We start from the raw sequence: 55,619 nt of genomic DNA, 5'->3' as shown, positions 1-55,619 counted from the left end.
CTTTTGGAGGCTGGGTGGGGGGCGGGGGAGGTGGAGGAGTTTATGCGGTGGGCTGTGGACCTGGCGGCGAGGTATGTGGAAGAGGGGAGGGCGGTTGGGCTGGGGGAGTTTGGGCGGCCTCACTGGCCTGTGGAGAGGGGGGTCGTGGAGCTGTGTAACAGGGTCCTCCTCTATGTGTTGGAGCGGGCGCGGGACGTGGGCGCGGTTGTTCACCTACACTTGGAGCGTAGTGGCGCGGCGACTGTGGCCTCGGTGGCTGAGCTGGTCAAGAGGGCGGGGACGAGGCCGGAGCGGGTAGTCATGCACCACATCGAGGGGGCCTTGGCGGGCTATGCGTGGTCTAGGGGCCTCTCCCCTTCTGTCCCCTTGGGGAGGAGGGGCGAGTTTGAGGAGGCGCTGAGGGCTGGCCCCGTCTTTGTGGTGGAGAGCGACTACATTGACGATAGGTCGAGGCCTGGCGCCGTGATCCCCCCGTGGACTCTCGTGTCGAAGCTTAGGCAGTATGTACAACGCGGCGTTCTCTCGGTGGATGATTTGTACAAGATCTCCGTGGAGAACGTGAGGCGTATATACGGAGACCGCCTGCCCTTGGACAACGTGGAGATAAAGATCTGACCCCGCCGCGCCGGGCTTGCGCTGGGGTTTCTCATAAGTTACGAGCGTGGTTGCTGGCCGAGCGCTCTGTAGGGCGTTACTGCTCCGCAGATATTCATGTGGAGTAAACTTGGGCCTCATATCAGGGCTATGGGACTCCTCGTGCCGCATCCCATGACCTTACTTCTCCTGGGGCAGAGCCGTGTAGATGCGCCAGGGGTACAAACAAGTAGCCATTTTCCACATATGCTAGGACCCCCTGCCGCTTGTTCAAATTCAACCCGTGAATCCCCCGCTCTACTAAAACTCTCTTACGCTGGCCTGGGGCCAATTTACATAGTCCTCCACTGGGCTTCAATAGTGTGAGATAGCTATCTCCGCACGGCGTTGAGGACTTTTTTGATGGCGGTGGCGGTGTCTGCGGCGTCTTGTTCTGTGAGGTTTGGCATTACGAGGAGTGTGGCTACTCTCTCGGCGGCCCACTCGGCGTTTGGCAGCGGCTCGTACTGGGCCTTGCCTTTGTAGTAGGGGCAGGTCCAGGGGCATCCCAGGCCGTGTCCCTCGCGGCGTTGGAAGAGGGGGGTTTTGTAGAGGGGGGTTGGGTAGGCGACGTAGATGTTTCCCACGCCCTCTGCCCTTATGGCCTCTACGACCCAGTCCCTTGGCTTGCGGAGCTTTTCCATGGCGAGGAGTATTTGGACTAGGTGCCAGGCGTGCTTCATGTACGGCTTGGGCTTGGGTATTGTCAGCAGGTCGCCCTCCAGCGGCGCCAGCTCGTCGAGTAGGGCCTTGACGTAGGCCTCGCGCCTCTTCTGCATTTCTGGCAGTTGTTTGAGCTGGTGGTAGGCTATGGCGCCTTGGATCTCTGTCATGCGGTAGTTGTAGCCGAGTATTTCGTAGCTGTACTTTCCCACCTCTCCGTGGGCCCTTATCAGCTTGGCCCTCTCCGCGTAGGCTGTCACGTCGGTTGCGACGGCGCCTCCCTCGCCTGAGGTTATGTGCTTGGTGGCGTATAGGCTGAAGGTGGAGATGTGGCCTATGGCCCCCACCTTGCGGCCGCGGTACTCTGCGCCGAGGGCCTGCGCCGTGTCTTCTACTACTTTTACCCCGTACCTCTCGGCGATTTTCATGAGCTGGTCCATCTCCGCGGGCATGCCGGCGAGGTGTACCACCACTATGGCCTTTGTCCTCTCGGTTATCTTCTCCTCCACTGAGGCGGGGTCTAGGTTGAGGGTTTCTCTGTCTATGTCGGCGAATATGGGGACGGCGTTTGCGTGTAATATGGCGGTGGCCGACGCGGCGAAGGTGAAGGGGGTCGTTATAACCTCGTCCCCTGGCCCCACGCCGATTGCCTTGAGGGCGACGTGTAGCGCAGTGGTGCCGTTGGAGACGGCGGCCACGTGTCTCACTCCCAAGTAGGCGGCTAGCTCTGCCTCAAAGGCCTTTACCCACTTGCCGTGCTGTGCTGTGAGGACGCCCGACTTGAGAATCTCGGCGATTGCCTGCACCAGCTCCTCGCTGTAAACCACGGGTTTTGCCACAATGGGTTCTCTGCGGACGGGCGCTCCTCCCTCTATTGCGAGCATGGCTTATAAAAACGGCCCTTTTTAAAAGCTGTGAGAAATGTCTATGCGACATATGCAACGTATTGGGGGGCCGTGCTTGTGGCGTCTGCCCTCGCCGCGGCTGGGCGACCCCTGTTGCCTCCCGAGGCGGTCGCCTCTCCGCCCCCCGACTACTTAGACCGCCTAGCCTCTGCGGCCGTGGACGTGGCGCTTGTCGCCGCGCTGTCTTACCCAGCCCTCTTTTTCCTAGCCGCGGGGTACGGCGTGTTGACGCCGGCGGTCGCCGGGGCCCACGGCCTGTCCTACGCCTTGCTCTTCGTGGGGGTTGTGCATGTGGTGTTGTTCTTCTATGCCCAGCTGGCGAAGTACCACCCACTGGCGCGGCGCCTCGCCGGAGGCAGAGTGGAGTGGGGCAAGTACCTCCTCTGGCTGGCCCTCTCCCTATCTCTCGTGGGAGTTTTGGCGTTGTAACTCTTATATCCACCACCTCACCTGGGCGGCGTGGGCCTGCTTCTCAACGTGGACTACGGGGACTCCCTCTCTCTGGCGCGGGGGCGCGACGTCTTGAGGCGGGCCGGGGTCAAGGCGGTGGGGGTGGAGGAGGCCGTGGACGCGTACTACTTGCACTACAGGAGGCCCATCTTTGGGGGGCGGGCGGGGAACGAGGTCTGGGCGAGGTTTGTCCGCCTCTACGTAAATTCGTCTTACTACTCGGCGGTTGCCCCCCTCTGTAGGCTCAACCACAGGGCCTCTCGGGAGGCCGCCGTGAGGCTTCTAAGGGCATTTGAGTCGTACCTCCTCTCGCTTGAGAGGAGGGGCAGGGCGTGGTTTGGGAGAGGGAGCCAGGAGGCGTGGGTTGAGGCCATGCGGCAACTGAGGAGGCTCTTCGGCGACCCAGCCGACGTGTCTGAGCTACACCGTGTCTTTAAAAAGCTGGGCGAGGTGTTGGGCAGGGGGAGGAGGGGCGACCCCGCCTCCCTTGCCCTCTCCACCGCCTCCGACCCCAGGAGGGCCCGCCTGGCCTCCCTTCTCGCGAAGGCCGTGGACCTCTCCGCTCTCTTGGGAGACCCTCTGGGCGACGTGGGGAGGGTGGAGGGGCCTGGGGCAGAGTTTGAGGTGGCTCACGGCTCTTTTGCCAGAGTTAAGAGGGCTGTGGCATACGCCAGGGCCCTCTTCGTGGGGGCGCTCCCCGTGTTTCTCCACAAGGCCGCCTCTTCTACTTTGCCCGTGAGGAGGCCCAGGGCGAGGGGGGACAGCGGCGTATTCCTCTTAGTGGACAAGTCTGGCTCTATGTACAGCGCGGTGGGGGGCGTGGAGAAGATCGCCCTCGCCACTGCCTTCGCCTTGGCTGTGCTTAAGCGGTACAAGAGGGCGAGGCTTCGGTTTTTCGACGTGGAGGTGCACAGAGTGGAGGAGCTCGGCGACTTGGTGGACGTCCTCTCTAGGGCGTGGGCGGGCGGGGGGACTGACATATCTAGGGCGGTGGAGGCCGCGGCTGAGGAGGCGGCGAGGGAGAGGTTGAGGGGGTACAGCCTTGTGGTGGTCACAGACGGGGAAGACGACGCCTTCTCCCCCGCGGCGGCTAGGGAGGCCAGGGCCGTCTTTAGAGAGGTCCTCTTCGTCGTCGTGGGGGAGAGGCGGCTAAGCGGGGTTAGGCAGGTGTTTCTGCGCCCTCCGCCTCTTGCAGCCGCCGCGCCGCAGGCGGCCTACGGCTTTTTGGCAAACACTGGGCGGGGGTCCACCTTGTAGAAGGCTCTCCCAGCCCCGTGGAGCGGTATATTCACCTTTTTGAAGTCGAAGCCCCACTGGTCCGCCACGCCCGCCGCGGCCCACGTGGCAACCACGCGGAATATGTACAACACTACCTCGCCCACCTCCACCTCCTTGTACACCTCGGCCTCGTAGACGGCGAGGGCCCCGGCCACCCTGGGCACGTCCACGTACTGCGAGGGCTCCAGCTTCACGGCCGCGGACTTGTCCATCTCTCGCCCACTGACGGAGCCCAGGCGGTATATCAAATCGGCGGCATCTATGGGCAACACGTTGAGAGTGGCCCTCTTGTGGTACTGGAGGCACTCGTGGGTGTAGGCCGACTTGTCCACCGCCACGGCCACCGTCGGCGGGTCCTCGCTCACGGGAGTATTCCACGAGGCCGGCATGAGGTTCACCCTGCCCCCAGGGCACTTAGACACAATCACCAGCGTCGGCCTAGGGTGCAACAGCCTGTAGAACTTTCCTTCGTATTTGACCAGACTGCCGGACTCCATGCATTAACAATACCCCGTATATAAAGGCGTTACCAGCGGGGCTTGCTAACGATGGGGCGCGGCTTAGAAGGCGCTAGGTGGCCTTCCAACGTCGCAGAGGTCAAACTAACGCCTTTAGTTTTTCCACCAGTTTGAGGACGGCCTCTCTGTGTAGGTCGAACTGCCTCTTCCCCATGAATTTGGGGTAGAAGTTTACGTGGAGCCGCTCCGCCATGCCGAACCATACCACGAGCTCCCTATCGCCAGTCTCCTCATACAGCTCGTCTATCAACACGGCGTAGTCTCTGTGAGTGTAGTGGGGGCGCCCTCTCTTCTCCGCCACTGCGTTTAAGAGAGCCGCCACGGCTCCCCAGTACCCCAGCCTGCAAGAGGTCGCCCCTCGCATAAAGCTCCTCGGCCTCAGCGAGGTACCTCACTGCCAATTCCACGTACACCTTAACCCTGTTGGGCGGGTCTAAACGCTCTGCCACGAGCTCGGCCAAGAAGAGCTCAACGTCTTTGTCTCCCGCGGCCTTCTTCAACGCCATGGCCGGGAAAGTCTCCAACGCCGTCCCCTATTTTTCAACTATTAATATGTAGGGTCCCTCCTCCGTTGCCTCTAAAATTTTCACCTCGTTGAGGGCCATGAGCCGCCTCAGCATCATGTAGCAGACGTAGTCGTCTGTGACAATCTTAAATCTGGCTCCCTGCGGCGCCGCGGCTAGTGCCGACGCTACGTTTTTCAACGGGTCGGGGCACTGCTGGCCGCTGACGTCGATTGTCTCCACGGCTCTGCCAAGTCCCGGGTTTATTAACTCTCCGCCTGTGCCTGGAGGTACTGTTCGACGATGTCGTAGCCGTATATGGCCTTGAACATCTCTCTGCCCTGGGGCGTCATCTGCGTGGGGTCCCACGGCCTCTCGAAGTCCACCTCAACCTCCACGTCCTCTGCCTCGGGGAGGACGGACTGCACGGCGTAGCCCACAGTCTCTGCCACGCTACCGGCCACTGGGCAGCCCACCGCCGTGAGAGTCATAACCACCTTGACCTTGCCGTCTTCCATAACCACCTTCCGGATGAGGCCTAGGTCGTACACGTTTATGGGAATCTCGGGGTCGTGCACCTCCCTCAAAACCTCTATAAGCTTCTTGACCTTGTCTGGCGGCAAATTTGTTTCAAAGACCGGCTTCTCTTCCATAGTCACTTCCATAGACACCACGTCGACATGGACTTATAAACTTGGACGCCGCGTGGGCCAATGTTAAATATCCATAATGATTAATCATTGTGGATAGGAGGTGGGCGGTGTTGAGGGCTGTTGTGGAGAAGTTTCCCGTGTCTAAGTACCAGCTCGCCAAGGGGCTTCCCCTGCCCACCTCAACTGTCTACTACGAGTTGGAACGGCTTGGGAGAGAGTTTTACGTGGCTGAGGAGGATGGGGTCGTTAGGCCTACTTTGAAGGGTTTTGTGAAGGGCGTGGAGCTGTTTGGATGCGACGTCGTTGCCCCAGCCTTTGGCAGATATTTAAGCGGCTTGGGCGTCGTGGGGCGGGGGGGGGGCGCTGTGCAAGTTTTTAACGGCGCTGGTCCCCAGCCTAGACGCGTTGAAAGACGACTTAGTTCACGCGGCCATGCTCCTCTTGGGGAGGCCAATTACCTTGAAGTCTGTGATTGGGTTAGACCCCGCCTTGGCTGAGCTTGTGGCGTCTATCTTCGCATCTCTTGCACCAATGGTCGCCTTCGGTGGGCACAAGGGGGTCGTTTTTGTAGACGAGGAAGGCCGTGCTTGGTTTTTGGGCTTCTGTGAAATCTGTGGAGGGCCCGTTCTTCAACAGTGCCCTCTGATCCAGTTTAAAAAGATTATTCAAGAAAGTCCCGAATAGGCCATTTAAAAGGCGATGTAGAGGGGACACATGGTAGATTTCAAGGCTGTGTATGAGAGCGTAGAGAAGCGGCGTAGGGAGTTTTTGGAGGTTTTTGAGCGGGAGCTTTCGCTTGTGGCTGAGAGCTACGGTGGGCTGTATAGCCTTATCGCCATGGAGGAGGACTTGACCTGCATGACGGCTAAGAAGGTGGGTGGGAAGAGGGATAAGAACTGGGGCGCGGCGCAGCTATGACGGTGCAGACCACTAGGCGCTCGTTTATAAAGATATCGGCATTGGCCGCGCTGGCGCTCGGCCTCCCTGCCTCGGCTCAGCAGGGCTTTACCGCGGCTAAGACGAGGTGGGCGCTTGGCGAAGTGGGGGGCAAGACCGGGCTTCAGCAAGCCAGGGTTATGCCCACGATATGTCCCTACTGCTCCATGGGGTGTTCCATTGACATGTATACGGATGGGCAGAGAGTTATCTGGTCTGCCGGCTCCACCGACTCGTATATCAACTGGGGGGCCTTGTGTCCAAAGGGCAAGGCGGCCTTCCAGCTCGTCAATAACCCACGCCGGCTTATGTATCCGCTTATTAGGACTGGGCCTAAGCCGCCCGTCGAGGAGATCCTAGCCGCCAAGACCTGGGACGAGCTCTTGGCCGTGTTGAAGAAGTACCCGCCGCAGTGGAGGCGGGCAAGCTGGGACGAGGCTCTATCATACATCGCCGGCAAGCTCGCCGGCATTTTAAACGCGTGGCGCACCTCCACGGGGGCGCCTAAGCAGTCCGACGGATTCTACTACGTGGGCGCCAAGAGCCCTGTCATGATAATAGGCTCCTCTATTCTGGTGAACGAGGAGGGTTACCTCTCAAGGAAGCTTGCCGCCTTCTTGGGCACCTCTAACACAGACTCGCAGTACCGCAAGTGCCACTCTTCCACTGTGAGCTCTCTCGCCGTTACCTACGGCTGGGGCGCCGAGACCGCGTCCATAGAGGACGTGGCCTTGGCCGACGTGGTGCTCTTCTTCTCAAGCCCCGCGGAGGCCCACCCGCTGTCCTTCTACTACTTTATGAAGGGGAAGAGGGAGCGCGACACCATCTTCATAACCTTTGACCCAAGGTACAGCAGGACGGCTGCGGCGAGCGACATATGGGTGCCGTTTAGGCCTGGCACAGACACCGCCATCTTCAACTACATCCTCCACTACGCGTTCTTTGAGAGAAACCCGCCCATTGACCAACTGCCGGAGTTCCAGCGCCTAATGGCGCGGTGGAATATCACCAACGACGACTTGGCAGACTTGAAGGAGATGTTAAAGGAATACGACGTAGACACAGCCTCGGCCATAACGGGCGTGCCGAAGGAGCTGTTGAGGACTGTGGCCCAGATATACGTGGAGAACAGCGGCGTAGTCACCGGCCACAAGAAGCATGGCATAGTACAGTGGGCCATGGGCTTTACTCAGCACACAAACGCCACAATCAACATCATAAGGGCGGCGGCCATTACGCAACTCCTCTTGGGCAACGTGGGGTACCCAGGCGGGGGGACTCACCCATTTAGAGGCCACAGCAATGTCCAAGGCGTCACAGACGTGCAAGGAGGAGGGCTAGGCGTCTTGCCCGGCTACCACTCCCCGCCCTCCAGCGCCTTTGACGTGAGGCTGTACCAAGACTGGAAGTTGCAGGGGATGCCAGACGCCTGGAACTGGGAGATCCCCCAGTGGGCGCAGGGCAAAGTCGCCACGAGCACACCCTCCAGGGGCAAGGCAGATTTGACCAAGGTGTTGCAAGTGTTCAACTTCTACGGCTGGCGCAGGCTTGAGCTTGTGTGGGGGGTCTTCTGCGGTACTGTTCCAGAGGACGACCCAGTAAACGGCGTGGTGGTGTGCGACTTGCCCTTCGGCACCGGCGCGTCGGAGGTCACGTTCCCGAGGAAAGCCCTCGCGGGCGATATAAGGGCTGCGTTTGTGTTCGGCGAGAACCCCGCCGTGTCTAATCCAAACGCCAAAGTGGTGATGGCGGGCTTGGCCAGCCTAGACCTCCTGGTCGTGAGCGACATATTTGAGACTGAGACGGCGTACTTCGCCGACGTCGTTCTACCGGCGGCGTCTTTCGCCGAGAAGGAGGGGACCAGGACCGACGGCAATAGGGTGATTCAGTGGACTTGGAGGGCAGTGGAGCCCGTGGGCGAGTCTAGGCCCGACTACTGGATAATGGCCCAGTTGTACAAGTATCTGAGGAGGGCCGGCGCCGTGGTTTTGCCCAGCGAGGCGGCTGGGGTCAAGAGCGAGCGCGTGAAGTTTAGGAAGAGGGGCCAGCTCATCTTCGTCTACGAGAGGCCGCTTAAGCCAGACCGCTCGTGGGACTACTCGGGAGGCTCCGGCGAGGCGGCTCCCATCTCCGAAATAGAGGCCGCGGCTAATCCGCGGATAATAAGCAAGGAGATAAACTACGCCGTCTTCATATACCAAGGCATATACGACCCCGTTAGAGACGAGTTTACCCCAATGCGGAGGAACAATAGGCTGAGGAAGCCCGGCGAGATCGATGGCACATTTAGCCAAGAGTTCAAGGTGTACAAGGACTGGGGCTGGTCTTGGCCCATGAACGTGCGCTTTATGTACAACTACGACTCGCTTCAGGCGGTGTTGGGCAAGGCCGACGTGGTGACGGCCGCGGGCAAGCAATGGACTGTGACGGGGGAGACGGGTGAAATTATCGACGAGTATACGGGCGAGTATAGGCCCGCCTTTGTGCCAGGCCACAACTTCTGGGCGCCCAGGAGCTTTAAGAGGAGGCTGAGCGGCGTCTCCGACCTCTTCGGTGGATTAGACATCATAGAGTTCATTAGGACCGGCCAACTTGTGATACCTGGGAAATTCGTAGTAGAGGACGGGGGGGAGGTTAAGGTGCTCGGCTTTGAGGAATTCGCCGCCGCGACCGGCATGAGGTATCTCTGGGCTAACGACGCTGTGTACTGGGACGAAGAGGCGCTGTCTATGAAGGCGGCGTTAAAGAGGCCCTTCTACTCCGGCGGGGGCTGGGCGCAATTTAAGCCTAACTACGAGAAAATGCGCCAGTTGCTACAACAGTACTACCAGCAGACCGGCGATTTGAGGACGGCCACGTTGAAGGTTATAGAGGAGATGGGCGGCTGGTATAAGGGGTACAACTTCCAGTGGCCTATACACACCGAGCCTGTGGAGAGCCCCCTGGTAGAGATGGCGCTTAAGTACCCCACACTCGCGTGGACAAATCCCTACAACTTGGACGTGTTGACTAACAAGCCGGCCGCAGTGAAGGACTTCCCCGTGGGCGTCGCGCTTGAGCCGAAGCAGCTGGAGGACTTGTTGAAGCAGTGGGGCGTGGCCGACGCCGTTATTGTGGCGATGACGTCTAATAGGCTCACAGAGACGTGGCACACGGGAGCCATGTCTCGCAACGTGCCTTACCTAGCCCAACTCGTCCCTGCGCCGTTTGTATATGTGCCGAGGGCCTTGGCCCAGAAGCTGGGCATCCAGAGCGGCGACTACGTGGAACTCTGGACTGCGAGGGGGATGTTGAAGATGGTGGCCTACGTCACCGATGGCGAGGCGTATCTAAACGTGAACGGCAAGACTGTCCCAGTGGTAAACGTACAGTGGAGCTTCAGCTTCATGGGCGACGTCACTGGGCCGCAGGGCAACTTCCTCACGCCTGACGTCGGCGACGTGGTTACAACGATTCAGGAATCTAAGGCGTGGCTTGGCGCAATAAGAAAGGCTAGGTCGGTGTAGCCATGTCGCCGGCAACCTCCCGCCAAGGCTACGCGGTATTGGTGGACTTAGACAAGTGTATTGGCTGTAGGGCGTGCCAGCTGGCGTGTAAAGACTGGAACGGGCTAACTGCCACAAAGACGGAGTTCAGCCCCACGCTTGCCCAGCCGCCGTCGCTGACTGCGCAAGACTGGAAGGTAGTCTTCTTCTACGAGGGGGTTGTGCAGAAGGGGTTGAAGACCCCCGCCGGCGAGGTGGTCTTCTCGCAGGTGGACATAGCGCCGTTGCCCTACAACTGTCTCCACTGTGTCGACGCTCCTTGTGCCAGGGCGTGTCCCGCAGGTGCCATTGTGACTACGCCAGAGGGAGCAGTGGTGATAAACAAGGACTTGTGCATCGGATGCGGCTATTGTGAAAATGCGTGTCCCTTCAACGTCCCCAAGAAGGGGCAGGACGGGAAGTACTACAAGTGCACCTTCTGCGTAGACAGAATTCAAAACGGCCGTGCCCCCGCCTGCGTCGAGGTCTGCCCCACCGGCGTCTTCACCTTTGGGCCCATAGAAGAGGTAACAAAGGCGGCGAGAGAGGAGCAGTCCAAGGGGAGGGTCGTGTACGGCCTCGACTTAGACCCCTACGTGGGCGGCCAAGTGAGGTGGGTATTCGTGGCGTCTAGGAGGAGCTTTGCAGTGGAGCAACACTTCCCCAAGGCCTCCACCGTGGTGTCGAATTCCATAAGGGAGTACCTGAGGCAGGCTGCTACCTATTTGGCGCCGGCGGCGGCCTTGGGGCTGACAATCCTCGGCCTAGCGGCTTGGCGCCAGTCTAGAGTGGAGAAGAAGCACGAAAGATAAGTTTTTAAACCTCTCCTCACTTTATTTAACATGTCTAGTGTAAAATATGAAGAAGTAGAGATTGCCTCTATAGGTTATAAAATAGCTCACAGTTTAAATCTTGTATTATTTACATTGTTAGCTATCACTGGAGTATTGTTGCTCTTTCCGGGGCTGTTTAACTGGTTGGCCTACGCCGTTGGGGCGCCGCTGGCCGCCGCCGTCGGCCTGCCTGCCACCTCTGTGGGCCTTGAGCTAGGCCGCACAAGCCACAGATTTCTCGGTATGCTGTGGGGCCTCTTCCTCATCGTCTATGGCATATACCTAGTGATGTTTAACAGAGTGCGGATTTTTGACGCGTTGAGGAAGCCCATTAGTCACCAGATTAGAGAGGCCTCAGCCCTTACTAAGCACTATCTCTTGGGCAAGCCGCTCCCAGAAGATGTGGCAAAGAACTTGGAAAGACACAACGTCCTTGTAGCTTACATGACCATACTCCTATTCATCGGAGTTGTCCTCCTCTCGGCGAGCGGGGTGTTAATGGTCTATAGAGACGTGCTTGGCCTCTCGTTAAACGACTTTAGGCTTCTCCTACTCATGCACGACTTGGGCTTCTACCTCTCGCTGATATTCGTCCTCTTGCACCTCTTTGCCTCTCTGCACCCCTCCAATAGGCCTCTACTAGTGGCTATGTTTGGATATGGCAAAGTGTCGCTTGAGTGGGTGCAGAAACACATGCCGAGGTTTTTAAGCCGTGTCCAAAGAGGTTGAGATAGTCTGCGGGGGGGACTCCCACTGTGTTGAGGAGGTGAGGCGGGCGGTTGAGGAAATCCGATCCCTTTTTTCAACGCCAATACCGGAGCCCCATCTCTCCTCTCTATCTCCCCCCCTCGTGGACCAAGTGGCCAACATGGCTGAGATTGTGGACGCGGTGGGGGATGAGGCCGCGGCAAGGCTGGTGGTGGCGTCTAGGCTTGCGAAGAGGTTTGCGCAGAGGTTCGCCGAGTGGAGCGGCGACAGGTGCCCCATCTGTGGAAGTGCCCCAAGGCTCTTCGTCGTGGTGCCCCGGCCCGGGGAGATTTTTGAGTCTAGGGAGAGGTACGCCAAGTGCGTCTGCGGCTTCTCGTGGCTACACGAGGGGTGGTGGCGTTGCCCCAACTGCGGCGCCGAGGGGCGTCAAAACTTCGACGTATATATAAGAGAGGGGCTGGAGGGGGCCGTGTTCTATAGGTGCAGGAGGTGCGGCTTCGCCTACGTGGAATACCAGGGCCTGCCCCGGGAGGACTTGGAATACCTCTTGAGAATTGTGGTGGGCCATGTGGCGGGAGGTCAACGGGATTAAGGTAGCCGTAGACGAGCTATACCAAGTGTTTGTAAACGGCGAGCTAGTTGCCACTGCTGTGGCAAGCCCCCAGGACTTAGACGAACTGGCGCTCGGCCTCCTCTACGCAGATGGGTACATAGACACTGTGGAGGAGGTGAGCGAGTTGAGAGTGGAGGGCCGCAAAATAATCGCCAGAATCAGGCGCCGGGCGTCGCCCTCGTTTAAGGCAGTGGAGGACTGCGACGTGGTAAAGGGCGGCCGCCGCGAGGTCCGGCTCGTGGAGGCCCGGCTGGATGTGGAGAAGCTGAGGGCGCTCGTGGCTGAGTTTGGGAAATTCACCATGCCCACTGCCGAGCCGAGCTTGGCCATGCACACCTCCGCCCTCTTGGATGAAAAGGGGTGGCTAGTGGTTCATGACGTGAGTAGGCACAGTTCCATGCTTAAGCTCGTGGGCAAGGCGCTTAAGGAGGGCAGGAGGGGGCCCTTGGTCTTCACCACCGGCAGAGCCTCGTCCGACTTGGTGGCAAGGGGCGCGGCCATCGGGGCCTCTATCATGGTAAGCATTAGAGGCCCACTAAACAGCGGCGTAGAGACCGCCTGCGCCCTGGGCGTAACGCTAGTGGCTAACGTGAGAGGAAGAGGACTGACACCCCTATGTAACCCATGGCGCCTTAAAATTTAAAACCCCGTGTGTATTCACTATCGGCGGGGGTGCCCGAGCCAGGTCAAAGGGGCAGGGTTTAGGTCCCTGTGGCGTAGGCCTGCGTGGGTTCAAATCCCACCCCCCGCATCTTGTTTCCATCCCTTGTTCACTGACGTTGAGAGAGTGATAGTTGTGTTGTAGCTCTGTGAACAACCTAGCCACTGCTGCGACCGTCGATGCAGAGCCACAGGGTGTACCTCTCGTCGCCTTTGCGGACTTGGAACTTCTTCCACACGTCTCTACACCGCGCGGTGGCGAAGTAGAGGTGGTCGTTGGCACACTTGGCCCACGCCAGTCTAAACCCGCGGAAGCCGCCGCAGAGAAACCACTCCTTCCACCTACGCGGGTCGTAAACCTCGCCCCCCTCTATCCCCTCTACCTCATACCTGACACATCTAATGGGGGAGCACAGCTTGACGACGCCCCCCTCCACAGAGTACTTCACCGGTATAAACCACAAAACTATTAAAACAGCGAGGGCACTAGAGCCGATCATATAGGCGCGGATAGGCCATGGAATAGACTCTAAAAATAGTGCAACACCAAGTGCGGAAGCCAGCGCCGCCATAGCGGCGGTGAATATCGCCACGTCGAAAACCAGCCTGCCCCGGGTCATAAGACTCAAGGTGCCTTTTCAAAAAAGTTTTACGCTAGAGAAAACTGTGAAGCGTGGGGATATATTGAGCAAGAGAGAGACATCGGTGAAGGCAATGAAGCTTGTGCTACAGGTTGGTAGCTGGTATGAACAAAGACCATAGTAGTTGAAAGTATATAAGCAATTTGCAGATGAAGGCCAATGTACTACAGAGTTAGTTTTGAAGCCGTTGTTCTTGACATATTACCGTTTTTACTTCCCATATTCGCTCTAGCGGCCTTTGTGTCATATATGGCGTATAGGAAATCGAAGAAAATTAGCGCATTTATACCCACTTGTAGCCAGTACAATAATTGTGTTTGCGTACCTGTACGCATTAACGGGGCTGGCACAGTGGAGCTTTTTCTATAATGGGACCCACCTCTACCTCCAGCTAGGGAGCAACACGTTCAACGTAGACTTGAGAGAGTGTAAAAAGAGTGGATTGAGGACGCCAATGTGCGGAGAGACTTCAGCATTGGAACCTTCGGAATTGAGGCTGGCCGTTTGAGGATTGAAGGCGTTGGAGAGGGCTACGGCCTAGTGGCACACAAGCGCTCAGTCTTATACATCACGTGCAACGGCACCAGCTACATAATAGGCGCGCCGGGCCTAACGCCGTAATTGCCTCTCCGCCAGTTCTCTCACCTTTTCCACAAGCCTCTTTATGTCCCTCACCGCAACCTCGTCGTCTGGGTATGGGCTGAGGATGGCTTGGGGATCGGGGCCGTCGTACTGGTACTCGTGGATCCACAGCGCCTTGTCTGTGTAGATGTCCACGTCGCCGCCTACGATCTGCGCCACCTGCTTCAGGGCAGTGGTGGGCATTATGGCCAACACCCAGAGGGCACTCTCAGCTCTGCCCCGCATCCCCCTAGGCTTCTTACGCCCGGGGAAGGCATTCTTCAACTCTTCAACTTTGTCGACGGCGTAGGCCGCCACGAGGGTCTTCCAAGCTTGAAAGGCCTTCCCAGCGGCGTTTCTCACAAAGCCCTCCTCCAAGAAACGCTCCGCGAGTTCCGCCTCGTATAGGGCCTCCTTGAGCCTAACCTCCCTGTACTTGGCCAAGTCGAACCACGGCTTTGGCAACGTCTCCACGTCTCAAGTTAGGCACATATTAAAGCTTAAATAGTAGAATGGGGTATGGCATATGGTTGAGTTCCTTGGCAACGTGGATAAGAATGTGATTGTGAAAAGGCTACTGTCTGCATATGCTGACGAGTGGATTGCTGCTTACTACTACACGTTAACTGCCTACGCGGTTAAGGGCCCGCTCTCGGAGGAAATCGCCGAGCACTTCCTCAAGGAGGCCGAAGAGGAGATTGGAAAACACGCCAAGATGATTGCAGACAGACTACAAGACTTTGACGTTGATCCCCCCAGGGAGTTCGCAAAGCTCTGGGAAATCTCGGGGTGCAAATATCCAGCTCTCCCAGAGGATCCCTACGACATAGATGCGTGGATTATGGCCGCGGTCAAGGCTGAGGAATGCGCAATTGAGGCCTACAGAGAGCTGTACCGCATAACCCACGGAGTAGACCCAGTCACAGAGGAGTTGGCAGAGGAAATTTTAGCAGACGAAGTACGCCACAGAACCTCGCTGAAGAACTTGTTGAGCAAAGCCCGCGGAACTTAGAACAATTTTTTTGTTAATTTTTATATCTACTTATCGAGGTGTATACATGGAGTACGACTTAGAGGTGCTAAAAGCGCTGGGCCTAGATGGGGAGCCTTTGGATGAGTCGCGGTGGAGAGATTTTGAGAAAATAAGGCTTGTCGCCGAGGAGCTCGTTCCCGGGCAGTACCTCGACTTCGGCACTGTGAAGATTAGGTACGAGGGCAACGGTGTGGTGAGCTTTGCGAAGAGCTGGCACGCGTTTAACGAGGCCGTTAAACTGGCAGATGGGGAAAGCTTTCTAATCTACTGCACCTGCCCCATGGTGGACCGCTTTGTGGCCCTGAGGCGGGCGGGTGATAAGCTGGTCCTATTGTACAAGCCCCGCCACTAGCCCTTCTCAGCCGCCTGTGTAATAAGCCTTTTTACCTCTCCCCCGTGGCTGAGCGTGGTTTTTAAGTCCGTGAAAATTTCGGGGGCCAACTGCCTCAGCCCAATGGTCTTGAGAAAGGAAATAGCCGAGGTACCCGTGGGGGAGGTATTAGAGGTCATTACAAACGACTCGTGCGCCAGAGAGGACATTAGGGTGTGGTGCAAGTTCACGGGCAACGAGCTTGTGTCAGTGGAAGAGATGGGGGAGGGATATCCTTGCCCCTGGCAAAACCGCTGTCCACGGACGTGGACAGTGAAGAAAGCTCTTTATCTACCTCCCCTTATAGTGCGTGAGCTGGGAGAGGTGGAGCGACTGGCTTGACGACGCCGAGGACGACCTCGCCGCGGCGAAGGAGTTGTACAGAGCTGGGAGATTCGCAAAGGCTTGCTTTCTTGCTCAACAGGCTGCAGAGAAGGCTCTCAAGGCTTTGCTTATTAAAAGGGGAGGGGTCTATGAGCGGACTCACAGCGTGGTCACCCTCTTGGAAAGGGCAGAAGCCTACGTGGATGTACCCGCGGAGCTCTTGACGTAGGCGACTTGTTGGACAGGTACTACATCCCAGCCAGATACCCCAACGCGTGGCCCTCTGGGTCTCCAGCAAGCGCCTCAAAGAGGCAGACGCAAGGAAGGCTATTGAGGTGGCTGAAAAGGTGCTGAACTATGTCAAGCGGAATTTATAGGCTTAAAGATCTGAATAAGAGTCTCGACGTGGAGGAGCTCGCTAACTTCCTCTCGGCGTTGCGAGAGGGGGCTCTCTCCATTGTGGTATTTGGCTCTGCGGCTAGGGGGCGGTACGTCAGAGGGCTCAGCGACGTGGACGTATTGGTCATAACCGCTCAAGAGCCAGAGCGGAGGGCTTTGACTAGGGGCCTCACATTTGGCGACGTAAACGTCATCTTCATGTCGAGGGAGGAGTACTGCCGCACGGTGAGGGCGGGCAACCAAATTGCACTAGAGACGTGGGAGCGCGGCGTAGTGGTATACGGCGCAGAGCCGCGGGAATTGTGTCACAATAATTAAATAAGCCTTTAGGAGGTGGAAACGTGATTCCTCCCAACCACCCGAGGAGGGAGTCTCTCCTCGTGCGGGAGAGGCTTGTGGAGGGGTTTAGGGAGGGGTACGTAGTGCCTCAGGGCCTAATTGCGCATGGGAGGGGGGAGTGCTTTGACTACCTCCTGGGCGAGGCCACTGTGGAGGAGGCGTGGGAGGCGGAGAGGGCGGCGGTGGCGGCACTGCTGACGGCGAAGAGGCCGGTTATATCGGTCAACGGCAACGTGGCGGCGCTTGTGCCAGAGGGCGTGGTGCAGCTGGCTAGGGCCACCGGCGCCGCCGTTGAGGTAAACCTATTCTACCGGACGAGGGAGAGGGAGGAGCTCATCGCTGAGGTGTTGAGGCGGCACGGGGCCGAGGAGGTGCTTGGGGTGGGAGACGACGCCTCGTGCACCATCCCCGAGCTGTTCAGCGAGAGGAGGAGAGTCTCGTGCAGGGGGATCTACGTGGCCGACGTGGTCTTCGTCCCCCTTGAAGACGGCGATAGGACAGAGGCGCTGAGGAAGATGGGCAAGTTCGTAATAGCCGTGGACCTCAACCCACTGTCCCGCACTGCGCGGGCCGCCTCTATAACCATCGTGGACAACGTGGTGAGGGCCGTCCCAAACATGGTGAAGTTGGCCGAGGAGCTCAAGGCGTTGCCCAGAGAGGAGCTGGAGGCCATTGTGAAACGCTTTAACAACGACGAAAATCTGCGGAGGGTCCTCAGGCGCATCTCCCAGCGGCTGGTGGAGCTGGCTGAGAGGGGGGTGGCGCTGTGAAATTCGGCATTATTGGGCTAGGCGCCGTCGGCTCTCTATTGGCGTACTTCCTCAACAGAGCCGGCTATGTGCCCCACGTGGTAACGAGGAGTAGGAGAGAGCGCTATGTGCTAAAGTGGGGCGGGGAGACGCACGTCCTACAGGTGGCCGTGGTGGACGAGTTGCCCCCAGTGGACTACACCCTAGTCGCCGTCAAGGCCTACGACACAGAGGCAGTGGTGGACAAGATACGGGGCGAACCCGTCGTCTTCCAGAACGGAATTGGGGGCCTGGAGTTGCTCAAGGAGAGACTTGGCGTGGGCTTCGGCGCGGTGGTGACCTACGGAGTGTCAAGGGTTGAAGGCGTGGCAGAGGTCAGGGGCGTGGGGGAGATCGTGCTCCCGAGGGAGGCCGGCGAGGTGGCCGACGCTTTGAGGGCCGGCGGGGCCAGGGTCAGGGTGGTGGAAGACATAGAGCCTGCGAGGTGGCTGAAGCTGGCGATAAACGCGGCCATAAACCCCATCACAGCCCTCCTAAGGGCCAAGAACGGAGTCGTGGTAGAGAACCCGTATGCCAAGTCGCTGGCCGCCGAGGCGGCTCGGGAGGCGGGCAGAGTGGCGGAGGCCGTGGGAGTGCGCCTGCCGGCCGACCCCGTGGAAGAGACGCTGAGGGTGGCGGAAGCCACTAGAGACAACGTCTCCTCGATGTTGCAAGACTTGTCCCAGTGTAGGCGGACCGAAGTGGACTACATCAATGGGGCTGTCGTGAGGCTGGGAGAGAGGCATGGCGTAGAGGCGCCCGTGAACAAGGCCCTGTGGGCCCTTGTGAAAGCCGCGGAGGCAGCATGCGGCGCCGTGTAAAAGTACTAGTGCCGCTTCACGTGACGGCGATGTGGCTCCCCGTCTACACGGACAACCCCCTGACCACTGGCTCCATAGGAGTGGGTGTGTTGCTCAAACCCGGCGCTGTGGTGGAGGTGGAGGCTGGCAGCGGTGGGCGGGGCCCCATACCGCACATCTCGGCTGTGTTAAAGAGGCTTGGGCTGTCAGCCAGCGTCCGCTTCTCAGCGCCTGTGCCTCTTGGCGCCGGCTACGGCCTCAGCGCCGCGTATACCCTCGGCGCCGCCCTTGGCGCATCTGCACTGGCGGGTCGGCCCCTCATAGAGGCGGCACAGACGGCCCACGTTGTGGAGGTTGAGATGGGGACTGGCCTAGGCGACGTAATTGCCGAATTCTACGGGGGCGGCATAGAAGTGAGAGTTAAGCCCGGCGCGCCAGGGGTGGGAGTGGTGGACAAGGTGCCGCACCCGCGCCGACTAGCCGCGCTGACTCACGTCTTCCGTAGAGAGGACACAAGCTCTATGCTCGTCCGACTGAGGGACGCCTTAAGAGAACGCGGCGCTAAGCTCGTAGAAAAGTTTTTGGAACAGCCGACGTACGACTCTTTCCTAGAGCTGTCGGCCGAGTTCTCAAGGGTTATGGGGTTTTTAACGCCTGAAGTCGAGGGGAGAATTAGACGGTGCAAGAAGCAGATGCACGGATATTACGCGAAAAAAGGCGTCTTGGTAGTTTTGCTAGATGTAAATGAGGTAGAGGAAGTAGAAGAATGTCTAATGAGGGAAGGTGTAGAGGTGAAAAGCTTTGGGTTAAGCCACGTGGGTGCTGTGGTACTAAGAGAGTGAAAAAGAGCGGCTATCCTATCGCCTTTAACACGTCTCTTACTGAGATTACCCCTACCACTTTGCCGTCTTCTACTATGGGAATGTGCCTAATGTTGTACTTCACCATGAGCTCAGCCGCATCTCTCAATGTGGCGCTTTTGTCTACTACGATGGGCTTATTTGCAAACTCTGCCACTGGCCTGCCTAGGTCTACGCCCTTGGCAACCGCCTTTACAATGTCGGTCTCAGATAATACGCCCACGAGCTTCCCGTCCTCAACCACCGGCAGAAAGCCTATGTTGTACTTAGCCATGAGGTCTATGGCCTCCTTTAGGGACTTGTCGGGAGCTATGGTGACTAGCTCCCTAGGCGCCGCATCGTAAACGTTGAAGCGAAGCGCCACCTTCTTCTTCAACACGCTCCTCAAGCCCAGTGCCTCGTTCACAAGCTCCCTCGCCTCTACAATGCCCACTGGCTTCCCTCCCTCGCACACTGGCACGGCCCTGACGTTGTACTGTTCCAAGGCTACGAAGACCTCTGTGACGGGGGCCTTGGCGTCAATACACGACGTCTTTACCGCATAATTGCCAGCCGGCTCATCTAACTTGGCGCCGGCGGCAAGCGCCCTAATTAGGCTACGTGTCCCAAATATGCCCACGACACTTCCCGTCAACACCACGTACTTAACCCCGGTGTCCACCATGGCCTTCACCACTTCTCTAATGGGCGTAGTGGCAGGCAGAGTGACAGTCTTCTTAGCAAACTTCTCTGCGGCGAACTCCGCCCATATCCTAGTACCGAGGGTCTCTGGGCCCTTAAGCGCGTACCATAGCGCCATCACCATGGGAACCACAGTGCTCCACAGGATAGTGGAGAGGTACACGTTCTTCGTAATGGAGTAGAGCCAGGTAATTACAAACGGCGTTAAGCCGCCTGTGACGCCGTAGCCCAAGTTGTATGCCAGAGAGACGGCGGACAGCCTAATCCTCGCCGGAAACAGCTCAAGCAAGAAGGCGGACATTGCCCCGCTGTAACCAATGCCATTGAACAAGGTCATTGACCAGAAGAGCAACCACAGCGCCGTCAAGTCCTTCTGCGGGCCAACTTGGTCTATCAGCCAGAAGGCTATGGGGAACCACAGGGCGTTGCCATAGATACCGAGCAGAAGGATGGGCTTCCTCCCCACCTTGTCGGAGATGTAGCCGAACAGCGGGTACATCCAAAGCGCGGCGTAGGTGGCCGTGGACAGCAACGCGCTGGCAGTGGCTGAGTCAACATACTTCTGGAAGTTAGGGCCTACGTAATATGTATTGAAGAGCTGGTTCGTGTACCAGATGGGCCCGTGGGCTCCCACTACGCCTATCCACGCCAATAGGACTAGGGGAAGATACTTCCGGGAGAACACCTCCCTAATAGGCGCAGACGTGACTCTTCTCACGGCCCTCAACATAGAGAAGACTGGCGTCTCCTTGTAGAACAGGTGCATAGCCAATACAATTATGAACACAATAACGCCAGCCACTATGAAGTTGAGGCGCCAGCCCCACGCGTTGTACTGCTGAGTGCCCAGCATTGTGGAAAACAGCCATATCAACGCGCCCACTGTGGCCATGCCAGCGGCAGGCGTGGTGAAGAGGAACCCAGTGAAGAAGCCCCTCCTGTGCTCGGGGACAAACTCTCCCAAGTACGTAATGGCTGCTCCATATCCCCCTCCCAGCGCCAGGCCCTGGATAATTCTCAGGATAAAGACGCCTACAGACGCCAGTATACCAATCTCGGCGTATCCAGGCAGTAGGCCTATGCCAAGGGTGCCAACTAACATGAGCGACATTGCTGTGATAAACGCCACTTTTCTGCCAAACTGGTCCCCAATTTTTCCAAACACTATTGCCCCAAGCGGCCTAAACAAGAAGCCTATGGCCAACGCCGCAAATGAGGCGAGGAGAGAAGCAATGGGGTCTGCCGATGGGAAGAATATCTTGGCCACCAAGCCAGCTAGTAGGGCGTATGTGTAAAAGTCGAGCCACTCCAAAAAGGCGCCGAACCACGCGACAATGGCAACGGAGGCGACTTGTCTAAAGTTGACCTGCACGCTCATGCCTTCTCCACCTCAGCCCTCAGCTCTTGGTAGGCCTTCTTGGCCTCCTCCACCGAGGTCTCGTCCTCGAGCGTGGTCACGTCGCCGAGCGGCGCCCCCGTGGCCACGGCCTTGAGCAGGCGGCGCATTATTTTCCCAGACCTAGTCTTAGGCAACTTTGTGACGAAGAATATCTGGGCTGGCTCCGCGATGGGGCCAATGGTCTTTCTCACGTGCTCCCTAAGCTCCTTGCGTAGTTCCTCCGATGGGGCAACCCCCTGCTTCAGTACCACGAAGGCTATGGGCACCTCGCCTTTCACTGGGTCGGGCACGCCCACCACAGCAGCCTCGGCCACCGCCTTGTGGCCCACCAACGTGGACTCCAGCTCGTACGTGCCTAAGCGGTGGCCAGCCACCTTTATTACCTCGTCGGCGCGGCCCAGCACCCATATGTAGCCGTCCTGGTCCTTAATCGCGTAATCGCCAGCGTAGAACATCCCCGGGAACCTCGACCAGTAGGTCTTAATGTAGCGCTCGGGGTCTCCCCAAATCCCGTGGAGCATCCCAGGCCACGGCCTCTTGATGACTAAGTACCCCCTTACGCCCGGCGGGACGGGCTTCCCCGAATCGTCCACAACATCTACCTCGAAGCCGGGTAGCGGCGGGCCGTTTGTGCCAGGCTTCATGGGGACTAGGTAGAGGCCTGGGGCGTGGCTTATCACAATGCCGCCGGTCTCAGTCATCCACCAAGTGGAGCCAAAGGCTACTTTCTCTCCGCCTAAGACGCGGTAGGCCCAGCGCCAAGCCTCAGGATTTATGGGCTCCCCCACCGAGTGTATAATGCGGAGAGTGGAGAGGTCGTGTCTCCTTGGCCACTCTTCGCCGTAGCGCATAAACATTCTAATGGCCGTGGGCGAGGTGTAGAAGATTGTGACGCCGTAGCGCTCTATGATAGACCACCAGCGGTCTGGCTGTGGATAGTCAGGTGCTCCCTCGTAGATTATGTTTGTGGCCCCCATGAGGAGTGGGCCAAGCACGACGTAGGAGTGGCCCGTCACCCAGCCAATGTCTGCGGTGCACCAGTACACATCGTCGTCACGTATGTCGAACACCCACTTCATTGTTGCATATACGTGGACGGCCCACCCGCCGGTGTCGTGCACAATTCCCTTGGGCTTGCCCGTGGTGCCAGAGGTGTACAAGATGAAGGATGGGTGCTCGCTCTCAACGGGCTCTGGCTCAATGTACACGTTTGGCTTTATGCCTTGCATAACCTTAGTCCACAGATAGTCTCTCCCCTCTGTCATAGGCGTGTCCTTTAGCCCCAGTCTTGGGTACACAATCACGTGTTCCACGCCGCTGGCCTTCTCCAGGGCCTGGTCCACCACCTCCTTTAGTCTCACCACTTTCCCCCTCCGCCAGAACCCGTCGGCAGTTATCACAATCCTAGACTGCGAGTCGTTGATGCGCTCAGCAAGCGCGTCCGCCGAGAAGCCGGAAAATACCACGTTTGTAATAGCCCCTATCCTCCAAGCGGCTAGCATTGTTATAGGCAACTCTGGGATCATGGGGAGGTAGAGGGTAATTCTGTCCCCCTTCTTAATTCCAAAGTTGCACTTTAGCATACATGCGACGCGGTTTACCTCGCGGAATAGGTCGTAGTATGTCAACTTCCGCCTATCGGTGGGGTACCCTGCGTCGTCAACCGGCTCTCCCTCCCACTCGATGGCCAGCTTGTTCTTACGCCACGTCTTTACGTGCCTATCTACCGCAAGGTAGGACAAGTTGAGGCGGCCTCCAACAAACCACTTGTAGAACGGCGGGTTAGACGCATCCAGCACCTTATCCCACGGCTTAAACCACTCAAGCTCCTTGGCTACAGAGGCCCAAAACTCTTCAAAGTTCTCAAGCGATTTGGCGTGAAATTGCCAATAGCTCTTTACATCTATAGACCTCCCCTGCCACTTATTATTCATTATATACTCCTCGAATGGTAGTTCGGTCTCTTTTTGAATGGTTTGCATGCTTGTTCATCACCCTTTATATTTTTAAATGTTTCTTTAATTTAATATAATTTTGAATTAATTAAATATGCGAATTTTACTCATGACAAAAGGGCAAAAATATATCGAAAGAAGCGACTAACGCTTAATCAAATAGCTTTTTCCTAATGTCTAAAATTCATAATGTACACTTTTTCTACTTTCTGTACAATTTGTGTACACCGTAGACGAGTTTCGACTAACCGATAAATTTACCGAAGGCCTCACTTGCCCCTTAGAGTCTTGTAGAAGCTTAGTATGTCGTTAAGCAGTGCTAGGCTTGTTTCTAGGCGTCCAGCGCCTTTACCCACCAGATAGATGTCGTTGACCTCAGTCTTTATATACGCCGCGTTTAGTGTATAGTCCACATTTGCCAGTGGATGGGCTGGGTCTAGTCTCACAGGCTTTACCTCTCCCCTCTGTGCACCAACGTCGAGGTATGCTACGTATTTTGTCACCGGCCCCATCGGCGTTAGGGGTTCGCGGGCCACTTGGCCCAGCTTGAGAGAGACACCTAGGGTGTTCGCAACGATTACCAGCTTTGCCGCGGCGTCCACCCCCTCGAGGTCTAGCCTGGGGTCTGGCTCAAGTATGCCCTTAGTCCGCGCCTCTCCCAAAGCGGCCTCGAAGGACACGCCGTCCTTATAGACACGCGTCAAAATGTAGTTAGTGCTCCCGTTTAGTATACCCATGAAGCTCTCCACCCGCTGCGGCTCAAGGCCCTTTAGAAGATCGACGAGGGGAGTCCCCGCCATTACCGTGGCCTTGTAGTAGACCCCGTCTCTGAGTTCGTCAAAGTGGAGGGCGAGTGGGGCCTTATTTGCCGTGACCACAGCCTTCCCCTTTTGCAGCGCCTTTTTGTAGAGCGTGTAGGCCGGTTCCCCCGTCTCGTAGTTGGGAGGGCTCACATCCACGACAATCTCTGCCTCGTCTAGTGCGTGGTCTATGTCCACCTTCTCGCCCACTGGGGCCTTGACGAGGGACCCACGGGGGAGGGACACGAGCTTCTCCACCTCCTCACTTGTAAAGCCGCCGCGTTTGTAGACTCCGCCGCTTGAGTCAAACACAGCAACTATCTTGAGCCTCGTCCTTTGGTATATCTGCTGGGCCAGCGTCCTGCCCACACCTCCGAAGCCGAAGAGGAGTATCATCTAACCCCCAGCTTCGCCATAAGCTCGGCAGTCAGAACCGAGTTGCCTGCGGCGCCTCTCACAGTGTTGTGGCCTAGGACTACGAAGGCCAGCTTCCTGGGGGCAAGTCTCCTCACTCTCCCCACCACCACGGACATCCCACGTCCCTCCCACCTGTCCAGCCTGGGCTGGGGCCTGTCGGCCTGGCTCCTGACCACTATAGGCCTCTGGGGGGCTGTGGGCAAGCCGAGCTCCTGGGGAAGTCCCTTGAACTTGGCCAACGCCTCGGCCACCGCGGTCTCGTCGAAGTCCCTCTCGGTGTCAACGTAGACGACTTCTGTGTGGCCGTCCAATACTGGGACGCGGGTCGTGGTGGCGTAGATCTCAAAGTCCCTCTTTAAGATCTTCCGCGTCTCTGCCACCACCTTTTCCTCTTCGCCTCTTATGTGGGGTATGAGGTTGTCCAAGATGGCCACAGAGGGAACGCCGGCGTACCCCGCGCCGGAGAGGGCTTGCATAGTCACCACGTGGACGGCTCTTATCCCCCACTCGTCTAAAATGGGCTTGAGCGGGAGGTTGAGTATTGTGGTGGTGCAGTTGGGCTTCTTCACCACTGCCCCGCTCCACCCCCGCGTCCTCCTCTGCTCTTCCACGAGCTTGAGGTCCTCTGGGTTTATCTCAGGCACTATTAGGGGGACGTCTGGGTCCATTCTCATGTTGCTCGAGTTGGAGAGCACCACGTGGCCCCGCGCGGCGAGGGCGGGCTCCACCTTCGCCGCCACCTCGCTGGGAAGCGCCGAGAAGACGAAGTCCACCTTGGGCACCTTGTCCACGTCCAGCTTTTCAATCTTCATATCGGCGAGGGAGGGGGGCGGCGCCTCGTCCAGCACCCACCCAGCCTCCGCCAGTCTCTTGCCGGCGCTTTTCTCAGAGGCCGCGAGGCCCACTACCTCGAACCAGGGGTGGTCCGCCAGCAGTTGGACGTAGCGTTGGCCCACGAGCCCTGTGGCGCCTATGATATATACCTTGAGGCGGTCCATATAGTCGCCTCTCCTACTACTTTATATACTTTATATACGGCTTTACCAAAAGCTCGTGGGCCTGCCTAGGCGGAATGTCGAGGCGGCACGTGTAACGCCCTAGGGAGACGCCGCCTAGCTTGGTCAACTCCTCCGCGGCTAGGCCCACCACACAACTCCCCTGTCCGCACCTCGTAACAACCTTGTAGGGTGGCGGGGGGTATATGTGGCCTATTAGAGTGCCCCGGCTGTGGTAGCTCCTCACTTCTACGGCCATGTTCCCCGCCTCTAGGACCGGCTGGAAGGTGCGCGGGTGGAAGTTCTTCGCGCCAGCCTGAGCCGCGGCCACTGCCTCGTAGATAGACATGAGGGGGAGGACCTCCGCCTCCTCAACCTCTCGCGGGTCCGCCGTCATGACCCCTGGGGCGTCTGTGATTAGGAAGACCTTTCTGGCCCCTATCTCCTTGCCTATGTAGGTGGCTGTGTAGTCGCTCCCCCCGCGCCCCACCGTCGTAAATCTGCCCTCTCTGTCTCGGCCGATAAACCCAGTCACCACCGCCAAGACGTCCCCCTCCCTAAGCTCGTCGGCGTAGTCCAAGCGGATGGGGGTGGCGTTTCCAAAGGAGCTGTCGGTGACTATAGGCGCTATGTACAACTTGGCCGCGATGCCCATTCGCCTCGCGACACTTGCCAGTATGGTGGCTGAAAGCCTCTCGCCGAATGAGGCGAAGTAGTCCACGGCCCAGGGCTCCTTCGGCAGTTGAAGGGCGGCCTCAAGCTCCCTCAAAAGCGGCGCCACCTCGTCCTCCACGCCCAGGGCCCTGGCGATGGAGATGTGCCTGTGGGCCACCTCTTCGAACATTAGGTAGCTCCTAGTCTTGTAGAGCTCCAGCAACATGTCTGTCACACCTTTAACCGCCGACACAACCGCTATGGGGGGCCTCTCATAGCTTGCCAGGAACTTGGCCGCCCTTATGAAGTCGTCGGCGGAGCGGAGAAGGGAGCCCCCTATCTTTACCACCGGCCTCATACCCCCAGCGCCCCCTCTGCCACCTGCGCCACTTTTACCTCGGCCCTAAGCCCCTCTTCCGCATAGGCCCTGGCGAGCGCCGCCCTTACAGCGTCGCTGTGCTTGTCGTCTACCAGCGCCACCACGGAGGGCCCGGCGCCGGATATTGCAAAGCCCAGCGCCCCGGCCTCGAGGGCGTACCGCCTGGCCCGGGCGTACCCGTGTACGTAGGGCGCCCTCGCCGGCTCAACCACGTCGTCTGACATGCCCAGTGCCACAAGCCGCGGGTTAGAGGTGGCGAAGCCAGCCACTAGGGCAGAGACTCTGGCCAACTGGGCAACATAGGTCTTGAAGGGCACCTCCCTGGGTAGGACGCTCCTCATGAGCCTAGTCTTCTCTGGGATCGGCGGGACGTCTGGCACCCCCACCACGAAGAGGAGCTTGGGGCTGAACTTCACCACCTCCAGCGGCGACGTGGAGACCACCACCACTGCCCCGCCGAGGGCGGCTCCGGCCACGTTGTCGAAGTGGGGCGACCCGGCGGCGGCCACCTCCCCAAGGCCCGCCGCCTCTACTACCAGCTTGGGCTCCGCCTTCAGCCCCGCCTCGCGGATGAACGCGGCTAGGGCGGCCACTGCGGAGGCCCCGCTGCTGCCCAGACCCCTGGCAAGGGGGATGCGGTTGTCCACCACCACCTCTACCTGTCTACAGATGCCGAGCATGTTGAAGAGGTGGCGGAAGGCCAGTGACACGGTGTTGTTCTCCCCCGGGTCGTATCCCTTGAATTTTACAGCCACGCCGCAGCCCTGCTCCACGGCCACGTACGCCTCGGCGAAGTAGGCGTCGTGCGCCACGGCCACGACGTCGAAGCCTGCGCCGAGGTTTGCGCTTGTGGACGGCGCCCTCATTTCTCCAACAGCTCCACAAGCTCGTCGGCGTTTCTAACCTCTCTGGCCGAGATTTCGACCACGTCGGGGTCCTTAAGCGCGTGCCCCGTAACAACGGCCACGACGGTGCCGCTTAAGTCGAGTTTTAGGGCCGCTGCCACAGATGCCGCGCCGGCGGGCTCTGCTCCCAAGCCGTCTCTAGACGCCAAAAGCCTCTGCGCTCTGAGGATCTCTTCGTCGGACACCGTTACGAAGAGCCCGCCTGACTCCTCCACGGCGGCTACGGCCTTTGGCCAATTTATAGGTTTTCCTATCTTAATGGCGGTGGCCACGGTGTGAGGCTCGTCGAGGAATATGGGGGCCCTCTTCCCCATGGCCCACGCATTCGCAATAGGGGCCGCGCCCTCCGCCTGCACGCCAACCATCTTGGGCAACTTCTTGCACAAGCCCAGCTCCCACAGCTCTTTAAACCCCTTCCAAATGGCTGAGATGTTGCCCGCGTTCCCCACGGGCACGACCACGTAGTCGGGGCACCCCACCTCTTCATATATTTCAAAGGCCGCGGTCTTCTGCCCCTCGAGGCGCCACGGGTTAAAGCTGTTGAGGGGGTAGGCGTACTTCGTCCCGTAGTTTACCACATATTCAAGCGCCTTGTCAAAGAGGCCGTTTAACATCACTAGCTCGGCCCCGTGGAGTGCGGCTTGCATCAGCTTTCCGCGGGCCACGTTGCCCCTTGGGAGCACTACGTAGCACTTCAGCCCCGCCCTCGCGGCGTAGGCCGCGGCCGACGCGGCGGTGTTGCCAGTGGAGGCGACTACCACCTTGTTTGCCCCGCTCAGCTTGGCAACAGTGACGCCAAGCGCCATGCCCCTGTCTTTAAAGCTGCCGGTGGGGTTTGCTCCGTCGTATTTCACGTAGAGGTTTGGCTTAAGCGTGGAGGGAACTAGGGGGGTCTGGCCCTCCCCCATCGTCACGCCGTTTTTCACAGGGAGCATAGACGCATATCTCCACACGCCGCGCCCCTTGGGGGCCCAGTACTTCTCGCCAACTACAACCTCCAACAGACCGCCGCACTTTGGGCACTTATACAGCCTAAAGCTTGGGGCGTACCTCTCTCCGCAGTTTATACACCGGAGGTATACACTGTCCCCGAAACGTTTTCCATAGCCTCACCAAAAGCCCCTATATATAACCCTTTCGAAGAAAAAAGTTTTTATAGGGGGTCGAGTGGGGGTGCATGGATCTGGGGCCAGAGGGGAAAGTGGGGCGATTTACATTCTCACGGACAGCCCCACAGTCTCTGAGAAATATATAGCTGACGCGTTGTCCACCAGAGGTCTGGCGACCACTGTTATAAACGTCACGGAGAGGCCCATCTACGGAATACGCGGGACAGCCCTTCTCAGAATGAGGAACCCCTACACCGCTGTGGCATACGGCGAACTCGCTGAGAGGAGCATAAACCCGCCTGCGGCCATCGCCTCGGCGTTGAACAGACTCAGCTGGCTCCCCAAGTTTGGCCCTCCCCACGCCGTGGTGTCAAGCGACTTCGCCGTGGAGAAGGTGGAGGTGGAAAAGCCGTGGCTCCTCATGACCGCCTGGCGTCTCGACATAGATGGAGTTGTGACAAGCGTGGAGGGTGCGAAGAGCGTGTTAGAACACCGCCTCTACATGCGCAACCCCCTTGCCCGAGTAAGCGTGGTGGTGCCCAAGCCGCAGAGGACGTACACGGTGTTCGCCACGGCCAAGGCGGGGGAAGGCGTCGCTAAAGAGGTGCTTAAGCACCTGGGCCTGCTCTACGCCAAGATCACCCTGGGCGAATACGGCAGAGAGGTATATGTGTTAGACGTGGACCCCATACCTCCCCTCGACAAGGGGGAGGCCGCGCTGGTGGCTGAGCTGGTATGAAGCGGGTGTGTATAGTGGGGGCCTCCGGCTTCACAGGCGGCGAGCTTCTCAGGATTCTGCTCCAACACAGCGGCGTGGAGGTGGTGTGCGCCACCTCGCGGAAGTTTAAGGGGGAGTACGTCTACCGGGTTCACCCAAATCTGCGGGGCTTTACTCAGCTGAAGTTCGTGGAGCCCACGATAGACGCCGCGCTTAAGGCCGACGTGGTGTTCCTCGCGCTACCCCACGGTGAGTCTGTGAAATGGGTCCCACAGCTCTACGAGTCGGGCGTGGCAGTCTTCGACTTGAGCGCAGACTTCCGGCTGAAGGACCCAAACGCCTACGTGGAGTGGTACAAGTGGCCCCAGCCGCATCCCTACCCAGACCTCTTGGCAAAGGCGGTGTACGGCCAGCCGGAGCTACACCGCGAGGAGCTGGTGGGGGCGAGGCTGGTGGCGGTGCCCGGCTGCATGGCCACGGCTTCGATCCTCATGTTGGCGCCGCTTGCCAAGTTCGGCCTCATAAGTGCGCCGCCTGTGGTAGACGCCAAGATAGGGTCGAGCGGCGCAGGCGCCGAGGGGTCGGTGGTCGACTTACACAGCTTTAGGACCTACGTGGTTAGGCCCTACGAGCCTGTCCACCACCGCCACATAGCCGAGATAGAGCAGGAGCTAAGCCGCCTCGCGGGCAAGGAGGTCAAAGTGGCGTTTACACCCCACGCCGTGGACATCGTGAGGGGGATATTCACCACGGGCCACGTCTTTGTGGAAAAGATGCCCACCGAGGCCGACTTGTGGAAGTACTACAGGGCCCTCTTCGGCGACTCCAAGTTCATACGTATTGTGAAAGACCGCCTCGGCATCTCGCGCTACCCCAACGTCAAATACGTCCTCGGCTCCAACTTGGTGGACCTGGGCTTTGAGCTAGACGCGAGAATGAAGAGGGTGGTGACCTTCGCCGCCATTGACAACTTAGTGAGAGGGGCGGCTGGGCAGGCTGTACAAGCCTTCAACATAGCCATGGGGTTCCCAGAGGACGAGGGCCTTAGACATATCCCAGTGGCGCCCATATGATCGTCGTCAAGGTAGGCGGCTCTGTCATCTGCAAAGACCTGAGCAAGGTGGTGGAGAATCTCCCAAAGTACGCAGGCGAGGCTGTGGTGGTGCACGGAGGCGGGTGCCTAGTCAACGAGCTCCTCAAGAGGATGGGGATTGAGCCTAAGTTTCTCACACACCCCGGCGGCGTGGTCAGCCGCTACACGGACCTCGAGACTTTGAAGGTCTTCGTCATGGCCATGTCTTGGATCAACAAACAGCTAGTGGCCTCGCTGTTTGCAAGAGGCGTGGAGGCCGTGGGCCTCACGGGGGCAGACGGCGGAGTTGTTAGGGCGAGAAGGAAGGAGAAAGTCCTCGTGGTGGACGAGAGGGGGAGGCAGAGAGTAGTGGACGGGGGGTACGTGGGCAAAATCGTTGACGTTAATGTGAAAGCGCTGGCCCCGCCGCCTCTCAAAGTCCTCGCCCCCATTGCCGTGTCTGAGAAGGGGGAGCTCCTCAACGTAGACGGAGATCAGCTGGCCTTCGAGGTGGCGGCTAGGGCGGGTGCGGGCAGGCTGGTAATTCTCAGCGATGTGGACGGCCTCATCCTGGGGGGGAGAGTTGTGCCGAGGCTCACGCCCGAGGAGGCGGAGGAGCTGGCGAAGAGCGAGGAGGTTAGGGGCGGCATGAAGCGCAAGCTCCTCATGGCGGCGGAGGCGGCGAGGAGGGGTGTGGAGGTGGTTATTTCCAACGGCTTGGCCGACTCGCCGATTGACGCGGCCCTCGGAGGTGCTGGAACTCACATTTCTAGGAACATATAGTTTGATATATATATTTATAAAGAGTATAAGAGCGAGTTAAGTTTATTAATGAGTTAGAATTGGAAGTACATGGCAAAGCAAAAGCTGGTGGTAACGTGCCAGGTCTGTGGAACAGAGTTCGAGCTTCCAGACGACGTGATGGACGGGGAAATTGTGAGTTGTCCAACATGTGGGGCGCGGTATATAGCCCGCATAAAGGGAGGTTCTGTGAAGCTGGAAGAGTTTAAGGGCGACGTGGAGGACTATGGCGAGTAAGTCGGGGCGAGTAAGATAGTCCTCGCGTACTCGGGCGGCCTCGACACCACTGTAGCAATTAAGTGGCTTTCGGAGAAGCTCGGCGCAGAGGTCTACACTGTAACCGTCGACGTTGGACAAGAGGAGGACTTCGCCGAGGTTGAGCAGAGAGCGTACAAGGCTGGGGCAGTGCAACACTTCTATGTAGACGCTAAGAGGGAGTTCGCCGAGCAGTATATATCGAGGGCCATTTTGATGAACGGCATGTATGAGGGGCAGTACCCGCTGGGCACGGCGCTGGCTAGGCCGCTAATCGCCGAGAAGGTGGTGGAAGTGGCCAGGAGGGTTGGGGCGGACGCCGTGGCCCACGGCTCTACAAGCAAGGGCAACGACCAAGTGCGCTTCGACGTGACAGTAAAGGCATTGACGCCTGACTTGAAGATCGTTGCGCCGGCGAGGATTTGGGGCATGACTAGGGCCGAGGAGGTGGAGTACGCCAGACGCCACGGCTTGCCCATAGGCGAGGAGCACAAGAAGTACAGCATAGATGACAACCTCTGGTCTCGCTCCATCGAGGGAGGGCCGCTGGACGACCCTCGCGAGGAGCCGCCTGAGGACGCCTTTAAGTGGACAGTGGCGCCTGAGAAGGCGCCTAACGAGCCCGCCTACCTAACGCTGGAGTTTGAAAAAGGGCTCCCCGTCGCCGTGAACGGGGAGAAGATGCCACTGGACAAGCTGGTGGCAGAGCTAAACCACCTGGCTGGGGCCCACGGCGTGGGGAGAATAGATCACATCGAGAACCGCCTGGTTGGATTCAAGAGCAGGGAGGTGTACGAGGCCCCCGCCGCAGTGGTGCTCTACCACGCCCACGTCGACTTGGAGAAGCTGGTCCTCACGCCTAGGGAGCTCAGGTTTAAACACCACGTCCTTGACCCCCAGTGGGCCGACTTGGTGTACCAGGGCCTCTTCGTGGAGCCTCTCCGGGAGGCGCTTGAGGCGGCAGCCGAGGCCATGGAGAAGTGGGTGACGGGGGAGGTAAGGGTAAAGCTCTACAAGGGCAGTGTACAAGTGGTGGGGAGGTGGTCTCCACATGGGGGGTACAGCAAGGAGCTCGCCGACTACTCCAGGGGGTGGTACCCCACCGACGAGGAGGCGCGGGGGTTCATCGAGATGTGGAGTCTCCACTCCCTCACGGCGAGGCGGAGAAGGGGTATATAACATATATATCTGGCAAGACTTTTTATATTCTACCTTTTTCTAGGGGCGATGGGGCAAAAAACCGTGGTCTGTCCCACGTGCAAAAAACCCGTGAAGCCCGTGGAGTGTGGAAGAAAGGCGCAGTCTAAGAGGTACGTCCTAGTGACGTACTGTTGCCCAAGGTGTAAGACCGAGCTCCTCACAGAGAGGCTTGAAGTTCAAATATAGCCCACTCTTATCCATGGCTTTTTACCGTTCTTGGATAGGCGGAGGAGGGGATTTGGTCAGGCGCTATACGTCTAGCATGGCCGACGACGTGGAAATCGCCGAGGAGGTGGTAAAGATTTTAAAAACCCACGTGGCACACTTGGCAGAAGTCGGCGTTATCCCAAGGGAGGCCGCCGAGAGAATCGCCAAGGCGCTTGACGAAGTAGACTACGACGCCCTTGCCAAAGGCGGCTTTGAGGATATACACGAGGCCGTGGAGAAGTGGGTAATAGACAGAGTGGGCGAAGAGGCCGGAGGGTGGCTTGGGCTTGGCAGATCTCGCAACGACCACGTGGCAGCGGCCATTAGGCTAGCCGCTCTGCGGAAGTTAGCCGAGCTTAAGAGGGGCCTCGCGGCTCTCCGGTGCGCGTTGGCCAAGAGGGCGTTGCAGTACGCCGATTGCGCCATGCCGAGTTTTACACACTTCCAGCCGGCCCAGGCCATTACCTTCGGCCACTACCTCCTCTCCATAGACGAATTGGTGGAAGAGTTCTCCAGGGCGCTCGCCGGGGTCGAGCCCCTCCTCAAGAGGTCTCCCCTGGGCGCGGGGCCCGCGGGCGGGGTAAAGACGCCTATTGACAGAAGGCGGCTGGCCAAGGCCCTGGGCTTCGAAGACGTGGTGGGCAACGCGTTGTACGCCTCTGGGAGCCGCTTCTTTGCCTCAGCCGCCGCCTCCATAGTCGTGTCATTCCTAGTGGAGCTGTCCCGGTACGTGGACGACTTTATACGGTGGAATAGCCCAGCTATTGGGTACGTCAAGGCGCCGGACAGCCACGTATCGACCAGTAGCATTATGCCTCACAAGAGGAACTTAGTCACGTTGGAGGTCCTCCGGGCGCGTATATCGGAGGCCGTGGGCCACCTCACCGCGCTGTACGCCGTACAGGCGAAAATAGGCGCCGGCTACAGCTTAGATCTACAAGAAGCCACGCGGCACCTCTGGGCAATCCTCAAAATTGCGGGGGAGGGCGTGGAGGTGCTGAGGGACTTCGTAGAGGGGCTGGAGTTCAACTGCGAGAAGGCCAGGCTCGACGCCGAGACGTACTACGCCACGTCGTCAGACACGGCGGAGGCCATTGCGCTAAGCGGAGTCCCCTTCCGCAGGGCGTACTTCCAACTAGCCGAGGAGATAAAGAGGGGAAGCGCGAAGCTATTGTCGCCGGAGGAGGCGGTTAAAAGGCCCACAGAGGGGTCCGCCAACCCGGAGGAGGTCAGGCGGGCGGCCTCAGCCAGGCTTATCTTTTGCAAGACCCCCGCCTTTTAACAGGGAGTCTACCATTTCCACAGCCTCGGCCTCACCTCCACATTCGACAAGCTGGACAGCGGCATAGCCAGGCTTCTTGTCCTCCACCTCCTCCACGCACAGCACGACCCCCCTCCGCCTGGGGTGGGCCACCACGTCTATATAGGCCCGGGCGAGCCCCGCCGCCAACGCCTCTGTAAGGACAACTACCTCCCCGTCGTTAAAAAAGAGGACTAGCCTTAAGTGTCTATGCCCGCTGGGTATTGCCGCTACTACTTTTACCAGTCGTTTTTCCACTTAAGCCGTATATTGCTAGGAATATAAGTACTGGGTAGGCCACTAGCCTCTCGATGCCGCCTATGCCCAGCGGAGTGCTTACCCGGGGGATGAAGAGGGCAAGGGCTATAAGCGAAATGGCTCCCAGTGTGATCCCCAGCGGCTTGAAGATGCCGCCGCGTCTGAGGCCGATAACTATCACGGCCAGTGCGCCGAAGAGAAACGCAATAAGCGCAGAGATGGAGTGGGGGAGGCCGTAGTCCTCGGGGAAGAACCCAACGCCCATGGCCCCGAGCGACGCAAGTCCAAGAAGCGAAGCGCCTGCACGGCCTAGTTCTCGCCTAAGGAGGAAAACTGCCAAGAGGCCTAATACGCCCAGCAGTATTACACTTGTATTAAATAGTGGGGCAGTCGGCGCCTTGAGGGCCCCCAAGTCGCTGATGTAGTTGTGCAAGGGGTTGTAGCCTGGGTAGAGCTGTTCTGCCACAAGCATTGCGACAATAAATTGTAGAGAGCCTAGGGCAAGCAGTATTCTTCCAAGCGTCATATGTTTTCACTTCTACATTGTTTATAAACACTGGTCATGTGACCCTCGTGGGTCTCTCGGTGGAGCTGAGAGACGTCTCCGTCAAATACGGCAGTTTTTCCGCGTTGAAGAATATAAATTTGTATGTAGAGGCCGGCGAGGGCCTCGTCGTGTTGGGCCCCTCGGGGAGTGGGAAGTCCACTCTACTCAGGGCTGTGGCAGGGCTGGTCCCCCTGGCGGGGGGCAGAGTGTACATAGGGGGAGTAGACGTCACTGATAAGCCGCCTGAGAAGAGGAAGATCTCCATGCTCTTCCAAGACTTGGCCCTCTTCCCCCACTTGAACGTCTTTGAAAACGTGGCGTTTGGGCTAAGGGTCAGGGGGGTGCCACAGGAGGAGGTGAAGAGGCGGGTGATGTGGGCTCTAGAGCTCGTCCACTTAGACCCCCACGTCTTTATGGAGAGGAGGGTGAGCCAGCTCTCCGGTGGGCAACAGCAGAGGGTGGCGTTGGCGAGGGCCCTCGTGGTGGAGCCCGAGTTGCTCCTCTTAGACGAGCCATTTAGCCACGTGGACCTCGACGTTAAAAACAAGCTCTTGGAAGAGTTGAAGATTTTGCACAATAAGCTGGGCTTTACGCTCATCTATGTCACACATGACAGATTTGAGGCGGTGGAGATAGGCGACCGAGTTGCCCTTATGAAAGACGGCGAAGTGGTGCAGGTGGGGAGGCCGGTGGAGTTGTATAAGAGGCCGAGGAACAAGTTCGTGGCAGAGTTCTTCGGAGAGGCAAACATAGTGCCCGCCCGCCTCCTCGGCATCGCGAAAGAGGGCTACGCCGTGATACGGCCCGAGGACGTGGTGCTCGGAGGAGGAACGTACAGGCTGAAGGGCCAGGTGGTAGACGTCACCTTCCTGTGGCACTACCAAAAAGTGGAGATACAGGCCGACGGCTACGTCTTCAAGGCATATGTGGACTTAGACGCGCCCGTCTCCGTGGGAGAGACCGTGGAGTTTGGGTGGGACGCAAAAGACGTGTATCTCCTCGAGGAATGATAAAGGAGGTAGCCCTGGCGGGGCTCGCGGCCGTCGTTTTTCTCTTCTACCTCCCCTTCCTAGCCCTCGGCTACTACGCAGTGGGCGGGGGCGAGCTCAAGACGCCTCCCCTCTCCATGTTGACTACCACGTTTCTCCTAGCCGCTGCGACCGCCGTGGTGTCCATAGCCCTTGCCTACCCCGCCGCCTACTACCTCGCCAAGAGGGGCACAGAGCTGGAGTTCGCCCTGTTGGTGGCCCCCCTGTGGATTGGAACGCTTCTCAAGGCCTATTCGCTCCTCACGCTCTTCGCCATAGTGGAAAAATTCACTGGGCTAAGGCTCTGGGGGTCGCCGCTGGGAGTGCTCGTGGGCATGGTGTACGAGTACCTCCCCTACTCCCTCTTGACCATTTACGCCGCTGTGGAGAAGCTCAGCGAGACTCCCGTAAACGCGGCCCGGGTGCTGGGCGCCTCTAGGCTTCAAGCATTTCTAAGAGTGGAGCTACCGCTCACTATGCCAGGCGTAGTGGCGGCCTTTGTGTTAGTCTTCCTCCTAGCCCTAGGCGAAGTAATTATGCCAGCCGTTCTGGGCGCTGGGAAGGTATACACCTTTGGGAGCTACATCTGGGACCTCTACTTCAAGTCCAGAGACTTTTACAACGGCAGCATTCTCTCCCTGGCCCTCTCGGGGCTCTCCCTCTTGGCCACCTACGTAGTTGTAAAAGCCATTAGGCCCTTCTCCATATGAGGGCTCTCCGCCTCTACGCCTGGGTCCTCATAGCGGCGCTGTACGCCCCTGTCGCCGTAATTTTGGCGCTCTCTTTCAATGCCAGCAAGCTCCCCTACGTGTGGGGCGGCTTTACGCTTAAGTGGTACGAGTCCCTATTCGCGTGGAGAGAGGCTTGGACGGCGCTTTTAAACAGCGTCGTCATTGCGCTAGGCGTGGCCGCCGCCTCTGTGCTACTCGGCGTCTTCATGGCCTACACCCTACGCGGCGGGGGCTACATAGTCCTCTCCCAAGGCGCCATAGTGATGCCAGAGGTGTCTGAGGCCTTGGCCTTCGCCGCGGCGCTCTTCGTGGTAAAACAGGCCACGGGCATAGACTTGTACGGCCCCTTGGGAGTCTTCCTAGCCCACTTGGCCTTCGCCCTCCCTATGGCTCACGTAATGCTTGCGCCGTATGTGGCATATGTGTCGCGTAGCGTAGTGGAGGCCGCGAGAACGCTCGGCGCCTCGGAGGCGCGCACCGCCTTTTCCGTGGTTATGCCAATACTGGCGCCGGCCCTTGTGGCAGTGTTTCTAATAGTCTTCGCCAACTCCTTCGACACCTACATAAAAACAGCCTTTACCACAAGCCCCGACTTTATCACAGCGCCGATACTCCTGTGGAACTACGCCGCCAGAGGCAGGGGAGACCCCACAATGTACGCCCTCACGGCGTTCATGCTAATCCCCTCCCTACTGGCTGCGGTGATATACTTTAGAGCTATAAAAAGGTACGGCTAACCCCTCAGCGCCTTGGCGATAGAGGCCGGGTCGTAGCCCACAGTCAACGCATATGTGCCGTTGGGGTAGACAACCACCACCATCGGCGTGCCCACGTTCTGTCCTGCCAACAGCTGGGCTAGTTGCATACCTGCTTGTACGTCTATTTGGCAGGTTTGGTTCGGCAACACATCGGTGTAATTGGCGTCGCGTGCGAGAAATCTGTCGTACAACACTCTCAGCGTCGGTATTACCTGGTCTGGGGCTGTCTGATAGAGGCACCTAAGCCTTTGGTGCGATTCAAGGGCCTCTGGGTGAACGACCAAGTCCACTAACACGAGCTTGTGGCCTTGGAACAGAGTGTAGTTGTATTTAAAGAGCTGGGCGCAATATGGGCACTGCAAGTCGAAGAAGACTATGGCGGCTGGCCAGCTCCCGTCGAAGGTCATTCCAATTTTCTCAGCCACCTTAAGCAAGTCGAGGCCGCCGCCGTTTTTGGCCACTACGTCCTTAGAGAGCTCGTCGACAATTGCCTTGAGCTCGGGAGCCATAGCCGTTATATTCCTAAGTGTGTATGTCAACGTGGCCGCCACTTGGTTTCCATATGCCAACTGAGCCTTGAGCAGGTATATGGTGCCGTCTGGCAGTACTTGCTTCTCGTAGTTCAAAACGGCGTTTAGGCCTGTCATGATTGGAACTTGGGTGATGTTGGTGTACACTGTGGCTTGGCCAAAGGGCGTCTGCGCTACGCCGGATTTTACCCACTGAGACTGCGAAGTGGGGCCGGGTAACCCTTGGACTACTAAGATCAACTCGTCTAAGGATTTTACCGTTGGAAGCGGCGAGGTGGACGGGGAGCACTGGCTATTTGACAGAGTAATGCGCTCTCCAGCCACAGTGGCTATGGTGGTGGAGTTTCTACACACCTCTAGCAACCTCTCGTAGTATGTGACCTTTTGAATGCCTTGGGGGGTGTTGGCCAAGATGTTTATCACCCCATTTTTGAACATGAAGTAGTAAGAGGTGAGATTTACCTTCTCGCCGTAGATAAGGCCCGCGTCTGTGGGTATGTAGTAGGCTACTATGCTTGGGCCTCCGGTTATTTCCACCGAGTAGACGTATACCTTGCCCCCCTGCCCAGTTGACGGCTGGGTGGGCGACTTAGGGGGCGTCTGAGTTAGGATTAAAGCCGCGGCCACGATCGCCGCGACTATCGCCAGGGCTATTCCTATTACTATTTTCTGCATGTGGGGGGCCTTAAGTGGTGTTAAAAAAGGTTACTCTTTTGTGGGGGCTCTGTCGCGCGCCAAAATCTCTAGCACTGCCCTCTCCTTAATTAAGTCTCTTATGGATATTACGCCGTATAGCTCCCCGTTTTTGTCTAAGACTACCACGTGTCTCACGTTGCGTTCTTTCATCTTACGTGCAGCTGTTGTAATTGGGTCGTCTGCGTATACGAATACGAAGTTGTGCATTGTGCCCACCTTGTCCACGGTTGTGTCTAGCGGCATCTTGGCCGCGATGGCCCTTATGACGTCTCTCTCGGATACGACGCCGATGGGCTTTTTCGGATTTGCCTTATCCACCACGACTAGGAGGCCTACTTTGTGTTGTGCCATTTTTTCGGCGGCCTCGTACAGAGTTGCGTCGCTGGTTATCGTGACTGGGGGCCGTGAGGCTAAATCGCCACAGTACATTGTACAATAGTTGTGGTGTGTTATTAAATGTTTTTTAGCACTTCTCTCAACGACTCTGGGTTAGCCATGTTTATTTTTATAGCGGGGAGGTGGGCCTCGATCACCTCGTTGGAGCCTCCCACTAGTATCGCCTTCACCTCTCTAAAGGCGGCCTTCGCCGCCCTTATCGCCTCTGGGTTTATCATGTCGTCTTCGCCGTCTGTCACAAGCACTAGCTTGTAGCTGTGGAGGCCGTACGCCTTTGCGTCTCGCACAGCGGTGTACAACGCGGCGGAGATGTCGGTGCCGCCTAGCGGCAACACCTTGAGGAGGGCCTTTATAACTTCGCGCGTGTTTGTGATGGGGGGGTATACTATCTGGTCGAAGAACCTCATCACCACCCTCCTACTCCTCTTCATTAACGCCACTGCGAGGGCCGTTGCCCAAGTTATCTTCTGCGTCATGTCCATGGCGAAGCCGTCGTAGAGGGTGTAGAACATTGAGCCCGACTTGTCCACCAACAGGTATATCTTTTCTCTCACGTCTACTGAGACGTCGTAGATTGAGAGAGATCTTGTGGCCAGCTTGTAGCCAAAGAGCTCCCTTGACTGTAGGTAGATGGCCTTGCTCAAGTTTGTGGCCCTTTGGAGGTCTGAGAATGACCTAAGCCTCGTGACTCCTGAGATGACTCCGCGGCGTTCGGCCAGGGGGCCTAGCTCCATCTCAATGCCGGCCTCCGAGACCAACTGCACTAAGGCCTCCAGTATCTTGGCCAGCCTCGCCCTGTAGGGGTCTATGTCTATGTCGAATAGGAGCTCGGCTGCCTCTTTTCCCACTTCGTCGCCTAGGGCCTTGGCGAGGGACTTCCGGAGGTTTTCTATGTTCTTTATATTGCCTAGGTAGAAGCGGAGGAGGCTGTTTATCTCTTGTCTAAGTTGCTGGTTTTGGCTCAGCTCTCTGTAGTCGCTCTTCTCGTCTACTCCCTCTATGGCGCCTCTCTCTACCCGCGACAGGAGGCTGTTGAAGGCGCGGAGGAGCTTAACTGAAGCAGACTTGGAGACTTGGTAGTTGTATCTGCTTATCTTGGCAACGTCTTGGTACACGTCCGCCGATATGTAGGATCTTAGGAAGAAGTGCCAGAGCTCCTCGCCTCTCTCCGCCTTCTCCTTCAAGATGGGGGTTCTGTAGTGGACGTAGAAGGAGTCCGCTATGGCGTCGTTGGGGATTTTCGACAGCTTTATGGGGATGCCGAGGCGTTGGAAGTATTTCACAATCTCGTGCACTCTCATCCTGGTGAGCTCGTCTGAGTAGTCTACGTTTATGAGAGAGCCCATCGCCTACAGCTGGCTCTTCAACATGTCTAGAGTGGACTTGACCTCGTCTATCTCGGCTTGGAAGAAGCGGTATGTGACCGGGTCTGCCACCGACTTTTCTAAGATCTCGTATGCCTCTCTAAGCTTCTCCCTTGCGATAGACAGGGCGTTGTTGGCTACCAGCGCCTTGATCTCGTTGACTAGGTCGTACAACACGGAGAGTCCGCCTGGGAGATGTGTAGCAATGAAGCTCTCGTACTCGGCGATGTCCTCCTTGTCTTTGACCAAGTACTTCAACACCTTGAGGGTGCCGGCTCTAATGGTGGCCGCATCTAAGTCGGAGGGCCTCAGCCCCATCACTGTGAGGTAGGACACCACGTATAGGGGCACCTTGACCCTTGTGCGGTTTGAAATGACTACATGGTCTAGGTAGGAGGCCACTATTGGGGCTACGTGTTTTACCAAGGCGTCCATGTTCTCGTAGACGTAGTTCTGCAGATACTCGTTCACCTTCTTCACCTCGTCCATGGACATGATGGGCGCCAGTTTGTCGAACTCCCGCTTCAGCCTCAGCCCAGTCTTCATAAGCTCCTCCGTCTCCTCGGGCTGTGCATATTTTGTGAAAACGCGCAGGGGGAAGCGGTCGTACAGGGCCTGTAGCTCCTCTTCATCTGGCACTCGGTTGGTGGCGCCGAAGACGGTCCACGTCTTGACTGGAATTATGCTCCCCCCGTCGTATATCACTCTCTCGTTGAGTATCGTGAGCATGGTGTTCAAAATGGCGCTGGACGCGTTGAAGATCTCGTCCAATAGCGCGAAGTCCGCCTCGACGATGGAGTTGGCGTATATCCTCTTCACGTTGCCCTTCAACAGCTCCACCACGTCAATGGGGCCGATGACCTCCTCAATCTCTGTGAACTTGGTCAACAGGCGGTAGAACCACTTGGCTTTCAGAAGCTTTGCAATAGAGGCGACGAGCATAGTCTTGGCAGTCCCCGGGGGGCCCACCAGGATGAAGTTTTCTCTCACTAGCACGGCTGTTAGACTCCCGTTTATCTCGTCGGAGAATTTGTAGAAGAGAGAGTTGAGTGTCTTCCGCACGTTGGCCACCTTTGCGGCGAGCTCTTCCACGTCTTCTACCCGCCTCTTCCTTATATGTTTTCTCTCCCTACCGCCGGGGGGTTGGGTTAAACTTTTGGTCTACCCCCTCTACTTCTGCTTCTATCGCACCTATATAAGGCCTTTAGATAAAATATGCGTGGATCAGTTCTTCGACCTCTTCGTCGTTGAGGCTAGGCGGAAGCTCGCCGAATATGTAGGCCGCCGCCCTCAGTACGACTACCCAGTGGAGGCGCTGGGGGATAGAATTCTACACAAGCGCATAGATGGGGGGACTGTGGCCGATTTACGCGTGGCCGGGGTCGACGGGGGCGTCGGCGTCGTGAGGCTCTCCAATGGGCACCAGGTCATTATCGCCCGCGCAGCCGCCGTGGGGCCCGACTTTATTGAGAGAGAGGTGAAGGTTGACGTGGCCGTCGTCGACTCGCCGTCGTTGGCCTGGGCCTATTTGACAATAGTGGAGTCCCTCGTGGCCATCAAGGCGCTTGAGAGACGGGGAGTAGACGTGCTGCTCATGGACGGCTCCCTCTACGCCAAGGCCATGCGGCTTGTCCACAACCTGATACTCACCAGGGAGTTTCAAAACTTGTACTACGTGCCGGAGTTCGTCGCGGCGTTGTACGCTCTCTCTAGACTTATTCACAGGGCCAGGGAGCTCGGGGCCAGGCTGGTCTTTGTCTCAAAGGATCACAGCTTTAAGCTGTTGAAGGAGCATGCGGTGTTTGAGAAGTTGAGCGAGCGGAGTAGGGAGTACGTCTTTCAAAAAGGGCTCTCCTGGTACTCGGTCTTGTGGATTAGGAGGTTTAGAAAGGAGCTGGTTGAGCTTTATAAGAGGGCTAGGCGGTACGACTATGAGGGGGCGAGGCTCCTGGCGCTGTTAATTGCGCAGTCGGTCACAGACTCAGACCTCTTGGCCAGAGTCCTCCCGCCCGGCCACTACACTGTGCCCATGTTGGTGGGGGGCTGCGACGCCTATATCAACTACAAAGGCTTGGCCACTGTGGACAAGCTGGTGAAGGCCGCCGAGGAGCGGCTTCAAGACTCGCTAATCTTTAGGCTTAGAGAGAGCTTCGACAGCGACGTGGTGGGGAGGGTCAAGGAGGCGCTCGACGCGTTGCCCAAGGTCTACTTCTTCTACGTGAGGCTGGGCCGCGATGATCAGCCCCTCCTCGTGGACATGCCGGCGGATGGGACGCGCATGTTCGACGGCGCGGCTGTCAAGGCCTTCTACCCCGCCGCGGCTGTAGACGACGTCGCGGCGCTTTTGGCGCAGCAGTACCGGGACCCCGTGCACTACAACACGTGGCTTTGGTATGCACACTCCATTGCGTCAATGAGGGCTGGCCAGCTCTCGGAGTACGCCGTGTATATCAAGAGTTTTGCGGAAAACGTGGCGACGGCTAGGAGGGTGAAGCTGGCCTGGGGGATATGAAGATTGGCTACGTGGTGGCGGCGGCGACCCCCTTTGAGTACTTGGCGACGCTTGACCCCGAGAGGCCGGTCAGCCTATACGACTACGTGGTGGTAGACCACGTGGAGGTTGAGGGCGGGGAGTTGGCCAACGTGCGTCTGCTGGGCCAGATAATAAGGCTCTACCGCGACCCCTACTCTGCCAAGAGGGATCTGCCTCTCTACAGCGTGATAAGCGAGGTGTCTAACAACATACTCGAGGTGCACCTCGCTAAGGTGAAAGTCCTCGGCTACCTCAGCGGGGGAGAGCTGAGGCAGCCCAAACAGCCGCCCCGCATCGGCGCCGCCGTGTATTTGGCAGACGACGAAGAAATCGCAGAGCTGTTTAGAGTGAAAAGCGGGCTGTGCGTGGGGAGGCTCGCGACGAGGGATGTGGAAATCTGCCTAGACCTAGAGGGCGTCAAGCGCCACATAGCCGTCATCGCCGCCACGGGGTCTGGAAAGACGTGGTTCTCCGTGGTCTTAATAGAGGAGTTGTTGAAAAAGGGGGCCAAGATAGTCGTGATTGACCCCCACGGCGAGTACGTCCCCATTAGAGACTCCATATACAAGCTGGGCCCCTTTTCCGCTAGGGTAGTGAAGGTGTCTAAACACCACCAAGGCGACTTGATGTACAAGATCGGGGTCCTCGACAGTGAGCCAGACGCCTTGGCCAACGCCGCGGGGGTGCCGCCAGGCGCGAAGAAGATTAGATACGCCATATACCTCGCCTGGGCCTACGCCAGGAGAGTGCGGAAGGAGTTGGGCAAGGCCGTGGGGCTGGCCTTTATGCAGAAGGTCCTCTACACGGCGCTGAGGGGAGAGGCGGCGTTGAACAAGCTCTTTCAACAGCTCAAGCTCAGCGGCGACTTCCCAACGGAGGACTTGAAGATGTTGGCCAAGCGGGATAGACACGCCATCTTCAGCGCCTTGACCTACCTCAAGAAGCTGAAGAGGCTCGGCGTCTTTGCCCCCCGCTCCACGCCACTGTCTAAAATACTTGCAGACATAACCATCGTCAACTTGGCCGGCGTCAACGAGGAGGTGCAAGACTACGTGGTCTCGCACCTCGTCAATAGGATTTTCCAGGCCCGGGTTAGACAAGTGAGAGAGCTGAAGGGCGTTAAAATACCCTGGCCAGTGGTCTTGGTGGTAGAAGAGGCGCACCGCTTCGCCCCGCCCAAGGCCCTTAGGAAGACCAAGTCCTACGAGGCCATTTCCCGTGTGGCGTCAGAGGGGCGGAAGTTCGGCGTCTACCTCGTGGTGATAACCCAGAGGCCGAGCAAGGTCGACCCAGACGTGGTGAGCCAGTGCCAGAGCCAAGTCATAATGCGCATTGTAAACCCCAAAGACCAAGAGGCCGTGCGGGAGAGCAGCGAGTTGTTAGCCCAGGACATGTTGGAAAACCTCCCAGGCCTAGACGTGGGGGAGGCCGTGGTGCTGGGCCCCGTGGCCAAGCTCCCCGTCGTAATAAAGGTGAGAGACCGGGTGTTGGAGTACGGCGGCGCCGACATCGAGTTATCCACGGCGTGGAGAGTGGACAAGACAGCCGACGTTGTCCAAATGTGGCGCCGGCTGTACAAATCGCCGCCGCCCCCAAGCGTGGCCGTAGCAGCGGCGGCTATGAGAGTCTTGGCCAAGAGGAGGGTGGGAGACAGGGTGGAGGTGGAGGTGTCGGACGGCGACAAGAGGGCCGTGGTGACGTTTGAAGACGGCGTCCCCGTGTGTAGCCTCTGCGGCCGCGCGGGGTGTCCCCACGTGTACAAGGCTCTCGAAGAGGCGGTGGAAGTGTTATGAAGGTATTGCACATCTCAGACGCCCACCTCGGCCGGGCTCAGTACCACCTGCCTGAGAGAGAGGAGGACTACTTCGAGGCGTTCAGAGAGGCAATCCGCCTGGGCAAGTCCGCAGACGCCGTCCTCGTCACGGGGGACCTCTTTGACCTAAAACGGCCCTCCACCAAGACCCTTGTAAAATTTGTAGAAGTGGTGGAGCAGGTGGAAGTCCCCATTTTGCTCATAGGGGGCAACCACGACTTCTCCTACACGCGGTTTAGGGCTGAGGCTGGGCGTTGCGTTGCGCCTAAGGAGTGCCTCTACGACACCGCGCTTAGGCTTATAGACAAGCTGGGCTTGGCGAGGCTGCTTTGCTGGGAGGCGGCCGACTTGGGCGGGGTTACGGTCTTTGGGGCATGCGCCACGCCGAGGGAGTACGCCCAGGAGTATCGACAGCTTCTGCAGAGGGCCCCTCCTCGCTCCATCCTAGCCATACACCAGGCGATAGAGGGGGTGAAGGCGCGGTACCCAGTGGAGGAGGACGACTTCTCCATGCCCCCCGCGGTCTTCCAGGGCCTCTCCTTCTTACACATAGCCGCCGGCCACGTCCACGACCACTTGGCCAGCCACCCAGTGGGAGCCCTCTGGGCCGGCTCTCTTGAGCTTTGGGACGCTGGGGAGTTTGAGACTTGGGACTACGGAGGGAGTTTTGAGAAGACGCAAGACGCCGCGGCTAAGGGCGCCGTGTTGATAGACGCCGCTGGCAGAGCTGTTACAACAAGGCCGTTGCCCATTAGGCCGAGGCGGCCCATGTACCGGGTTAGGCTCTACTTCCGCGACTCCAAGGAGCTGGAGGCGGCCGTGGAAGAGGCCGTAAAGATGTTCGACAGACCCGGTGCAGTGGTCCGGCTTGAGCTTTACGGCGAGGCGGAGGCGCGGCCCCGGCAGATAGCGGCCCGTTTTTCAAAGGCGCTCCACGTAGATGTGGTAGACAGAACGTCGAGGGGGATCCAGAGGGCGGTGGCCCCCAGGGGGGCTGCCTTTGAGGAGATCTGGCGCCTCATGCGCGAGAGGCTGGGGCCCCACGCAGAGGCCGTGCTAAGGGCCATGGAGCTTGTGCGAGAGGGGGAGCGCGAGGCGGCGTATAGGCTGTTGCTAAAGGCCATCTATGATTAAGAGGCTTGAGGTAGTAAACTTCAAGGCCCACGCGAGGGCCGTCTTTAAGTTCGGCGAGGGGGTAAACTTCGTCTATGGGCCCAACGGCTCTGGGAAGACGTCCCTCATGGAGGCCGTGGCGGTGGCGCTCTTCGGCTCCCAGTGGGTGAGGAAGGTGGGCGGGAAGTGGGCAGACTTCTTGCGGAGAGGCTCTCCGCACGGCGAGGTGAAGCTGACGCTTGTAGTAGGGGGGCGGGAGGTGGTGGTGGAGAGGAGGTTCGGCGAGTCCGGCGGCTTGGGGGCCTACCTCTCCGTCGACGGCTCCGTGGAGGCGAGGGGGGACACAGAGGTCACAGACTACGTCAAATCCAGGCTCGGCCTCAGCGTAGACGAGTTTAGAAATCTGTTGTACATACGGCAGGGGGAGCTCAGGAGGATTTTACAAGAGCCCGAGTACATCGACAGGGTGTTGAAGCTGGACGAGTTTGACAAAGTGGACGAGGTGGTTAAGGACATCTTCAACGAGTTTAGGGCCAGGAGGGAGAGGGTCGGCGGCAGGGCGGAGGAGCTGGAGAGGAGGGTGAAAGACGCCGAGAGGCGGATAGAGGAGCTTAAGGCCCGCCTCGCGGAGGCTGAGGCTAGGGTAAAGGAGCTGGAGCCCCTCGCCGCGAGGTTTAGAGATGCCGAGAGGAGGTACTTCGAGGCCAGGGAGAGGGCGGCGGCGTTGGCCAAGGAGAGGGAGGCCTTGGAGAAGAGGCTCGCCGACTTGGCCCGCGCCGTGGCTGAGGTGGAGCGGGACTTAGAAGAGGTGGAGAGGGGGCTTGCGGAGGTGGAGCAAGCAAAGGCTGAGTTGGCGTCTCTGCCGCAGGTGGGTGACGTGGAGAAGGAGTACTACGAGCTGAGGCAGGCTGTGGCCGTGGCCGAGAAAGTGCCAGAGGAGGTGAGGACGTACGACCCCCGCGTCTTGGAGGAGCTGAGGCGGAGGTACGAGGAGTTGACGAAGAGGCAGGCGGAGCTCAAGTCTAGGCTTGAACTTCTGCGAGACGCCCTGAGGCTGGCACAGAGGGCCGAGGGGGGTAGGTGCCCCGTGTGCGGCTCGCCTCTCACTAGGGAGGCCGTCCAGCGGCACGAGCTAGAGGTGGCGGGGCTCGAGGCCGAGGTGCAGAGGCTGGCCAAGGCCCTTGAGCAAGTGAGAACAGAGATGAAGAGGGCCGAGGAGCTGGAGAAGGCGTACCACTTGTACAAGCCGTACCTATCCCTCGACCTCCGGGAGGCCAGAAGGAGGCTGGGGGAGCTAGAGGCGCAGTACCGGCTAAAGAGGGAGGTGGAGGCTAGGCGTAGCTACCTCGCCGCCGTGATGGCCAAGGAGGAGGCGCTCGTAAAAAGGCTCGAGGAACTGAGGCGGAGGAGAGAGGAGCTGGGGCGGGAGGCCGTGGAGGCGAGCGCGAGGCTGGCCGAGGTAGAGGAGGCCTTGCCCAAGGCCGCCGCCGAGGCGGAGGAGGCAGAGAAGGCGTACAGAGAGCTGAGAGCCGCATACGTGGAGTACCTCAAGGCGCATTCAAGGGCAGAGGAGCTGAGGAGGGAGCTGGAAAAGGCCGAGAGAGAGCTCGCAGGCGCCGCGGCTGAGTTAGAAAAGGCGAGGGCAGAGCTGGAGAAGTTGGACAAGGCCCTCGCCGCGGCCAAGAACATAAGGGCGGTCCTGGGGGAGGTGAAGCCCCTTGCCAGGCAGATACTTCTCAAGGCCATAAACGAGGAGCTCAACGCAGTGTTCCTAAGGCTTAGGCACAAGGAGGCCTTTAAGTCTGTCCAACTGGTCGAGGCGGGGGGCCGCTACGCCGTGCGTATACATACGCCTAACGGGCACATAGAGCACTCCCTCCTCTCCCTCGGCGAGCAGAACCTGCTGGCCCTATCGCTGAGGGTGGCCCTCGCCAGGGCGTTGATAGGCACGGCGCCCTTCATGATGCTCGACGAGCCCACGGAGCACCTCGACGAAGAGCACAGGAGGAGAATCGTGGAACTCGTCAGAGACCTAACATCAGTCGTGCCGACCGTGATAGTTACCTCGCACTTAGGGGAGTTCGAGGAGGTCGCCGACGTGGTGATACAGCTCTAGCTGTGTAGACCGCCCTAGAGTCGCTTAAGGGGCATTGAGCGACGTGATAGGGCTCTGGTCTCCCTGGCGGCCGCTTTAGGCCTGTGCTGTCTGTTGTTGTTCGAGCAACCAAGATGGGGCGTTTAACAGAGCCACGAAGCCGCCGAAGGCTTTGACCAAGGTGGCGCTCTCCTCCACGCCCTTGGGCACCACCTCTACCTTGACCCCCTTCTCCTCTGCCTTCATAATCACCTCCAGCACCACGTCCTCTCCCAGCTCCTCGGCCACGATGACCACCTCCGCGAGGCCTGTCTCGAGGGCCTTCATCACCTTCTCCTTGCCGTACACAATGTAGTCGCTCTTCTTCACCGCGTAGAACATGACGCGCTCCATGGTCTCCTTTGCCTTGACATACTCGCTCTCCTTCAACTGCTCCTGGGCGTTCTTAATGGCCTCCATGACCCCGTACTCATTGGCGCAACAGGCAGGTACGACGGCCAACACCTTGTCCTTTAGCCTGTAGTCGAGGCCCCCCTCCTCGAGGAAGTCTTCCTTGGTTGGGCCCGGACCTGCGACTATTATGCCCTTCAGCGTGGGGATTTGGAGAAAGACGCGGTTTGCCTCCTCAGCCACCAGCTTGTAAAACGTCTCGGCCAAGTGCTCAGTCTGCCGCTTGAAGCGGTTCGCGGACTGGCCGCCGGCGTGGTGCTTCCCTGGCACAAAAAACTCCACGGTCTTAACCACCTCCCATCTGCTGTTCTTCAACAGCGCAATCACGGCCTCACCCCGCTCAATTACGATCACTCCGTATACCACCCCGGAGTGGAGCTGGTCCTCCAGAAGCTCCGTGTGGAAGACCGTGTCGCAGATGTACTTGAACGTGTTTATCGGCTGAGGCGGCACGACGACGTAGTAAACCCACTCGTAGTTCCCCTGGCTAATCATGTGGAACCCGGCGAAGACAGCCATCCCGTTCTCGGGGGCCTTAGCCTCGCCCTTCAGGTTATTGATAATGCGCTCCAAGGTGTCTTGCACGTGTGTACGCGTGGTTTTGTCCTTGATGTTTGAGGCCGTGGACCACTCAGACCTCAATAAGTTCAACACGTCTGGCATAGGCCGCTCCGAGTTGATATATAGAGTGATCAAAGTCGTGGCGTAGCCCCTAAACTTCTTCAACACGTTGATAAACGCCCTCAGCTCCACCGGCGTCTTCAAGTGGTACACGCCGTTCGGCGGTCGAGCAAAAGCCATGACCCACACTCCATCCACCTATTAAAACTTTTAAAGTCCCCAAAAACCCACCCACGTGTCGCTTGCATCAAGGAGAAAGGTAAGGATAAGGCTGTATGGAACAAACCCAGCTGACTTAGACCAAGTGGCCAGGGAGATAGTGGATCTTGCAAAGAAGATGGGCGTCGCAGTTAGGGGGCCAATTCCGCTTCCCACAAAGCGGCTAATGGTTACCGTGAGGAGGGCGCCCTCAGGGCAAGGCTACCACACTTTTGATCATTGGGAACTGCGTATTTCAAAGCGCCTCATTGACATAGAGGCCTCGGAGCGCGTGCTCAGGCGCCTAATGACCATCAGAGTGCCGGACACCGTCAAAATCGAGCTTCAGCTAATTTAGGCAACTCCCCTTTGGAGGTCCTCCGCCGTTGACGCGTCGGCGTAACTCATTAATATCCCCGGGGCCTCGACATTTGTGAGGATCTTGGTTACAAACGACGACGGGGTGTACAGCCCTGGGCTTAGGCTGTTGTACCAATTCGCCGAGCCCCTCGGCGAGGTGGACGCCGTAGCGCCCGAGACCCCCAAGTCTGCCAGTGGGCTGGGTATCACGCTCCACAAGCCGCTACGAATGTACGAGATGGACATATGCGGGTTTAAGGTCGTCGCCACTTCGGGGACTCCCTCTGACACAGTCTACCTCGCCCTCTACGGGCTTGGCAGGAAGTACGACCTAGTCCTCTCGGGGATAAACCTTGGCGACAACACCTCGCTACAGGTGGTCCTCTCCTCCGGCACCCTCGGCGCCGCCTTTCAGGCGGCCCTCCTGGGGATACCGGCCGTGGCCTACTCGCTCTACGCAGAGAGCTGGGACGAGGTCGACGGAGAGGCGTTGCACGTCTTAAGAGCCGTGGTGCAGGCCACCGCGAGGTATGTGGCAGAGCGGGGCATGCCGCAGGGCGTCGACGTGATAAGCGTCAACTTCCCCCAGAGGCCGAGGCGCGGCGTGAGGGCGAAGTTGGCCAAGCCGGCGAAGCTTAGATACGCGCAGAGGGTAGAGGCTAGGAGAGACCCCCGGGGCGCGGCCTACTTCTGGCTCTACGGCGAGCCCCTCTCCCCCGAGCCTGAGACAGACGTGTACGTGGTGTTAAAAGAGGGTAACGTGGCCGTAACCCCCTTGGCGCTCAACCTCGACGCGCTGGGCGACGGCCAGAGGGCCAGGAAAGAGGAACTAGAGGCATTCGTTGACTACGTAAACGCCAACCTATGACCTCTATATTCAACTACATAGCCACCATAGCCCTCGCGATAGTGGTCGCAGCAGGCGCCGCCCTCGTCTACGTCCTCTACACCCACTTCACCCAGCCGCCGACCACTACTACCACAACCCCCAGCGCCACCACAGCGCCTCCCACTACTCAGACCACGACGCCGCCTCCCCCAACCCAGCCTCCCGCCACTACCACAACTCCTTCGCCAAGCCAGAGGAGCACCGTGAAGTCCGTGGTTCTCTACATCGCCACGCCAAATGTCACGAAGTGCGGCGGGCTAGGCAATAAGTACATCTACTACTTCAACGTGACGGTGGAGAGAGTGAGGGTAGAGGATCCCGTTTCCTTTTACGTGTTCAAGGCCCGAGCGGGGAACGCTACGCTAAATTTGACAAGCGCGTCTTATCTACCGCTTAACGGCAAGTTTTTCAAGCCATATAGTATCAACATGACGCAACTAGGCTTGGTAAACGTCTATCTTGAGGCCATGGCCGACAAAAGCTTAGACATAACTGCCGTGGAGTATCTAGGCGACGAGTACCCCATAAATAGGGCTGTATACGTCTCCTGCGTGAAAGGGTTGAAAGTTATAAATGCTACAAGTAGGCAACAGCTTGCCGTCACCACTCTCAGCCCAGGCGCCTTGGGCTTAATTCCAGCTGACGCCGCGTATAGGGTAAATGTAACACTGCCGCCAGGGAGGTATCAGCTAATTGCGCCTCCAGACATACGAATAGAGCCAGCTGTAGTGGAGGGCGGCAAGCCGCAGACGTTGACAATTACGCTGTTAAACAAGCCGCAGGTCTATGACCCCCTTGTCATAAACGCCACGAGGGTGGGCTAGCCGAGGCATTGGGCAACCCTTCTAATCGCTCTTCTTATCTCCTCGCTTGTGGGAGCCTCGACGCCGAATAGCTCTGCCTCAAGCCTAGCCGCGAGCCAGTAGAGCCTCAGCTTGGCCAATATGAGGGTCTTATTGGCGAGGTCCATTGCCGCGTCTATGTCCGCTATGGGGGAGCCACGTTTGATGGGTATGTCGAGCCGCTCCTCGCCCAGTATCTCCACGAATATGCCGGCCCTGTTCATGGCTATGATACCGCTGTGTTTGTGGCCAGTCTCTCGCCCAATCTCCACGAGCTTGTAGGCAGTCTTCGCATCGGCGGCTGCCACGTGGAGGATGGCCCCCCTAACCATTAGCCAGGCGTATTCCACGTTGGACACCACCTCTCTCACCAGGTCGGGCGGCACTGGGTGGTGCCACTTGGCCACAGGCCTAAACCCCCTCCCCTTGCTGAAGCTCGGCCTAACCGCCTCCGCCACCATAATCCTCCCGCTACACGAGGAGGTGGTGTAGATGCGGGGGTGTGTGTTCAAGAGGCGGAGGAGGGGGAGGATGTCCTCGTCTACTCTCCCCTGCAGAGCCTCTCTCTCGAGCCTTTCCACAAAGGCCCTCTTCCTCGCCTCAAAAGCAGCCGCGTCTACTACGGGCATTAAGGCTTTACAAGCCCCAGCTCTCTCAAAAGGCGCTCCAGCTCTTTTCTATCCTTGTCGTCAATGGGGGGCAGGGGCTCCCGCGGGGGGCCCATGTCGATGCCGTGCACCATCTCCGCCGCCACCTTGTAGAGCGTGGGCCACTTGCCGCCGAGCTTCCCCACTAGCCCACACCCGCCCATGAACCTCCACAGCGGCATAAGCCTGTTGTGAAGCTCCACCGCCTCGGCCACCTTCCCCTCTTTCACCAGCTGGTACTGCCTAAGCGTGAGCTTGCCGAGGAAGTTGGGCCCAGCCAAAATGCCGCCGTGGGCCCCCATGACGAGGGAGGGGACAAACAACAAGTCGAGCCCCTGGAGAATCGACAGCCTTTTGCCAAGCAGGTGGATTAAGTCTAGGTGGTAGCGGAAGTCGCCAGAGGAGTCCTTCACCGCCACCACTTGGCTGTACTCATTGGCCACGAGCTCAAACACTTCCACAGGTATGTTGTACCCCACGGCGAGGGGGATTGTGTAGAGAATTACGGGGACGTCCACCTTGTCGAGGACCTTCTTGTAGAAGGCGTAGATGGCCGCCCAGTCGTACTGTATGTAGTAGGGTGGGGTTATGAGGACGAAGTCGACGCCGACGTCTCTATACCGCCTTATGATGTCTATAGTGGAGACGTGGTCCCCCGTCCCCGTGCCAGCCACCACGTAGACACTCCCCCCGGCCACCTCCTTGGCCACCTCCATCACCTTGACCCGCTCCTCCACAGTGAGCTTAGTCACCTCCCCCGTCGACGAGGTGGGAAATAGGTGGTAGCCGTCGGCAGCCACTTTAGCCAACAGCGCCCTCAGCGCCTCGAAGTTTACCCCATCTTTAGAAAACGGGGTAACCGTAGCCGCCACAACTCCCTCAAGTTTCATAGGAGACAAAACATCCATCTTAAAAAGCTTAGGGCAGTATGGGAGGACCCCACTCCCTAGCTCTGCCAAGGGAGAGAAAAGAGGAAGCCGCGAAGTACGTCGCAGTGAAAGACGCGATGCACGGGGGTATTAGGCATGGCCGAAATCGTGAAAATGGAAAAAATAGGGGCGTTGGACTTGAAATAACTTAGCGCTTTTTCTTCTCGCTCTTTTCCTTCTCTCCTCCTCCCTCGTCTGACTTCTTGTCGTCTTTCTTTGACTCTCCGCTATCCTTTTTCTCCTTGCTATCGTCGTCATTTGATTTGTTGCCTTGTTTTGACTCTTCTTTTCCGTTCTCCTCCTTTTTCTCCTCTTGCTTGCCGCCAGCGGCGTCTCTCTCCTCGTGCTTCTTATCTCTGCCTCTCTCTATCTCAATTTCGAATTTCCCGTTCTTGTAGACGACCTTTATCTCTGTGCCGTTTTGCACCGTCTTTAGGCTGATGGCCGTGCCGTTTATTCTGTTGCTTATCTGGAGGAGCGCCGAGGCTGTGGCGTTGTCCACGGGGGCCAGTTGCCTAGCCAGCGCCCTGAGAACCTCGGCGAGTTTCTGCGCGTTTGCGGCATAGCCCTTAATCTCTAGCTCGTTTTCTGTGGTAACTCTCGTGCCGTTGAGCTTGCCCAGCTTTTTCTCAAACTCGTACTCTACCTTCATGCGGAGCCACGTGGCGTTGTAAGTGGCGTTGAGGCTCCTCGCAGTTATAAAGGCCTTGACCTTGAGCTCCCTCGTGGAGTTACTCGCGGCCAGGGTGTAGGCCAGCTGGCGTAGCGTCTCAAGCGCCTGTGCCCGAGTGGCGTTCTGCAGAGTGGAGAGGAGGGCTTTTACCGCTGTGGAGTTGTAGACGCCCACGGCCTTGCCCACCACGTGTATGTAGTAGAGATCTGTGGCGTTAGTGATATTCAGCTTCGCGTTTATGGTGAGCGTCTTATTGTTATTGAAGTTTATTACTATGAAGGTCCCATTGTCTTGATACGTTATGTGTATATTGCCAGACGGCGTCACCACGTATGTGACATTTGCCGCCAGAGCCGCGGCGGCTATTACCAACGCGGGGATTATCCACCGCATGGCGGAGCTCCTCCCAGGGCCTTTTAAGGAATGCCCAGTTTTCACAGGCGGAAAGCCCGCCGTCTGTTTTCCAAAGGCGGAAAACCCGGCGATAATGTATTTATCTTACTCAAATAATTAACATATGGACAAGTGGACTAGGGCCCACTGGGAGCTATTCGCCGTGGTCTCAGCGAGCTTTTTCCTAGACGGCGTCCTCTTCAGCCTCGTCCCAGCCACGGTCTACCTCTTGCCCGGCCTGGCGGACTACGCCGTGTACATATTCGCGGCGAATTCCCTGGCCTTCATGGCCGGGGCGCTGGCCCTCGGCGCCTTGACCGACAGAGTGGGGAGGAGGCTGGGCCTAATCGTCTCGCTGTCGATATATACAGCCGTAGCCTTCGCCTTTGTGGCCTTGTACTGGGCTGGATGGATTAACTTGGCCACGGCGCTCTTGGTCACCTCGCTGATAAACTTCGGCGTGGGAGGCGAGGTGGGGCCAGCCTACGCCGCCATCGCCGAGCTCTCCCCGCCATACCTCAGGGGGAGGGCCATCATGTTGGCAACCAATTTCTGGAACATCGGCGCCGCCGTCATAGCGGGCCTCTCTCTGTGGTACAAGGAGCTGGCAGAGGACCCGGGCACCGTGGTGCTTAACACCTTCTACTCCGCCCTAGCCCTGGCCGTGGTTGTCTTCTTCGCGCGGCTCCACCTCCCCGAGTCGCCCCGGTGGCTAGCCGCAGCTGGGAGAGTTGCTGAGGCTAAGGCCCTTGCAAAGAGGCTGTTGGGGACAGAGGAGGTGAACCCCGCCACGCTTGAGATAGGCCTGGGAGAGGCTGTGAGGAGGTACTTGTTCCGCCTATCCGTGTTAATCACTGTGACAGCCACCCAGCTCGTGACTTACAACATAGCCGCGTACTATTCGCCATATGCCGAGGGCTTCGCCTATGGGCCAGAGTCGGCCCCCGTGGTGATAGCTGTGGCAAACCTCGGCGCGTCGCTGGGCGCCTTCTTGTTCATCCCCCTAATAGATGCCTCTCGGAGGGCGGCGCTCCTCTCGGCGTTCCTCGGCGGCTTTGCCACTGCGGTAGGCCTCGCGGTGGTGCACGGGGCGCCGCAGTGGGCCTATTTGGCGGTCCTCTTCTTCAACCTAGTCTTCTCCGAGTGGGCGTGGGCCTCGCTGAGCGCCCTGGAGAGCGAGCTATTTCCCACGGGCGTTAGGTCCTCAGTGGTAGGCCTCGTCACGGCGTCTGCGTGGCTTATAAACACTGCGGCGGTGTTCACGGAGGGCGTCCTCACCGCGGGCCAATTCCTAGCCCTAAACGCCGCCATCTGGCTTATCGGCGCAATGGCCGCCACCACGTGGGCACTGAGGGGAGTGGAAAGCGCCAAAAGGAGGCTAGAGGAGCTAATCTAACGATCGGCAACGCTTTTACACAACGCAGAAGTTCAACGAAGTCCTCCAAGCAGAGGACGGAGAGACGCTGGACAAGCCTCAAAATTCCCCGTCTCTATGAAGAGCTTTGCGGCGGCCCTAAGCTTCGGAGACAGTATCTCAATGGCGTCTCAGTCCACATTACTAGACTCCACAGCTTATTTACACTATTTAGAGAGCCTAGAAGTGATGCGCCACCAAGCAGACATCTTAAGGAGGCCTCTGACGAGGCCCTCTTGGCCAATCTAATTAAGTGCCAAAAACCAATGCCTTATAAATGCCGGCCCTCTTAGCTACTTCGTCGGTAGCCATACTCCGAGAAAACCTCAGCTACGGTGCTTAGTATCCTTTCAACGCCTCTTTCCTCCTTGACACTCTTGTTCACATTACGCATCGAGGCGTATAATGGATACGCAGCGGCGCAACTCTTATATCAAGGACT

The 55,619-nt window shown here is 58.3% G+C and carries 60 protein-coding genes, 1 tRNA gene and 1 pseudogene (1 of these 62 only partly in view); 38 read left to right on the top strand and 24 right to left on the bottom strand.

Features of this window, described 5'->3' with window-relative positions:
• A protein-coding gene (locus PCAL_RS02180) for a TatD family hydrolase (protein ID WP_011849096.1) crosses the window boundary here: on the top strand, positions 1–615 show its 3' portion. It extends 258 nt beyond the left edge of the window; the window shows 615 of its 873 coding nt (coding positions 259–873); its start codon lies off the left edge, out of view; the stop codon is at positions 613–615.
• A gap of 350 nt (positions 616–965) precedes the next feature.
• Here PCAL_RS02180 and PCAL_RS02175 read toward each other — a convergent pair whose 3' ends face one another.
• Entirely contained in the window at positions 966–2,180 is a 1,215-nt protein-coding gene (locus PCAL_RS02175; RefSeq protein ID WP_011849095.1) for a DegT/DnrJ/EryC1/StrS family aminotransferase, read from the bottom strand.
• Positions 2,181–2,210: 30 nt separating this feature from the next.
• On the opposite strand from PCAL_RS02175, the gene PCAL_RS02170 reads away from it, so the two are divergent.
• Both PCAL_RS02170 and PCAL_RS02165 read left to right on the top strand, forming a co-directional pair.
• The gene (locus PCAL_RS02170) at positions 2,211–2,630 is read left to right on the top strand and encodes a hypothetical protein (RefSeq protein ID WP_193322821.1); all 420 of its coding nucleotides are present in this window, start codon (positions 2,211–2,213) and stop codon (positions 2,628–2,630) included.
• 30 nt (positions 2,631–2,660) lie between these two features.
• Positions 2,661–3,908, top strand: a complete 1,248-nt coding sequence (locus PCAL_RS02165) for a VWA domain-containing protein (RefSeq protein ID WP_011849093.1) — start codon at positions 2,661–2,663, stop codon at positions 3,906–3,908.
• On the opposite strand, the gene PCAL_RS02160 is transcribed toward PCAL_RS02165, so the two are convergent.
• From PCAL_RS02160 to PCAL_RS02145, 4 genes and pseudogenes are all read right to left on the bottom strand, one after another.
• Positions 3,866–4,426, bottom strand: a complete 561-nt coding sequence (locus tag PCAL_RS02160; RefSeq protein WP_011849092.1) for a flavin reductase family protein — start codon at positions 4,424–4,426, stop codon at positions 3,866–3,868. The genes PCAL_RS02165 and PCAL_RS02160 overlap by 43 nt on opposite strands.
• Positions 4,427–4,526: 100 nt before the next feature.
• Positions 4,527–4,953 (bottom strand): annotated as a pseudogene (locus tag PCAL_RS02155) (PaREP1 family protein).
• 27 nt (positions 4,954–4,980) lie between these two features.
• The gene (locus tag PCAL_RS02150) at positions 4,981–5,193 is read right to left on the bottom strand and encodes a sulfurtransferase TusA family protein (protein WP_011849091.1); all 213 of its coding nucleotides are present in this window, start codon (positions 5,191–5,193) and stop codon (positions 4,981–4,983) included.
• Positions 5,194–5,216: 23 nt separating this feature from the next.
• Complete coding sequence (locus PCAL_RS02145; RefSeq protein WP_193322971.1) at positions 5,217–5,603, bottom strand: metal-sulfur cluster assembly factor; 387 nt, start codon at positions 5,601–5,603, stop codon at positions 5,217–5,219.
• An 89-nt stretch (positions 5,604–5,692) separates the two neighbouring features.
• Here PCAL_RS02145 and PCAL_RS02140 point away from each other — a divergent pair, with 89 nt between their 5' ends.
• The 8 genes from PCAL_RS02140 (at position 5,693) to PCAL_RS02105 (ending at position 12,968) form a co-directional block, all read left to right on the top strand.
• Positions 5,693–6,100: a hypothetical protein gene (locus tag PCAL_RS02140; RefSeq protein ID WP_193322820.1), complete on the top strand. Its 408-nt coding sequence runs from the start codon at positions 5,693–5,695 to the stop codon at positions 6,098–6,100.
• A 217-nt stretch (positions 6,101–6,317) separates the two neighbouring features.
• Positions 6,318–6,521 (top strand): hypothetical protein, encoded by a 204-nt coding sequence (locus tag PCAL_RS02135; RefSeq protein ID WP_193322819.1) that lies wholly within the window; start codon positions 6,318–6,320, stop codon positions 6,519–6,521.
• A complete protein-coding gene (locus tag PCAL_RS02130) occupies positions 6,518–10,045 on the top strand; it encodes a molybdopterin-dependent oxidoreductase (protein ID WP_011849088.1) in 3,528 nt (1,175 codons plus the stop codon). Before PCAL_RS02135 ends, PCAL_RS02130 begins: the two co-directional genes overlap by 4 nt.
• A gap of 2 nt (positions 10,046–10,047) precedes the next feature.
• Positions 10,048–10,875, top strand: a complete 828-nt coding sequence (locus PCAL_RS02125; protein ID WP_011849087.1) for a 4Fe-4S dicluster domain-containing protein — start codon at positions 10,048–10,050, stop codon at positions 10,873–10,875.
• A 30-nt stretch (positions 10,876–10,905) separates the two neighbouring features.
• Complete coding sequence (locus tag PCAL_RS02120; protein WP_011849086.1) at positions 10,906–11,625, top strand: cytochrome b/b6 domain-containing protein; 720 nt, start codon at positions 10,906–10,908, stop codon at positions 11,623–11,625.
• Complete coding sequence (locus PCAL_RS02115) at positions 11,609–12,196, top strand: formate dehydrogenase accessory protein FdhE domain-containing protein (protein WP_011849085.1); 588 nt, start codon at positions 11,609–11,611, stop codon at positions 12,194–12,196. The genes PCAL_RS02120 and PCAL_RS02115 overlap by 17 nt, the downstream gene beginning before the upstream one ends.
• A complete protein-coding gene (locus PCAL_RS02110; RefSeq protein ID WP_011849084.1) occupies positions 12,171–12,860 on the top strand; it encodes a formate dehydrogenase accessory sulfurtransferase FdhD in 690 nt (229 codons plus the stop codon). Before PCAL_RS02115 ends, PCAL_RS02110 begins: the two co-directional genes overlap by 26 nt.
• A 23-nt stretch (positions 12,861–12,883) precedes the next feature.
• Positions 12,884–12,968 (top strand) — tRNA-Leu (locus PCAL_RS02105).
• Between the two features lie 67 nt (positions 12,969–13,035).
• Here PCAL_RS02105 and PCAL_RS02100 read toward each other — a convergent pair.
• Positions 13,036–13,497 (bottom strand): hypothetical protein, encoded by a 462-nt coding sequence (locus PCAL_RS02100; RefSeq protein WP_011849083.1) that lies wholly within the window; start codon positions 13,495–13,497, stop codon positions 13,036–13,038.
• A gap of 477 nt (positions 13,498–13,974) precedes the next feature.
• On the opposite strand from PCAL_RS02100, the gene PCAL_RS02095 reads away from it, so the two are divergent.
• On the top strand, positions 13,975–14,139 hold the full coding sequence (locus PCAL_RS02095; protein ID WP_193322818.1) for a hypothetical protein: 165 nt from the start codon (positions 13,975–13,977) through the stop codon (positions 14,137–14,139).
• On the opposite strand, the gene PCAL_RS02090 is transcribed toward PCAL_RS02095, so the two are convergent.
• The gene (locus PCAL_RS02090) at positions 14,128–14,613 is read right to left on the bottom strand and encodes a PaREP1 family protein (RefSeq protein ID WP_011849082.1); all 486 of its coding nucleotides are present in this window, start codon (positions 14,611–14,613) and stop codon (positions 14,128–14,130) included. The genes PCAL_RS02095 and PCAL_RS02090 overlap by 12 nt on opposite strands.
• Positions 14,614–14,665: 52 nt before the next feature.
• Here PCAL_RS02090 and PCAL_RS02085 point away from each other — a divergent pair, with 52 nt between their 5' ends.
• From PCAL_RS02085 to PCAL_RS02050, 8 genes are all read left to right on the top strand, one after another.
• Entirely contained in the window at positions 14,666–15,151 is a 486-nt protein-coding gene (locus PCAL_RS02085) for a ferritin-like domain-containing protein (protein ID WP_011849081.1), read from the top strand.
• Positions 15,152–15,197: 46 nt separating this feature from the next.
• The gene (locus PCAL_RS02080) at positions 15,198–15,524 is read left to right on the top strand and encodes a hypothetical protein (RefSeq protein ID WP_011849080.1); all 327 of its coding nucleotides are present in this window, start codon (positions 15,198–15,200) and stop codon (positions 15,522–15,524) included.
• Between the two features lie 102 nt (positions 15,525–15,626).
• On the top strand, positions 15,627–15,884 hold the full coding sequence (locus tag PCAL_RS11725) for a sulfurtransferase TusA family protein (protein ID WP_320056662.1): 258 nt from the start codon (positions 15,627–15,629) through the stop codon (positions 15,882–15,884).
• Complete coding sequence (locus PCAL_RS11540) at positions 15,853–16,095, top strand: HEPN domain-containing protein (protein ID WP_226951983.1); 243 nt, start codon at positions 15,853–15,855, stop codon at positions 16,093–16,095. Before PCAL_RS11725 ends, PCAL_RS11540 begins: the two co-directional genes overlap by 32 nt.
• Before the next feature lie 176 nt (positions 16,096–16,271).
• Entirely contained in the window at positions 16,272–16,583 is a 312-nt protein-coding gene (locus PCAL_RS02065; RefSeq protein ID WP_193322817.1) for a nucleotidyltransferase domain-containing protein, read from the top strand.
• A 23-nt stretch (positions 16,584–16,606) separates the two neighbouring features.
• On the top strand, positions 16,607–17,374 hold the full coding sequence (locus PCAL_RS02060) for a 4-phosphopantoate--beta-alanine ligase (RefSeq protein WP_011849076.1): 768 nt from the start codon (positions 16,607–16,609) through the stop codon (positions 17,372–17,374).
• The gene (locus PCAL_RS02055) at positions 17,371–18,213 is read left to right on the top strand and encodes a ketopantoate reductase family protein (protein WP_011849075.1); all 843 of its coding nucleotides are present in this window, start codon (positions 17,371–17,373) and stop codon (positions 18,211–18,213) included. The genes PCAL_RS02060 and PCAL_RS02055 overlap by 4 nt, the downstream gene beginning before the upstream one ends.
• Complete coding sequence (locus PCAL_RS02050; protein ID WP_011849074.1) at positions 18,198–19,034, top strand: pantoate kinase; 837 nt, start codon at positions 18,198–18,200, stop codon at positions 19,032–19,034. Before PCAL_RS02055 ends, PCAL_RS02050 begins: the two co-directional genes overlap by 16 nt.
• A gap of 10 nt (positions 19,035–19,044) precedes the next feature.
• Here PCAL_RS02050 and PCAL_RS02045 read toward each other — a convergent pair whose 3' ends face one another.
• The 7 genes from PCAL_RS02045 to thrC form a co-directional block, all read right to left on the bottom strand.
• Positions 19,045–21,111, bottom strand: coding sequence for an MFS transporter (locus PCAL_RS02045; protein WP_011849073.1), 2,067 nt, complete (start codon positions 21,109–21,111; stop codon positions 19,045–19,047).
• Positions 21,108–23,114: an acetate--CoA ligase gene (acs, locus tag PCAL_RS02040; protein WP_011849072.1), complete on the bottom strand. Its 2,007-nt coding sequence runs from the start codon at positions 23,112–23,114 to the stop codon at positions 21,108–21,110. Before acs ends, PCAL_RS02045 begins: the two co-directional genes overlap by 4 nt.
• 242 nt (positions 23,115–23,356) lie before the next feature.
• The gene (locus PCAL_RS02035; RefSeq protein ID WP_011849071.1) at positions 23,357–24,283 is read right to left on the bottom strand and encodes a homoserine dehydrogenase; all 927 of its coding nucleotides are present in this window, start codon (positions 24,281–24,283) and stop codon (positions 23,357–23,359) included.
• A complete protein-coding gene (gene asd, locus PCAL_RS02030; RefSeq protein ID WP_011849070.1) occupies positions 24,280–25,302 on the bottom strand; it encodes an aspartate-semialdehyde dehydrogenase in 1,023 nt (340 codons plus the stop codon). The genes PCAL_RS02035 and asd overlap by 4 nt, the downstream gene beginning before the upstream one ends.
• Positions 25,303–25,318: 16 nt before the next feature.
• Positions 25,319–26,311: an amino acid kinase family protein gene (locus PCAL_RS02025; RefSeq protein WP_011849069.1), complete on the bottom strand. Its 993-nt coding sequence runs from the start codon at positions 26,309–26,311 to the stop codon at positions 25,319–25,321.
• On the bottom strand, positions 26,308–27,198 hold the full coding sequence (locus PCAL_RS02020; RefSeq protein WP_011849068.1) for a homoserine kinase: 891 nt from the start codon (positions 27,196–27,198) through the stop codon (positions 26,308–26,310). The genes PCAL_RS02025 and PCAL_RS02020 overlap by 4 nt, the downstream gene beginning before the upstream one ends.
• Positions 27,195–28,238, bottom strand: coding sequence for a threonine synthase (gene thrC, locus PCAL_RS02015; RefSeq protein WP_011849067.1), 1,044 nt, complete (start codon positions 28,236–28,238; stop codon positions 27,195–27,197). The genes PCAL_RS02020 and thrC overlap by 4 nt, the downstream gene beginning before the upstream one ends.
• Before the next feature lie 172 nt (positions 28,239–28,410).
• Between thrC and PCAL_RS02010 the strand changes: the two genes are divergently transcribed.
• From PCAL_RS02010 to PCAL_RS01980, 7 genes are all read left to right on the top strand, one after another.
• Positions 28,411–29,085: a hypothetical protein gene (locus PCAL_RS02010; protein ID WP_226951982.1), complete on the top strand. Its 675-nt coding sequence runs from the start codon at positions 28,411–28,413 to the stop codon at positions 29,083–29,085.
• Positions 29,082–30,137, top strand: a complete 1,056-nt coding sequence (gene argC / locus PCAL_RS02005) for an N-acetyl-gamma-glutamyl-phosphate reductase (protein ID WP_011849065.1) — start codon at positions 29,082–29,084, stop codon at positions 30,135–30,137. The genes PCAL_RS02010 and argC overlap by 4 nt, the downstream gene beginning before the upstream one ends.
• The gene (locus tag PCAL_RS02000; protein ID WP_011849064.1) at positions 30,134–30,919 is read left to right on the top strand and encodes a [LysW]-aminoadipate/[LysW]-glutamate kinase; all 786 of its coding nucleotides are present in this window, start codon (positions 30,134–30,136) and stop codon (positions 30,917–30,919) included. Before argC ends, PCAL_RS02000 begins: the two co-directional genes overlap by 4 nt.
• Positions 30,920–30,988: 69 nt before the next feature.
• Entirely contained in the window at positions 30,989–31,174 is a 186-nt protein-coding gene (locus tag PCAL_RS01995; protein ID WP_011849063.1) for an alpha-aminoadipate/glutamate carrier protein LysW, read from the top strand.
• Positions 31,175–31,189: 15 nt separating this feature from the next.
• A complete protein-coding gene (locus PCAL_RS01990) occupies positions 31,190–32,371 on the top strand; it encodes an argininosuccinate synthase (protein ID WP_193322968.1) in 1,182 nt (393 codons plus the stop codon).
• Positions 32,372–32,419: 48 nt separating this feature from the next.
• On the top strand, positions 32,420–32,578 hold the full coding sequence (locus PCAL_RS01985; protein ID WP_011849061.1) for a hypothetical protein: 159 nt from the start codon (positions 32,420–32,422) through the stop codon (positions 32,576–32,578).
• Between the two features lie 13 nt (positions 32,579–32,591).
• A complete protein-coding gene (locus PCAL_RS01980; protein ID WP_011849060.1) occupies positions 32,592–33,881 on the top strand; it encodes an argininosuccinate lyase in 1,290 nt (429 codons plus the stop codon).
• On the opposite strand, the gene PCAL_RS01975 is transcribed toward PCAL_RS01980, so the two are convergent.
• Together PCAL_RS01975 and PCAL_RS01970 are read right to left on the bottom strand one after the other, a co-directional pair.
• Positions 33,843–34,157, bottom strand: a complete 315-nt coding sequence (locus PCAL_RS01975; protein WP_193322816.1) for a hypothetical protein — start codon at positions 34,155–34,157, stop codon at positions 33,843–33,845. The two genes, PCAL_RS01980 and PCAL_RS01975, sit on opposite strands and share 39 nt — an antisense overlap.
• Positions 34,108–34,683, bottom strand: a complete 576-nt coding sequence (locus tag PCAL_RS01970) for a DUF998 domain-containing protein (RefSeq protein ID WP_011849059.1) — start codon at positions 34,681–34,683, stop codon at positions 34,108–34,110. The genes PCAL_RS01975 and PCAL_RS01970 overlap by 50 nt, the downstream gene beginning before the upstream one ends.
• Positions 34,684–34,730: 47 nt before the next feature.
• On the opposite strand from PCAL_RS01970, the gene PCAL_RS01965 reads away from it, so the two are divergent.
• The 3 genes from PCAL_RS01965 to PCAL_RS01955 are packed head-to-tail and all read left to right on the top strand — an operon-like array spanning position 34,731 to position 37,200.
• On the top strand, positions 34,731–35,714 hold the full coding sequence (locus tag PCAL_RS01965) for an ABC transporter ATP-binding protein (protein ID WP_011849058.1): 984 nt from the start codon (positions 34,731–34,733) through the stop codon (positions 35,712–35,714).
• The gene (locus PCAL_RS01960; RefSeq protein ID WP_011849057.1) at positions 35,711–36,442 is read left to right on the top strand and encodes an ABC transporter permease; all 732 of its coding nucleotides are present in this window, start codon (positions 35,711–35,713) and stop codon (positions 36,440–36,442) included. The genes PCAL_RS01965 and PCAL_RS01960 overlap by 4 nt, the downstream gene beginning before the upstream one ends.
• A complete protein-coding gene (locus PCAL_RS01955) occupies positions 36,439–37,200 on the top strand; it encodes an ABC transporter permease (protein ID WP_011849056.1) in 762 nt (253 codons plus the stop codon). The genes PCAL_RS01960 and PCAL_RS01955 overlap by 4 nt, the downstream gene beginning before the upstream one ends.
• Here the strand turns inward: PCAL_RS01955 and PCAL_RS01950 are convergent.
• The 4 genes from PCAL_RS01950 to PCAL_RS01935 are packed head-to-tail and all read right to left on the bottom strand — an operon-like array spanning position 37,197 to position 41,299.
• Positions 37,197–38,426 (bottom strand): DsbA family protein, encoded by a 1,230-nt coding sequence (locus tag PCAL_RS01950; RefSeq protein WP_011849055.1) that lies wholly within the window; start codon positions 38,424–38,426, stop codon positions 37,197–37,199. The genes PCAL_RS01955 and PCAL_RS01950 overlap by 4 nt on opposite strands.
• Positions 38,427–38,456: 30 nt before the next feature.
• Entirely contained in the window at positions 38,457–38,876 is a 420-nt protein-coding gene (locus PCAL_RS01945) for a CBS domain-containing protein (protein WP_011849054.1), read from the bottom strand.
• Positions 38,877–38,899: 23 nt separating this feature from the next.
• The gene (locus PCAL_RS01940) at positions 38,900–40,189 is read right to left on the bottom strand and encodes a vWA domain-containing protein (RefSeq protein ID WP_011849053.1); all 1,290 of its coding nucleotides are present in this window, start codon (positions 40,187–40,189) and stop codon (positions 38,900–38,902) included.
• 3 nt (positions 40,190–40,192) lie between these two features.
• Positions 40,193–41,299: an AAA family ATPase gene (locus PCAL_RS01935; RefSeq protein WP_011849052.1), complete on the bottom strand. Its 1,107-nt coding sequence runs from the start codon at positions 41,297–41,299 to the stop codon at positions 40,193–40,195.
• 127 nt (positions 41,300–41,426) lie between these two features.
• On the opposite strand from PCAL_RS01935, the gene PCAL_RS01930 reads away from it, so the two are divergent.
• The 4 genes from PCAL_RS01930 to PCAL_RS01915 are packed head-to-tail and all read left to right on the top strand — an operon-like array spanning position 41,427 to position 47,782.
• Positions 41,427–42,719 carry a DNA double-strand break repair nuclease NurA gene (locus PCAL_RS01930; protein ID WP_193322815.1) on the top strand — a complete coding sequence of 431 codons (1,293 nt, stop codon included), beginning with the start codon at positions 41,427–41,429 and terminating at the stop codon, positions 42,717–42,719.
• Positions 42,716–44,533, top strand: coding sequence for a helicase HerA domain-containing protein (locus tag PCAL_RS01925; RefSeq protein ID WP_011849050.1), 1,818 nt, complete (start codon positions 42,716–42,718; stop codon positions 44,531–44,533). Before PCAL_RS01930 ends, PCAL_RS01925 begins: the two co-directional genes overlap by 4 nt.
• The gene (locus tag PCAL_RS01920) at positions 44,530–45,687 is read left to right on the top strand and encodes a DNA repair exonuclease (protein ID WP_011849049.1); all 1,158 of its coding nucleotides are present in this window, start codon (positions 44,530–44,532) and stop codon (positions 45,685–45,687) included. The genes PCAL_RS01925 and PCAL_RS01920 overlap by 4 nt, the downstream gene beginning before the upstream one ends.
• Positions 45,680–47,782, top strand: a complete 2,103-nt coding sequence (locus PCAL_RS01915; RefSeq protein WP_011849048.1) for an AAA family ATPase — start codon at positions 45,680–45,682, stop codon at positions 47,780–47,782. The genes PCAL_RS01920 and PCAL_RS01915 overlap by 8 nt, the downstream gene beginning before the upstream one ends.
• A gap of 75 nt (positions 47,783–47,857) precedes the next feature.
• On the opposite strand, the gene prf1 is transcribed toward PCAL_RS01915, so the two are convergent.
• Entirely contained in the window at positions 47,858–49,012 is a 1,155-nt protein-coding gene (gene prf1, locus PCAL_RS01910; protein WP_011849047.1) for a peptide chain release factor aRF-1, read from the bottom strand.
• Positions 49,013–49,067: 55 nt separating this feature from the next.
• Here prf1 and rpsJ point away from each other — a divergent pair, with 55 nt between their 5' ends.
• From rpsJ to PCAL_RS01895, 3 genes are all read left to right on the top strand, one after another.
• Entirely contained in the window at positions 49,068–49,388 is a 321-nt protein-coding gene (rpsJ, locus tag PCAL_RS01905) for a 30S ribosomal protein S10 (protein ID WP_011849046.1), read from the top strand.
• Positions 49,389–49,463: 75 nt separating this feature from the next.
• The gene (surE, locus tag PCAL_RS01900; protein ID WP_011849045.1) at positions 49,464–50,258 is read left to right on the top strand and encodes a 5'/3'-nucleotidase SurE; all 795 of its coding nucleotides are present in this window, start codon (positions 49,464–49,466) and stop codon (positions 50,256–50,258) included.
• Entirely contained in the window at positions 50,255–51,103 is an 849-nt protein-coding gene (locus PCAL_RS01895) for a hypothetical protein (protein ID WP_011849044.1), read from the top strand. The genes surE and PCAL_RS01895 overlap by 4 nt, the downstream gene beginning before the upstream one ends.
• Here PCAL_RS01895 and PCAL_RS01890 read toward each other — a convergent pair.
• The 3 genes from PCAL_RS01890 to PCAL_RS01880 all read right to left on the bottom strand — a co-directional run bounded on the left by PCAL_RS01890 (position 51,100) and on the right by PCAL_RS01880 (position 53,763).
• On the bottom strand, positions 51,100–51,750 hold the full coding sequence (locus PCAL_RS01890; protein ID WP_011849043.1) for a tRNA(Phe) 7-((3-amino-3-carboxypropyl)-4-demethylwyosine(37)-N(4))-methyltransferase: 651 nt from the start codon (positions 51,748–51,750) through the stop codon (positions 51,100–51,102). The two genes, PCAL_RS01895 and PCAL_RS01890, sit on opposite strands and share 4 nt — an antisense overlap.
• Positions 51,750–52,658 (bottom strand): dihydrodipicolinate synthase family protein, encoded by a 909-nt coding sequence (locus PCAL_RS01885; protein WP_193322814.1) that lies wholly within the window; start codon positions 52,656–52,658, stop codon positions 51,750–51,752. Before PCAL_RS01885 ends, PCAL_RS01890 begins: the two co-directional genes overlap by 1 nt.
• A gap of 187 nt (positions 52,659–52,845) precedes the next feature.
• Entirely contained in the window at positions 52,846–53,763 is a 918-nt protein-coding gene (locus PCAL_RS01880) for a hypothetical protein (RefSeq protein WP_011849041.1), read from the bottom strand.
• A 124-nt stretch (positions 53,764–53,887) separates the two neighbouring features.
• Between PCAL_RS01880 and PCAL_RS01875 the strand changes: the two genes are divergently transcribed.
• Positions 53,888–55,159, top strand: coding sequence for an MFS transporter (locus PCAL_RS01875; protein ID WP_011849040.1), 1,272 nt, complete (start codon positions 53,888–53,890; stop codon positions 55,157–55,159).
• The last annotated feature ends 460 nt before the right edge of the window (positions 55,160–55,619 follow it).

Origin of the sequence: Pyrobaculum calidifontis JCM 11548, assembly GCF_000015805.1 — an archaeon.
Lineage (GTDB): Archaea > Thermoproteota > Thermoprotei > Thermoproteales > Thermoproteaceae > Pyrobaculum > Pyrobaculum calidifontis.
The sequence above is the reverse complement of the archived record's forward strand: the minus strand, read 5'-3'. Positions and strand labels throughout refer to the sequence as shown.

Coding starts and splice junctions, on each gene's coding strand:
- PCAL_RS02125 (WP_011849087.1), top strand. CDS start 10,048: ATGTCGCCGGCAACCTCCCGCCAAGGCTACGCGGTATTGGTGGACTTA.
- PCAL_RS11725 (WP_320056662.1), top strand. CDS start 15,627: ATGGTCTTGAGAAAGGAAATAGCCGAGGTACCCGTGGGGGAGGTATTA.
- prf1 (WP_011849047.1), bottom strand. CDS start 49,012: ATGGCTTTTGCTCGACCGCCGAACGGCGTGTACCACTTGAAGACGCCG.
- PCAL_RS02130 (WP_011849088.1), top strand. CDS start 6,518: ATGACGGTGCAGACCACTAGGCGCTCGTTTATAAAGATATCGGCATTG.
- PCAL_RS01890 (WP_011849043.1), bottom strand. CDS start 51,750: ATGCCCGTAGTAGACGCGGCTGCTTTTGAGGCGAGGAAGAGGGCCTTT.
- PCAL_RS01895 (WP_011849044.1), top strand. CDS start 50,255: ATGACCTCTATATTCAACTACATAGCCACCATAGCCCTCGCGATAGTG.
- PCAL_RS02025 (WP_011849069.1), bottom strand. CDS start 26,311: ATGAGGCCGGTGGTAAAGATAGGGGGCTCCCTTCTCCGCTCCGCCGAC.
- PCAL_RS02110 (WP_011849084.1), top strand. CDS start 12,171: ATGTGGCGGGAGGTCAACGGGATTAAGGTAGCCGTAGACGAGCTATAC.
- PCAL_RS01995 (WP_011849063.1), top strand. CDS start 30,989: ATGGCAAAGCAAAAGCTGGTGGTAACGTGCCAGGTCTGTGGAACAGAG.
- PCAL_RS02080 (WP_011849080.1), top strand. CDS start 15,198: ATGGAGTACGACTTAGAGGTGCTAAAAGCGCTGGGCCTAGATGGGGAG.
- PCAL_RS01940 (WP_011849053.1), bottom strand. CDS start 40,189: ATGGGCTCTCTCATAAACGTAGACTACTCAGACGAGCTCACCAGGATG.
- PCAL_RS02050 (WP_011849074.1), top strand. CDS start 18,198: ATGCGGCGCCGTGTAAAAGTACTAGTGCCGCTTCACGTGACGGCGATG.
- PCAL_RS02085 (WP_011849081.1), top strand. CDS start 14,666: ATGGTTGAGTTCCTTGGCAACGTGGATAAGAATGTGATTGTGAAAAGG.
- PCAL_RS02135 (WP_193322819.1), top strand. CDS start 6,318: ATGGTAGATTTCAAGGCTGTGTATGAGAGCGTAGAGAAGCGGCGTAGG.
- PCAL_RS01915 (WP_011849048.1), top strand. CDS start 45,680: ATGATTAAGAGGCTTGAGGTAGTAAACTTCAAGGCCCACGCGAGGGCC.
- PCAL_RS01985 (WP_011849061.1), top strand. CDS start 32,420: ATGGGGCAAAAAACCGTGGTCTGTCCCACGTGCAAAAAACCCGTGAAG.
- PCAL_RS01945 (WP_011849054.1), bottom strand. CDS start 38,876: ATGTACTGTGGCGATTTAGCCTCACGGCCCCCAGTCACGATAACCAGC.
- PCAL_RS02045 (WP_011849073.1), bottom strand. CDS start 21,111: ATGAGCGTGCAGGTCAACTTTAGACAAGTCGCCTCCGTTGCCATTGTC.
- PCAL_RS02145 (WP_193322971.1), bottom strand. CDS start 5,603: ATGGAAGAGAAGCCGGTCTTTGAAACAAATTTGCCGCCAGACAAGGTC.
- PCAL_RS02020 (WP_011849068.1), bottom strand. CDS start 27,198: ATGAGGGCGCCGTCCACAAGCGCAAACCTCGGCGCAGGCTTCGACGTC.
- PCAL_RS02000 (WP_011849064.1), top strand. CDS start 30,134: ATGATCGTCGTCAAGGTAGGCGGCTCTGTCATCTGCAAAGACCTGAGC.
- PCAL_RS01880 (WP_011849041.1), bottom strand. CDS start 53,763: ATGCGGTGGATAATCCCCGCGTTGGTAATAGCCGCCGCGGCTCTGGCG.
- PCAL_RS01885 (WP_193322814.1), bottom strand. CDS start 52,658: ATGAAACTTGAGGGAGTTGTGGCGGCTACGGTTACCCCGTTTTCTAAA.
- PCAL_RS02100 (WP_011849083.1), bottom strand. CDS start 13,497: ATGACCCGGGGCAGGCTGGTTTTCGACGTGGCGATATTCACCGCCGCT.
- PCAL_RS01950 (WP_011849055.1), bottom strand. CDS start 38,426: ATGCAGAAAATAGTAATAGGAATAGCCCTGGCGATAGTCGCGGCGATC.
- PCAL_RS02175 (WP_011849095.1), bottom strand. CDS start 2,180: ATGCTCGCAATAGAGGGAGGAGCGCCCGTCCGCAGAGAACCCATTGTG.
- PCAL_RS01955 (WP_011849056.1), top strand. CDS start 36,439: ATGAGGGCTCTCCGCCTCTACGCCTGGGTCCTCATAGCGGCGCTGTAC.
- PCAL_RS01970 (WP_011849059.1), bottom strand. CDS start 34,683: ATGACGCTTGGAAGAATACTGCTTGCCCTAGGCTCTCTACAATTTATT.
- acs (WP_011849072.1), bottom strand. CDS start 23,114: ATGCAAACCATTCAAAAAGAGACCGAACTACCATTCGAGGAGTATATA.
- PCAL_RS01920 (WP_011849049.1), top strand. CDS start 44,530: ATGAAGGTATTGCACATCTCAGACGCCCACCTCGGCCGGGCTCAGTAC.
- PCAL_RS01925 (WP_011849050.1), top strand. CDS start 42,716: ATGAAGATTGGCTACGTGGTGGCGGCGGCGACCCCCTTTGAGTACTTG.
- asd (WP_011849070.1), bottom strand. CDS start 25,302: ATGGACCGCCTCAAGGTATATATCATAGGCGCCACAGGGCTCGTGGGC.
- PCAL_RS01980 (WP_011849060.1), top strand. CDS start 32,592: ATGGCTTTTTACCGTTCTTGGATAGGCGGAGGAGGGGATTTGGTCAGG.
- PCAL_RS02035 (WP_011849071.1), bottom strand. CDS start 24,283: ATGATACTCCTCTTCGGCTTCGGAGGTGTGGGCAGGACGCTGGCCCAG.
- PCAL_RS01875 (WP_011849040.1), top strand. CDS start 53,888: ATGGACAAGTGGACTAGGGCCCACTGGGAGCTATTCGCCGTGGTCTCA.
- argC (WP_011849065.1), top strand. CDS start 29,082: ATGAAGCGGGTGTGTATAGTGGGGGCCTCCGGCTTCACAGGCGGCGAG.
- PCAL_RS01960 (WP_011849057.1), top strand. CDS start 35,711: ATGATAAAGGAGGTAGCCCTGGCGGGGCTCGCGGCCGTCGTTTTTCTC.
- PCAL_RS02120 (WP_011849086.1), top strand. CDS start 10,906: ATGTCTAGTGTAAAATATGAAGAAGTAGAGATTGCCTCTATAGGTTAT.
- PCAL_RS02160 (WP_011849092.1), bottom strand. CDS start 4,426: ATGGAGTCCGGCAGTCTGGTCAAATACGAAGGAAAGTTCTACAGGCTG.